This window comes from Bacillus sp. FSL K6-0073 (assembly GCF_038006085.1).
Taxonomy (GTDB): Bacteria; Bacillota; Bacilli; order Bacillales; family Bacillaceae_G; genus Bacillus_A; species Bacillus_A cereus.
This window is the reverse complement of the sequence record NZ_JBBOUN010000001.1, coordinates 3,162,108-3,218,889: the sequence shown is the minus strand read 5'-3', so window position 1 is coordinate 3,218,889 and position 56,782 is coordinate 3,162,108. Positions and strand designations below refer to the sequence as shown.

Here is a 56,782-nt window from a genome sequence, read left to right as displayed (position 1 = left end):
ATCTTCATGGAGAGAAATTCCTGAATCTATTAGGGACTTTTATGAAAATGTTCATAATGGATTTTATGATTACACAAGTGAATCGATGGGATTGATGCCATTAGAAGCTATAACTTACTTTGGGGATGATGACTTAGAGTGGGGGATTATAGATGAATTGGAAGAACCTATAAAGATTAATTTAAAAACATCTTTTGGATTCTTTAGTAATGGTATGGGGAGCTACATAGCTATAGATTATGAAAATTGTAAGAATAACAATGCTACTTTTTGGTCAGCTAAGAGTCAGCCTAAATATAATGTTCACTTTTGGGATTTTGTAGATGAATGGATTGTTATCGGTTTTGAATAAAAGGTTTTTAAAATTTTGAGACAAAGTCTATAAACCTTTTGACGTGATTGTGACATCTGAGGGGAAATTAAAAATTTATTATGGGTATACTAAATGGTATCAATCTACTTTTGGACCGAATGACCGAGTGGATTATTTTGAATATAAATATTTAGGGAAGAAACCGAGTAATGAAAATGAGCGAAGAAAATTCGAAGAGATGAAAGAATATGAAGAGCAAAATAAATCTTAAAATATTCTCTGTTAAATTAAGGAATGCATTATTAGCGAGTAAATATGTAAAATATCCAAATCAACTAACTTTAGTTGGGCTATTGAAAAAAGAATAGTGACGGATTAATGTTACTTATAAAACAGATGAACTTAGAGCACTTGATTGTCAATTAAAGGCAACAAGTGCTTTTTTGCGTTTTAGCGTAGAAATAATGTGGTACAATCGCTTAAGGAAAATAAGACTTAAAAAAATGCACTAGATGCTATGAAAAATACTCCTATTCCAGCAGCAATTAGGACGGAGGATACTGGAATAGGAATGAAGCTTTCTTATATAGAATCTTCAACTGTTGGAGAAGTAGTTGGAAAGTTTTCAAAGGCAAGTACGGTAGCTAAGGATGACGCTTATCAACTTGCTAAGGGTACGGGTGAAGTAAAGAACCTAGATAACGTTCCGCGAATTGATGAAATTGAAGTAAACTTTAATTATAAAACTAAATTCGATTCAGAAGAATTTGCAAGACAGTTAAAGGATCAAGAAAAAGGTATGAATGAATTAACCGTATATGAGTATCAGCAAAATCGGAAGCGATTTATTGATGAAGGTAGAGCAATAGAAGGAAATGCAGCACAACAAGCAGCTCGTGAAAAAGCCTTAAGTAAAAAAATAGAAGAATTATTTGAAAGTGGAATGTCTTGGGAAGAAGCTGAGGGAAAAGCAGCTAGTTGGTTGAAAACACAGGCAGCACTTCATAATCCTGATCAAATAGCAGGGGGAAATCCGTTGCATATTGGTGGTCTGGGGGATAAAAGGATAAATTCTTCACTAGGTAGTCAATGGCGGTATAGAATTGATATTGTTGATGAACAAATCAAGGAATTAGAAAAGAGTTTAACCCTAGAACAACGGAAAAATACGTATTTAAATGTTAAACTTACATATTAAAGGAGGATTGTCAATTGAGTATTTATAGTGATTTAAAAAAAAATAGTAAAGTAGAAGAGTCTACAATAAATAAGTATAAAGAATACCTTCCTAAAGAATTGATTGAAGCATGGAGAATTTATGGCTATGGGACTTTTATGGATGGCTATTTAAAAGTAATAAATCCGGATGATTTTAGTTCTTTAGTAAGTGACACATACTTAAGGAGTAAAGGAACGATTCCTATTTTTACTACATCCCTAGGTGATATTATAATTTTTGAGAAAGATGAAAATCAAGAGTCGTATATAGTTATGATTAACTATCGGAAAGGTAAAACAAAAGTGTTAGCCTCAAAATTCTCCTTGTTTATTAGATTTTTAGAGGAAGAAGCATTTAAACAAAGGGCATTAGGTTGGTTACCTTATCCAGAGGCAATAAAACAATATAATGAACCAGAGTATGAAGAATGTTTTGGTTATACACCTTTACTAGGGCTTGGTGGAGAAGAAAAAGTAGAGAATTTAAAAAAGGTGAAATTGAAGGAACATATTCTAATTATTACTGAGTTTATGGGCCCTGTCCAATAATAGAAGAAGCAAGTGTTTTACTCCTATGCGAATGGATATATAGGATTAGTTTTAATAACTTACACTTACTAATTCATTTGCAGATATGTCAATGTTTGTATTGCTAAAGTTAAATATACAATAATTCATAAAAAGATCAATGAAAATAAAGTATATGTGGTGTGGAGAGAAAAAAATAGAGTGTTTGAAAATACGTACTTCATGATGGTTGTACCGTCATGGAGTATTATGTGCAATGATAGAATAGAAAAAGAATTACGAGCTTAGGCGAGATGACATTTTACTGTGCGACGAATATAAAGACATGGAATGGACATGAAACTAACGGACTCGTACAAACTCGTAAGTTTTAACGTAGTAGTTGTCACGACATACAAAAGGTGTCATACTGTTACTACAAAACTTACAAACTTATGTTACTTAAAAACATATGAACTTAAAGCACTTGATTGTCAATTAAAGGCAACAAGTGCTTTTTTGCGTTTAAGCGTAGAAATTTAAAAGAGCATTATAATTTTATAAGTGTATTAAGTGTTAAATTTTTATTGTTGTTTTATAGATTGTAATGGCTATGTACAGCGTACGACGATAGTAGAGGAAAAAATAAAGGGTTGTATTATTTTTGGAAATCATCGTAAAGTACGTTTTAACGGATGGACGTTATGCACACGTTATCCGCAAAAAACGGGTAAACGTTACAGGGATTGTAATTGCTGTAACGGGAAGGGGCTCAATATGGGAGAGAAAGTAGTTGGTTATGTACGAGTTTCAACGGAAGGACAAGTGCGTGAAGGGTATAGCCTAACGTATCAAGTAGAAGAAATTGAACGGTACTGCATCGAAAATAAACTACAACTGCTTCACATATACGAAGATAAAGGAATCAGCGGAGCGAAAGTAGATGAAGATGGATTAACAGTTGAACGTGAAGGTCTACAAGAGCTATTGTCGGATATGGCATATCATCAAGTGAGCAAAGTTATTGTACTAAATACATCTCGGTTATGGCGCTCTGATATGGCAAAAGTGTTAATACAACGAGAGCTAAAGAAACACAAGGTAGATGTGAAAGCAATTGAACAACCAAATTATAGTATATACACGCATGACCCAAATGACTTTTTAGTAAATGGTATGTTAGAGCTATTAGATCAATATCAACGTCTTGAGATTGCATTAAAGCTAAGTCGAGGCAGAAAGAAGAAAGCAGAACAAGGTGGATATGCGGGGGGCGGTGTGATGTTTGGTTATAGAGTAAAGAAAGAACAAAAGGTGTTAGAAGTAGATACGGAGAAAGCAGTGGTTGTACGTAGACTATTTGAGTTAAGACACTTTTTTAAACATTGGTCGCTGACTCAATTGGCAGAACGACTGAATAGGGAAGGTTATCGTACAGAGAAAGGAAAACAATTTACGAAAGTACAAGTGAAACGCATGTTAGACCGAGAGAGTTTTTATCGAGGGATATATACATACGGGCAAATACAAACAAACGGTAAACATCCAGCAATTATATAATAGTCGTACTTAAAAAAATCACTCATTTTACTATATGTACTTATGAAATTATGAAAATGGATAGGCTTGCGTACCTATGCGCATCGGAAGATGAACGCTCGAACTAAGGTTGCCGACGTTTTTATATATGACTAAATCATTGAATAGAGGGATGAGTTATGCATAATAGACAGAACTATTTGTATGTAGGAGTAGATTTACATAAGGAGCATCATACGGCTGTTATTATTAATTGTTGGCAAGAAAAATTAGGAGAAATACAATTTGATAATAAACCATCTGCATTTTCGAAGTTTTTATTAGAAGTAGAGACATATGTGAGTGCTGGGATAACTGTTGTATTTGGTTTAGAGGATGTTGGTGGTTATGGAAGAGCGTTAGCGAAATATTTAGTAGATCATGAACAAGTAGTGAAAGAAGTAAATCCAGCTTTATCATTTTTAGAGCGAAAAAGCCATGTGACGACACAAAAAAGTGATAGTTGGGATGCGGAATGCGTAGCCCGTATACTAATAAATAAGTTAAATCAATTACCAGATGCAAAGCCAAACGATTTATTTTGGTCGATACAACAACTAGTTTCAAGAAGGAATGCATTAGTAAAAGCACAAAGTGCGTTAAAGAACCAATTACATATTCAATTAAACCACCATTATCCAAGTTATAAAAAGTTTTTCTCAGAGTTAGATGGAAAAACAGCATTAGCATTTTGGCAGCAGTATCCGTCACCCTTTTGTTTAGAGGGTGCGAATATAAAGCAATTAACAGCTTTTTTATTAGATGTTAGCAACAATACATGTTCAGTAAAGAAAGCAAGCGACATATTAAAACTTGTAAAAGAAGATGGACAAACAATGAAAGAGTATCAAGAAACACGAGACTTTTTAGTAAGAAGTATTGTACGGGATATTGAGTTTAAAAAGAAGGAAATGAAATACATCGAAAGAGAATTAAAACGGTTAGTAAATCTACTAGATTATCAATTAGAGACGATGCCGGGAATAGAACTTGTAACGGCATCAGCATTAATTGCAGAAATTGGGGATGTAAGGCGATTTCCAAATGCCAATAAATTAGCACGATTTGCGGGGATTGCGCCTGTTTACTTTGGTTCTGGTGGGAAAGGTAAGACACACAAAAGCAAACAAGGAAACAGGGCGCTACACGCTTTATTTTATAATTTAGCAGTACAGCAAGTGCAAGTAGCGAAAGGAAGTAAGTTACCTAGAAACCCAGTGTTTCATGCATACTATCAAAAGAAACTTAAAGAGGGAAAAACAAAAGGACAAGCATTGGTATGTATTATGAGAAGGCTTGTAAACATTGTATATGGCATGATGAAATATAAAACAGCTTATGAGTTGCCAGTAGTGGAAGAAAAAGAAGTAGTTTAATAAGGGTTTACATGGTTTGCTTTTTTATTGTGAGGGTTTAAGATTACAACATAGGGTACGGGTGAAACTCCTAAGATAACTGAAATAAAAGAGAAAGATCTTGGGAAGCACATTGTTAAAGGAAAAAATGGAAGGAAAGAACTTGCGCCAAACGTACGCTATATCACTGAGGATGGTTATAAATATACAACAGATGAACTTGGTAGAATAGTAGATGTTGAGGCGGAAGGATTAATACTTTAAAAAGGAAAACGAAACACAGGAATGCAAGTGGCTGCAGGAAGAGAAGATAGATTGCCTGATGATGGTGGGCACTTGATAGGGACGCAATTCCATGGATCCGGTGATATTGATAATTTAATCGCTCAAAATAAACAAATTAATCGTTCGGGTGGAGAATGGTATAATATGGAGAAAGAATGGGTTAATGCATTAGGTGGGAAGCCTCCTAAAAAAGTATCAGTAAAAATTGAACCAGTTTATCAAGGAACGTCATTAAGACCAAATTATTTTGAAATAGTTTATGAAATAGAAGGAAAAGGGATATTTGAGAAAACGATTAGAAATCGCGCAGGAGGTTGATTAAAGTGGAAAAAGAAATGAACAAGTTGTATAGAGAAATAGCTGAAACGGTTAATGAAATGATTCCAGAAGAATGGGAGAAATTTTATTTTTATGCTCAGATATCGGAAACTGGAGGGGGAACGTACTTTTTTTATAATACACCTGAAAATAGACAATGCTTTAATTATAGTGTGAAAATCCCATTTAACTATGCTATTGATAAAGAAGAATTTAAAAAAAATAAAAGAAAGCTGTTTGAGTTGAGTGATGAACTAAGAAATGTTTTTAAAGATAATCAGCAAGAACTTTGGTATTCCTTTACAATGACTCTTGAGAGTAGTGGGAAATTTAAGATGCATTATGATTATACAAATTGGTTCGATACAGAATATGGTTTTAGTGACCAAATGATTATTTGGAAAAATAAATACTTAGGAGAAGTACCAAATGATAGAGAATATAAAGCGTTAATCGATAAATATCATAGTGAATTTCCGAATAATCCTATTTAACTAAATGAAAGACAGAAAAAATAATAGGGCGTTTGAAAATAGATACTCCATGATGGTTGTACCATCATAGAGTGTTATGTGCAATGATAGAATAGAAAATAAAGTACGAGCTTAGGCGAGATGACATTTTACCGGGCGATAAATATAAACACATGGAATGTATATTAAACTAACGAACTCGTACAAACTCGTAAGTTTTAATATAGTATTTGTCATGATGTACAAAGGGTGTCATACTGTTACTACAAAACTTACAAATTTACGCTACTTAAAAACATATGAACTTAAAGCACTTGATTGTCAATTAAAGGCAACAAGTGCTTTTTTGTGTTTTAGCGTAGAAAATGGAAAAACAGCATTAGCATTTTGGAAGCAATATCCGTCACCCTCTTGTTTAGAGGGGGCAAATATAAAGCAATTAACGGCTTTTTTAGTAGAGGTTAGTCACAATACATGTTCGGTAAAGAAAGCAAGCGACATATTAAAACTTGTAAAAGAAGATGGACATACAATGAAGGAATATTAAGACACACGAGACTTTTTAGTGAGAAGTATTATACGGGAGATTGAGTTTAAAAAGAAAGAAATGAAATACATCGAAAGAGAATTAAAACAGCTAGTAAATCTACTAGATTATCAATTAGAGACGATGCCGGGAATAGAACTTGTGACGGCATCAGCATTAATTGCAGAAATTGAAGATGTAAGACGATTTCCAAATGCCAACAAATTAGCACGATTTGCGGGGATTGCGCCTGTTTACTTTGGTTCTGGTGGGAAAGGTAAGACACACAAAAGCAAACAAGGAAACAGGCGCTACACGCTTTATTTTATAATTTAGCAGTGGTGCAGCAAGTGCAAGTAGCAAAAGGCAGTAAGATGCCACGAAATCCAGTGTTTCATGCGTACTATCAAAAGAAGCTTAAAGAAGGAAAAACAAAAGGACAAGCATTGGTATGTATTATGAGAAGGCTTGTAAACATTGTATATGGCATGATGAAATATAAAACGGCATATGAATTGCCGATAGTAGAAGAAAAAGAAGTAGTTTAATAAGGTTTACATGGTTTGCTTTTTTATTGTGAGGGTTTAAGATTACAACATAGGGTTACGGGTGATATTCCTAAAGGTTATTATCAAGATGTAAATGGAAAATGGCACCGACCAGATGGGGGTTACGCAAGTAATAAAGAAGTGGGTTTACCTGAATTAAGTGGCAGCACTAAACGTTTGGAATATATGGGTAGTACACCTAGCAAAGCTTCCAGAACTGGTAAAGAAGTAATAGAGAGAATGAAAAATGAAGATCCACCAAAAATACGAACAGTACGTGGTAAAACTGAATTTTTAGACGGTAACAATAAGTGGCGTCCGTTAAGTGAGGCAGATATGGCACATAAAATAGATGCAGTTACTTGGTGGAATGAAGTTGGACGGAAGTATGGACCAAAGTCTAAAGAAGTAAGAGATTGGATGCGTGATCCAGATAATTATTATTTGGAACACTATAGTAAAAACCGTTCTGAGGGTGCTAGTTTAGGACAGACATATTTACCACCAGATAATTAGGGGGAGTTTATATTGGAATTACAGGATGAACTGTATGAAAGAATAGTAAGTATATGTTCTGAAGGTGATAACTTAGTTAATCGTTTTGAATATGAGAATGCAATAAAAATGTATTTAGAAGCTTTATATTTAGTGCCAGAACCTAAATATAATTGGGCAGCAAGTACATGGATTTATACAGCATTAGGTGACACATGTTATATAAATGGAGATTTTAGCGCTGCTAAAGAATTTTTATTTAATGCAATTAATTGTCCTGATGGAATAGAAAACCCTTTTATTATGTTACGTCTCGGTGAAAGTTTGTATGAATTAGGAGAAGTTAATAAATCTAAAGAGTATTTGCTTAGGGCATATATACTTGAAGGATATTCGATTTTTTATAGTGAAGATGATAAATATTTTGAAGTGATTAAAGATGAAATTTAGGAGGTAGATGTAATGGCTTATGTAACAGGTGAAAAGGGTGTTTATATACAAGGATTAATGGATAAGAGTAATGAAGCGTTTGATAAGGGAAATTTAGAAGAGTCTGTTTTTTTATTGGAGCAAGCATGGGGAGAGCTTCCAGATGATAAGGTAACTTATGACGAGAGCTTTTTAATAATATGGGGTATTTTAGATATCTCTATTTTATTAAATGATGTTGAACGGATGAAAAAATGGGTTGATAAAATATTTGTTGCAGATCCTGAAAGAGGAGATACAGGTGAACGAGAACTCTGGGCTGGCAAGGTGGCTTATGAGGTAGGGGATTTCTCTAAAGCTAGAGAGTATTTAGAAATAGCTAATAAGAAATCTAGAGGTAGATGCTTTAGTGTAGAAGATGGAAAGTATTTGAAATTTTTGAAAGACAAATAATAAACTTAGTGTTAATTATTACGTGCGTTAATCTGAACTAAAAATTTTATAATTATATTTAGTAATTAATGTGCTCAGTACATCATTAATTTGACCGTATTGAGCTTTTTTATTTCTATTAAAAACTTTTTATTTGAATTCAAGGATCAGATGATAAAAAGGTATTTACAATTGATTACAGTTCGAGAATGTAGTTTTATTGAAAATAGAAAATTTCTTTTAGTAGTTCAACGAAAGAAAGTAGTTAAACTAACGAACTCGTACAAACTCGTAAGTTTTTAGATAGTATTTGTTATGAAGTATAACAAGTGTCATATTGTTACTACAAAATTTATAAATTTATGCTGCTTAAAAACAAATGAACTTAAAGCGCTTGATTGTCTACGAAAGACAATCAAGCGCTTTTTTATTAGATAGGCATGTTATAAATGTTTAAAAATTATTTTTATGAATTAAACCTAACGGAAATTACCAGTATTATATAATTGAAAATACATTAGCAAAAGGTGCGGACTCTGTATCCCAAATCTTTAAAGGTGTAGAAATACTGCCAGATGGAAGTGTCGCTAGAACTGGAACGAACTATGGCGGGAAATTCCAAGAAGCCCATGATGCCTCAAAGGCGAGTATTCAGAGTAGGATCTCGAATTTGGAGAGTGGTGGGGTTAAAGGTAGTGAATAAAGTGAAACTGGGGGTTTTGTTCATCCCCACTGATTATCAGCCCTCACCAATGGGGGGCTTTTACGGGCAGCTTACTATGAACATCAGATTGCGTGTCATACAGGTGGTAGAGCAATTTTGGGTGGTGGAGATAACGGTAGAACAGGTAAACTGAAGAAAATTATTTTGGAGATGATAAAATGAGCCGAGTAACTTGGCTATTTACGGATGGAGCGATAGATGAGCAAGTAATTATTGCTGTGGAGAATTCATTTGGTGTCAGATTTCCAGATGATTACCGTGAATGCATTAAAAAAAATAACGGTGGTTATCCTGAGCCTAATATTTATGATATTAATGATGATGAGGGTGGAGCAGTCTTTGATTGTCTATTAAGTTTTACAAGCAAAGATGCAAATATAGAAGTTGTTTATGAATTAACTTCACTTCCGGAAGGTATTATTCCATTTGCAAGAGACCCATTTGGGGGACTGATTTGTTTTAATTACTGTGCTGAAGATTCTCCGTCAGTAGTTCTCTATGATCAGGAATCAGTGAATGAGGATAAAATTAAATTAATATGCGACTCTTTTTCTGAATTGATTGAGAGATTATACTCTGATTGAGAAAAACAAAATGAACAGGAAAGAAGGTTAATTGTATGAGGAATTTAGATTTTGAATATACTTTTACCCCTATTGGCATTGAAGATATCGAAGATTTCGAAAATAAGTATGGTATATTGTTACCTGCTGATTATAAACAATTTTTGCTGTCTAAAAATGGAGGGAAAACTGAGCAACGAAGATTTAAAACTAATGATACAACTAAGAAAGGCGTAATAACATCGTCTGTTTCAATGTTTTTTCCTCTATCAATAGAAAATGAAATAAATCTAGAAGAGAAATTAAGAATTTATAATTTGGTGCAAGTGGTACCAAGTAATTTGCTTCCAATTGGAATTGACCCAGCGGGGAGTTTGATTTGTTTATCAATTGATGGGAAAGATAGAGGTAGTGTATATCATTGTGATATGGATTACTTTGAAGAAGATAACGAGTTAAGAGAGGAATACATCCGACTAATTTCTAAAAGTTTCTCTGAATTTGTTAATGAACTTTCTGAAAAATAGAATTGCATTATTAGCGAGTAAACATGTAAAATATCCAAATTAACTAGCTTTATTTGGACTATTGAAAAAAAGAATAGTGATGGATTAATGTTACTTATAAATCATATGAAATTAAAGCACTTGATTGTTATTTTGGACAACAAGTGCTTTAAATGTATTTAAACTTAATGAATAATGCGCGGTATATATTAATAAAAGAAAATAGATTGTTAATATTGTATAATTGAAATTAGAAGAGCAAAAGGTGTGGATTAGTAGTGGTTCAAAGTATAATTTGAAAGATCATGTGTGGATTATACCAAAGAGTATTCTTTGAGAAATGATTTATTAACTCTTATTGAGGAGTGTGAATATGAAAGTTAATAATTCTGACTATGGAGGTTTTATTGTTTCTAAGAATGTTGTATCCGGAAAACCAATACGTTATACATTTAGAGAAAAATCAGAAGTTCCTCAATTAAATGGGTGGACTATTTACTCTTCAGAAGATAATGATGAATATGTAAATGATTCTAGTAATTTTCAAGTTTTAGGAGCAAACTCTGTATTGGAAATAGCCCCAGTTATGTTAGAAATTTTTGATGCGCCCTATGGAACAGACCTATGTTGGTTGTATAAAGAAGGTGTTCATGTAGGATTTTATGATTTGATAAGTGAAGATGAGAAAGATATTGGTCAAATTGTAAAAGGAAATTGATACTATTTTGTGAGTTCTTTGGGCACTGCCAAAAATACATTTCCAATAAGAAAAGTCAACAGCGACGTTAGGAGAATGTAGTGGTCTGTTGACTTTTTTAAGTGTCATTTCATGACAAGAGTTATTTAGCATCTTCGTTTAAGTTAATGGTTTCTTTGTTTTTACGAACTTCAAGGATAGCTTTTCTCGTGTCTCGTTCGATTCGTTGCTTGTAAAGAAGTTCTGTAAATGCTCAGAAGCATTCATTACCACTTCCAACATACACTCGAATCAATCAGTTTAAATAAAAAAGCTCGTCTTTTTCATCACTGTTTTCTCAACAAAAACCGATATTCGCCCGCAAATCCTCAATAATATTAATATCATTGGCATTACCATTGATATTATAGTTTGTCCGCTTGATATTCTAAGATTACAATGAGACTAGATAAAAGTTTATATATTAAGCCAGATGATATACAGTTTAAAAAGTGTAAAAGGACATAAAAAGAGGAAATTGAAAAAGGTAAAGTGCCAAGAGAATTGTTTACTCCACAACAGCTTGATTAGATTGAAAAGGGAGTAGCTAGAACAAAGGAGGTTATTTGGCACCATCATCAGGTTCCTGGAAAGATGCAATTAGTATTAACAGATATTCATGGCATTAACCATCTTGGTGGAAATAAATTATGGGGAGAGGGTATTAGATGAGAAAAGATTTAGAGTGGGAATATGCTGATGCAGAAGTATTAGAAACTAAGATTAAAGAAATTGGATTACAATTAGGCTTCCAGTTACCTCAAGATTATATTGATTGTGTAAAAATAAATGGAGGTGCGAGTGTATTACCAGAAGAATTTAAAGTAGGCAATGTAGAGCGTTGCTTTGGTAGTTTATTTAGTTTTGATGAGGAAAGTAGTGAGTACATTGTTAAAAAGTATGAAATATACAAACCTACGCTTCCGCAAAAAGTATTCCCTATTGCAATTGATCCAGCTGGAAATTTAATGTGTTTAGATTATAAAAATAATACAGAAAACCCAATTGTAGTTTTTTGGGAGCATGAGAATGCTGGCGAAAAAGAAATGTTAATGCGTCAAGAAGGTTTAACAGAAGCACAAGTAGAAGAACTGGCAAGAGAAAATGTATTTTTTGTTGCTAATACGTTTACAGAGTTCTTAAGTAAGTTACATGATTAATAGAAAGTTAAAATTAAAATGAACATACTACATAATATCAGTGCTATGTATACTGTTGATACAAAAGAACCTCCTTCGAAAGAAAAAGAAATTAAAGCGCTTCAGCATTTCTCAGTAATAGATGTACCTACAGAATATATAGAAATGATTCAGCTAGCTTCAAATGTTGAAATTAATGTTAATGACCAAATGTATATTAGGATATGGGGAGCTTCGGATTGCATAGAAATGAATGAAGCTTATAAAGTGCAGAATTACCTTCTTCATTCACTCGCAATTGGTGATGATGAAGGTGGGGGTGCATTAATTTATCTACAAGGTAAAGATGGTTTTGGTATATACTATAACAGTTTTGGAAATTTGGACATGGAGGATGCAGTTAAAATTGCACCATCTTTAACCGAGTTATTAGTAAATAATGTTGGTGTGAATATCTTATTAGACATTTGAGAACATGTAGAGAATTTGGTGTTATAGTTTCATTGTAATTTGTTTTCTAATAACTGTAGGGAATACAGCAAAGAAAAAATAACAATATCTATTATTAATATTCTTGGCTTAGTTTGTTAGTAAACAACCAGATACAAAAGAATACATATAAAGTATGAATAGGGATGTAGTAAAAATGACAATGATACAATTTAATTCTTATCATCAAAAAGTAGAGATAAAGAGAAATTTAGAACTTATTAACTTAGAATATAAAAAAATTAGAGAGTATGTAAATTTTGATGTATGTTCTTTTGAGCAATTAGATGAATTTCAAGTAGGATACAGCATTGACACCGATGGAAACTCACTTGTAACCGATGAGGAAGATACTTGGGATGCAAATTGGATTGTTATTGCATATGAAACTATGTGTGGAGATCCAATTATTATTGACTTAAGTGAGGAAGGATACCCTATATCTTCACTCATGCACGGAATGGATAGTTGGAGTGGTGGCGATTTTCTTGCAGATTCCATGGAATCATTTATTAATTTTATGAAAGATATAGGTGATTTTCTAACTGAGAAACAAGTGTTAGAAGGTAAAAGAATGATACAAACTAAAGAATTGGATATATTGTTAAATGAGTTTTTGGAAAGAAATAAATTTACTGATTTTGAAATGTGGAACTCTTTATTAAGTCCATTATTTGATATTGCAGAAGAATATGAGCAAACAATGGAGATAAAAGTAAAAAAGATGAAGGAAGAAGGAAAGAAAATAACGGAGATTGCCCACATGCTTAATATAAAACCTAAAGAAGTGTATGAGTATATTAAGAAAGTTTAATAGCAACTCTTCACTTTTAAGAGAATAATCAGGCACGATGATGGAGCAATACAGGCAGAAAATGCTTGGATTTTTTATAAAGCCCAATCAAAAATCTGCTGAAGAAGAATCCATTTTGATCAATCTTTTTTCAAGATGGATGTTTTTTATTTATCGTAAAACTTAGGATTGAGAGTTGTTTTTGATTAGAATTTATTTCGAAGCAAGGGCAATGGGGTTTCGAGGCAGCTCTGCATGAGTAAAGATACTTACAAAAAATCAATGAAATTCAAAAGAATATCCATAAGTGAATACAGTATGAAGAATGGGAACGAAGGACGACGGACGCGGAAGGTGGCTACAGGGATGAAGTATGGTGAAAATACTAAGTTAGTTGAGGAAGTTATCGGGTATATACAAAAAAGAAGATTATTTGATAGGGATGATATAAAGTTACATGAATTATTACATGACATTGAAATAATTCATGATTTTGATAAAGCACAGGAATTGGCTTGGTCTCAAGATTTGGATGTTACACAAATCGTTTGGGATGATATGAAATCGGATGAAAGTGCAAAATTATTAGAAGGAACTTATAACCCTAATATGGAATCAAAAAAAGATATGTTATATGAAGTTTTTTCTGATAACTATAATTATTATCAGGAGTTTATTTCTATTGATCATATAAATATTCTTGAGGAAGTAGAAAGAGACCTTGAGATGTGTGCACTAAATCGTTTAGTAAATGGAAAGGTGGATAATTTTTATGAAAAGGTATTTAAGGCGTATAAAATGGGAGGATGGCCCTGTGGATGGAAAGGTGAGTACCCCGAAGGGAAAATGATTGTCTACTTACCAAATGAAAAATGAAGGCTTACATACCGACATACTTTATGAATTTCATGAAATTTATTGCGAAACGATTATAGAGAGATGACAGGCGATACGTTTAAATATCTTAATAGTTTAGGAGGGATTATTAAATGATTAATCTATCTAATATTCCAGATTTGATAGAAAAGTCAGCAGCGAGTGATATTGAAATTCAAGCAGTAGAAAATCGCATGAATGTTACATTACCTAATGTATATAAGGAATTATTGAGATGTACAAATGGCTTTTCAATCGGTGGTGGTTTACTTATTTATGGTACGGAGTATATTGCAGAAAGGAACGAGGTTTGGGAAGTAGATGAGTATGCGAGGGGGTATGTCTCAATTGGTGATGACGGTGGTGGTAATGTATTTTTAATGGCTCAACATGCAGAGGAAAAAGAGGTGGTAGTAATTGATTCTGGGGATATGAATCCAAGCCATGCTACTGTAATTACCGCTGATTTTAAAAAATGGGTGAATAGTGGTTGTGTAAGTGAAATAGAACAGAAAACAATACATAAGTCATCTGATATTTGTAATATAGTGTTAGTGAAAACTCCTAGTGAAGGTTTGAAAGATTTAATAAGAATAAAGAACGTATTAGGGCTTGAGATTGCCGCGGTAGATTTGCTAAAGGGTTCAAAAAAACTTCCTTATATATTAGTAGAGAGATTTCCATACGGTAAGGCGAAAAAACTAATTGGAAAATTAGCAATTGATAGTACTATACTGAGTATAGAAATGACTGGAAAAAACAGTTAATATCAGAGGGTAACTTTCATACGAATAGAGAAATCGATATGAATCCAAGGGAGTAAATAGGGAGAGTTAAAAATGATTATAAATGATGCAGTTTTTGGTGAGATTGAGTATACATATGGATGGGTTAAGGACATTAACGTTGAATTTTGTGGAAAAGAAGTTGAAATAGCATTGATAGTAAAAGGTGAAGAAGACGGTAAGTTTGATGAAGGACAATATACTGCTTATAATTCATTATTGCAAAATTGGGAACAATTGCAGCAAGTTTTTTTACAAGTGATTTTAGACTATTACAAGCAAGAGCGTCAACAATTAGGGTATGATATTGGATTTAATGAAAATTATCCGTATATCGAAACAATTGACCAATTACTTAGGAGGATCACATTAGTTGGAATTGTAGTCCCATATGGAGATATTCATGAAGAGCGAGATATTGGGATAACTTTCGATTGTACGTGGGATAGAGAGAATGGATTAGGAATACGTTTACTAAATGAAAAAGTAACTGAAGTGGGGTATCAAGACGTTGCTATTTGAATTTTAATCTAAGGAGTGAAAAAGTAATATGAAAGAATTTGAGGAAAGGTTTAGTGAATTGCAAGCTGATATGATATGTATATGTTTGGAATATGTTGAAGATAGAGCGGATAAAGTGTACGTTTATGCTTCGCGTGAGGAAGGCATTATTTCGGGAAGTTTCTTTTATTGCATTAACAATAAATATGTAAAATGTCACAAAGTAAATGATGCATTGGAAGATGGAGACAGAAGATATGATGTGTCTATCAAAAGACAGTCTATAGTATTGCGCATTATATGTGAAGATATTGAGAAAATTGAAGAATTATGCAAAGGGTATGAGCGTGACATGCCAACTGAGATGAAATTAATATATGATGTTCATAGTGGCAAGTTTAAAGCTCAATATAAGTATGATTTAGTATATACGAATGATGAAGTTAAAACAGCTAGCCATATTGCTGATGAGTGGTTTGATGAAGTGAAAAATAATAACCTTTAAAAGGGGTACAGTAATAGTTATATCTTAGTTAAATAGATAATGAGTGGGAGTAGAAAATGGAGAAATCAGTATTAGAAAAAATAGAATTAATTAAGGGTATTTTAGGTAATGATCCATTTTGTTTGCTTATTGGTGAAATTGTAGAGGTAGAAAAAAAGATTGATGAAAAATTAGAAGAAGGCTCTTTGAAAGATTATAACTTTATTATAAAAAAATATGAAATGTTGAATGGTGGAGTAATTACTATATATGGTCATCTAAAACGCGAAAGTATTCAATTTTATACGGAGGACATGCCTGGTGGTGCTGATAATTGGATTTGTATAGGGAAAATTGAAAGATATCCATTGTTTATTAATAAGATGAATGGAGAAGTTTCTTGTTTGTATGGAGAATTAAGTAATCAAAATTTTATTATTGAGTCATATGGTGATTTTAATAATTTCTTACAACATTATTATGTAGGAAAAAGATATTGTGAATTAGGTAATAAGTTTGTTCAGTTTGGAGGAATTAGTGAGACTGTAGGAAGTAAAGAGGATGATTGGTATCAGTTATTAGAAAGTAATGGTTTATTATGATTGATTAATTGAACGTATTATGAACATAATGATGTGAAAATATGTGGAAAATTATAATAACAATGTTATAAAAGGGGGAGAAGTCAATGGATTTTAATGAGCGAATATCCACTTTATATAAAATAACTCTAAAGTATGTGTATAGGGTTATAAAAATAGCTTTGATATGCTTCGTTAAAATATCAATCTAGATAAATAAAATGGTTAAAACTAGCTAGGGGAGATTCGAAAAATATTTGAATGGCATGCCGAAAGCAAGGGGGAATTTGAAAGCAATGCCTTATGATTAGATGTACTATTGATGATTACTTTATGCAATTCTAGCCTCGAAAAGAATTAAATATTTATTAGAAGGTGATGTTATGTGGAGAGAGAAGATTAGTCATATCTCAAAAATAAGAGAGAACCAAAATCGAAAACTGAATTTACCTACTAATGAAAAGGAGTTATCGAGATTTCGTAAATCTGTAGTAGAAAAATTTGGTGAAGATGTATTGCCCCAGCAGTACTATAAATTTTTACAAACAGTTAATGGAATTGAATTTAATGGGTTAATAATATATGGGATTGACCAAAGTTTTTTAGATTTTAAGCCAATAAACCAGGTAGATAGTTTTTTTGACGCTAATGAAATATGGGAATCAATTAAAGACGAAGAGGAGCTGATTTTTTTCGGAGATTCAGATATAGCTTGGTATTGTTATAATGTTTCCAAAAAGAAATTTGTTGAACTAGACAAGCCTTCAGGCGAGCATATGGAAACTTTTTACGATTTTGATACTATGCTTAAATCTGCTCTCTCAGCAGCACTTAGCTAAATGTATAGTAGTCAATGTCTAACTGTTTAATCTAGATGAAAATAGTGCAGGGGGATTCTATGGAAAGTAAGGGAAAAGCGATAAAAATCTATGATTTCATTAAAAAAGGGGATATAGAACAAGCGAAAGAGATCATTATTACTGATAAAAGTTTGCTTGATTTTGTAACGCCTTATGGAACGTGGCTACATGCTGCAGCTAGAGCTGGTGAACTGGATATGATAAAATTTCTTGTTGAATCTGGTATGGATATTAACCTTAATGAAGGTGTACCAAAGTCAGCGCCTATTGCACATGCAGCTAGTGAAGGTGAAATTGGTATTGTAGAGTACTTATTTGATAATGGTGCAATATTAGATGTTAGTGACCCAAATAGAAATCCTCTATTCTCAGCGATTTATGGTGGGCATCTTAATATTGTAAAGTATCTTGTTCAGAATGGTATTGATAGTACTGTAAAGTATACAGGGGATACTATGAAAGAGATGGGAGCTTACGAATTTGCTATTGAAAGAGGAGAAGTGGAAATTGCTGAATATTTAAAAATGTAAACTTGAGATGGAAGGCATATATTGATGTAATAGAAAAGTTGAAAACTAATGATCATATTAATTTAATTATCCAATTCATTTAAAAGGAGAAATTTATATGGACTATCAATCTGAGGTTAAGAGATTATATAGTTGTAGATTTTTAAAAAATCAATCGGAATGTGAAGAGTTTGACAGTGTATTAGAAAACTTAGCAGATTGTGATGATGAGAAGCTTATTAAAGAGTTGTGTATAGTATTTGAGGATGAAACACAAGAGGAAGAAGTTATGTTTGGTCTAGTTCATTTTATTGAAGATTTTGAAATGGGAAAATATCTAACAGAGATGCCTAAAGCTTTACCAAAAATGGTTGAAAGTGCAAAAGAGTGGGCAATGCTACTAAACATAAGAATTTTAAATAATGATTTATATAGAAGTGAGTATGCTAAAGTACTTGTAGGAATGAATCATGATATACAACTAACGATAATTAATTTACTTAATGAAATTATTGCTGATAACCCTAAAAGATTTGAGGGCACTGCCAATGAGGTTATTAGTCAATTACAAGGAGTTCATAAAAATAAATAAGAATTGTAGAACTACTGTATTATAGATAAAACTAAGAAAACCCTAGCGAAGAGCTAGGGTGTTTGTGTTATATAGTTTCACCATACGCTTCCGAATTAGGAGCAGGAGTAATCAACGAATCTTTTGTAGCGTTTCCTATAATAGAATGAAAGTGTTTAACGTTTAAATATAGGAAGAAAAACAATTAAGCTTTTATTTTATTTAAAATGGATACTCTATTAGTAGTGAATAATAAATAATTTTGTTTTACTGTCTTAATTAAAATACGATCAGTTGTACCATATGCTGTTCCAATTCGGATTGCGCTTTTTTCTTCAACACCAGCATATGTATTATCTTCCGTTACCTCAGTGATTTCACATAATGGAATATGAATTTTAGAGAATTGCCATGAAATAATTAGTTCATCTTTTGTTTTTTCAACATGAATACCTAACATGTTACCAGAACCTTTCTATAATAAAATTTCACTCGTACTATTTTATTATACAAATTTACAGATTATATTTCTATTTTTTACAGAGAGTATACAATTAACAACGAGAAAATGTTCATTATTACTTTCATCCCTATTATAACGAATTCTACAATAGAAAACAGAACGTATATTTGGTATAATCGAAATATACTATATGAAACGACGTACATGAGTTTGAGATTTTTGAAAAAAGGTAAGTGATACATAATAATACATACGCTATAGGATTCAGTTCATGTTATACAAATCAATCGTTAGAAAGGAAAAGAAGTATGAATCAAATTTCATTCGAAGATTTATTTGAAGAAGAAAACAAACGAGGAAAGGTAGAGGTAGCTGAGATTCCCGTACCTTTATCGCCCTTACAAAAGGACATTTTAGAATTAATTAATTCTGAAGAAATAAGTGCACTTGAGTTATGCGAACAATTAATACGAGCTGGTAAAATATCAGATGAAAGATTCACAACGAATAAGCCTAAAGCATATGGGCAAGTATGCTTACTATTAGAAGGTTTTGTTAAAGAAGAAAAGCTTATTTTTGTCAAAAGTGATGAGAAAAGAGATAGAGTATATAAATTGAAAGACGAAGATTCTAACGAATAAAATGTATAAAGTATAGTAATGAAATAAGGAAGTCCTCATATTTGTGTTGAAAGATTATTTTCACATAAGCGTGGGGATTTTTTTGAGGGAGGATGTATGAAAGATTGGGAGTATGATGAATTATTTCATGCAATTCGGGAGGCGTACGAAGAGTTATTAGATGAAGAGAGAGGGTATCGATATGCTATAGCAAAACTAGCGGATGAATTTGATAATGTAGGAAAGATTGAAGATGTTATCGTTGATACTGCCATAGGAGAAATAGCAGTCAATCATCATATGGTTTTTGTTGGGCGTATTAAAGGTATAACAAAGAGGCTAAGTATGTTTAATCTTCAAGAGGCAGAAGGTGAATTGACAGTAGAGGAAATAAAAGATTTATCGATAAGAATAAATAATGTAATAGAAGGGTTAAAAAATGTAAAGAGTGATTATAAATCTTCGGTTGAATAATTCATGTTTCTGCAAATGTAAGAGACATAGCTAAACAAGAGAATAGAAATCGCTGCATACATAAAACGTAAGATAGATGAGAGATAATAAAGATTGGAAAAAAAATAAGACTAAAATAATGGGATTGATAGGCATATGGTTATCAAATATAAAAAAATTATCTTATAGATAGTTAAATGGCTATTACTATATTACAAATAATCAACTTTTGTTTTATTTTTTATAGGAAAACAAAAGAGTAATCGTAAAGACTACTCTTGGATTTTTTTCTTTTCTTCCTTTTCAATTTCGGAAACAGACTTTTCAGGATCTTTTATAAGTTTTCCTAATTCCGCAGAGCAGTCAAATTTATCTTCGAAATTTTCTGTAGTACTAATACGAGCTACAAAATCTAATTGTTGGTTATTATTTATATACCCTTTTAGTCTAGGAATGCCCATAGGACTAGTTTCACGTTCTGTAAATGTAATAGATTTCACATCTTTAATATTATAATGAATATACTTTTCTACACGTACTTCTTGTGCTTTCCAAAACTTTTCTTCTATTTCTTTATGTTTTAAGTATTCCATTGTAAAATACCCTCCTGCTATGAGCACCAAAGCAGATACAATTAAAATAATTACTTTCTTCATTAGAAATGCCCCTATTACATTCTTTTTAAAATTGGATAGGGAAGACAAGACAAGAATAGTGCAAAGACTATTCTTTTTTCTTTTCTTTCTCTTCCTTTTCAATTTCGGATACGGATTTTTCAGGCTGTTTTATAAGTTGTCCAAGTTCTCCAGAACGCCCCAATTTCCTTTCGAAATTATCATTACTATTAAGACCGGCATCAAACCATAATTCTTGATTATCATTTATATATCCTTTTATATGAGGAACGCCCATAGGACTAGTTTCGTGTTCTGTAAATGTAATAGATTTTACATCTTTAACATTATAATGAATATATTTTGCTACTCTTGTTTCTTGTACTTTCCAAAACTTTTCCTCTTCTTCTTTATGTTTTAAGTATTCCAAAGTAAAAAATCCTCCTGCTATGAGTAACAAAGCAGATACAATTAAAATAACTACTTTCTTCATTAGAAATGCCCCTTATAAAAAACTTACCATTACATTCTTTTTAAAATGGGATAGACAAGAATAGTGCAGAGACTATTCTTTTTTCTTTTCTTTTCTTTCTCTTCCTCTTCAATTTCGGATACAGATTTTTCAGGGTCTTTTATAAGTTTTCCTAGTTCTCCAGAACGTGAAAATTTATCTTCGAAGTTTTCTGTAGTACTGATACTAGCATCAAACCATAGATCTTTATCATCATTTATATATCCTTCTATAGACGGAATTCCCATTGGACTTATTTTATGTTCTATAAATGTAATCGATTTAACATCTTTAACATTATAATGAATATACTTTTCTACTCTTGTTTCTTGTGTTTTCCAAAAAAATTCTTCTTTTTCTTTATGTTTTAAGTATTCCATTGTAAAAAATCCTCCTGCTATAATACAAATAATGGATAAAATAATTACTAATTTTTTCTTCATAAAAAATCCCCTTGTATTTGAATATAGTTAAAATATACCATGAAATGAGTTGAAAGATATGAGTGAATTTAAAAAGAATTCAATTGCGACAGATGAAGATTACTTCGAACTATCAGATAAAGTGTATGATGATAAATTTTTGCACAAAGGTGTAGAAATAAAAGGTGTTAATGGTAAAAAAATGGGTTGTTATAGAATCAATAGATGCAGATTGTCAAAAAGTGAAAAATGGATTACAAGCTATTGCAGTGGTACCGAAAAATGATTATAAAGAGAATAAAACTCACTATGAAACTATAGTATTTGCATTTCGTGGAACAGAGCCTAAGCAATTAGCAGATTTCGAAACAGATATCGATCAAATTACGTTTGGAATTAAAACACATTCTAAAGTAATTACTCCAAGTAATAGTCAAACAGTAAAACCAGATTTTGCAACATCTTTTAATACCGGATTGGAATGGGTAGATAAAGTAAATGAAACATATCAGCCAACTTATGTGCATGCTACAGGGCATAGTAAAGGAGGCGCAGAAGCTGATTATGTTGCTTCGGAACGGAATTTTTATGCAACTACATGGGCTGCACCAAACCCTTATCGTTTGCTAAGTCCTGAAGCGAAAAAACGAGTAGATAGAGGGGAAATGGAAAACAAAGCTACGGATTATACACATGAGAATGACCCAATTGGTAACCATACTCAATTCGGTGCACCTCTAATTGGTAAGCAATTTACAGTGAGACAGAATGATACAAAAGAAGATTTTTTTACACGTTTAACTATGGACGGACACGGCAGAGATACATTTAAGGGATCCTTTCATTCAAATGGAAGCCCCCTATTAAAATTAGAACCTGAAGATATTATAAGACAAGCACAAAAAATTCAAATGCTCAGTAATCGATTATCAGATATAGCAAAAAATATAGAAGAGTTTCAAAGAAAAGAAGCTGAAGCGGTTCAAAAGTTGAAAAGTCAATTAAAATATGAAACAGGGCCAGGTGGGAAATATCATCTATTAGAAGCATACGAAATAGATGAAGCCATCTCACGAATTGCTAAAACGAAAGAAGGTGGAAATGACTATTTTCACGATGTACACATGGCAGAAGAATTAATTCATCTTTTAAGAAAAGAACAAAAAAGTTTAAGTAGATTTGGGGATGAAATTAGTGATGCAGCAAATTCACTTAGGGATAAAGATAATCAATTAGCGGGGAATTTTCAGTTTAGATAAGGAGATAATTATATGATGGATTTTATGGGGGAAATTAAAAAGATAGAAAAGCAAATCGAAAATGTGACAGGAGATTTAGCGAGTCAGGTTGTTGAGGAGTTACAAGCTGCTAAAAAACAGATTGAAAGAGAAATGCAGCGTATGATGTTAAAAACAGAAGTAGGGTTTAAATCAATAGACATTATAAAAGAAGATACATATGCTCTTCAAAAAAACATAGGGGCATTTCATGAATTACAAACAAGTCTAAGAGATATAGCAGCAGAATTAGAGAAAAGTTTTGAAAGTAAAACTGGCAGTAAAATCAATGAAGAATTAAAGAAATATGAAAAACAAATTAACAACAACATTTTTAATGAACATGTTCACTTAGCAAACAGTTGTGGGAAAAAATAAGAGAAGAAGAAAAACTAATGATAGTTTCTATTGCTTTAATTTACTGAAAGAGATGCACTGTGTAAATGCGAGGTTTGGAGTGAACAGAAAAGTGTGTCTGGTGATAAGTTATATGAATGAATAGATAATACAAATTGTATAGAAATATATGAGTTCGTTGAAGGTGAGAGTGAATTAAGGGGAAAGGTTAAAGAAGAAAATAGATGTATTCATAGGAGGGATGCAGTTATGAATCAAAAAAAGTTAGAAATGGCTTTTAAAAGATATAGCAAAAATTTTGTGGATGGAATCAAATTTGAAGATGTTAAAGATAAATATAATGTCAGTAGAAGAAAGATTGAGAAAATTGTTGAGCAAAATGAAACAGAGAAAGATCACATACTATTAATAAATCTAAGCAAAATTTCTTCATATCACTTGTCACTATGGAAAAACGATGTATTGATCAACGGTGGAAACAATGCAGAAGGATTAAAAAACATGCAGAAGGTCTTATTTTACCAATGCATGGGACAGGATCTCTATACAATAAGGTATCCAAGAATGATCTTGGGATATTCGTTTAGCGAAGTCGTCCTCACATTAGTTCATTTTGCAATGTATGGATGGGAGAAAGAAGAAAATATATTATATGATTTTATGGCTCATCACTTCGGTGGACATTTAATAGATGCCAATGAAGAGGATAGACATATTTGGTTTTTGCTAGAGCTGTACTTGCAGTATAAAAATAAAACCATCATGGGAACGAATGAAAAATTGCATCTAGCCGTGATAAATAAGTTTAAGGAAGCTGAACTGCGATGTGACTTAATCCCTGAAGACCTAAACATTTATGATGAAGTGCTGGAACGTTGGTCGACTGGTGATTTAGAAGAAATAGAACATCTAATTTCGATAATGTCTCAGTATCATTCTGCATTAGCTTCTGAAATCGGACAGCTAGGTGAATTTGGTGATTTTGGATTCGGATTTTATCCTTATGAAATCTTGTTCTTGATCCATGTAAGAAAAAAACTAGGATTGCCAGTACCTACTCAATTCGATAATTTTCTGATGAATACTCCAGAAGCGAAAATGGTATTTGGAGAACGTGAGCCATACCCTGAGTGGGACTCTGTGCTTCAGATGATTGATCAATTTTATCGTAAAAACTACCCGGAATATATTCCTAACAAGCATGGAGAATTATTTCAATAAAAGGGAGGAAGCTAATATGCCTAATCAAGAAATAGCGCAGATTATATTTCCTGATAGCAAGGATTTGGAAACGTTTTTGAAGGAGCAAGGAAGTTATGACTTACATGAAGACCTATTAAAATATGGATTGACGACGAAACAGTTTTTATACGTTGACTATAAAGGTGAGCAATACCAAGAAATTGTAAATTTTATTCTTGATTATGAATTTGCCCACCAAATTGAATTAGCGACACAAGAAGAACTCGAGAAATTAGAAGCATTTAATTATGAATTTTTACCGGAAAAGATCCAGGAGGTCAACAAAATACTGTCACCAAAGGGGTATGGACTATTTTCATATCCTAATTCGGGCGATTTTTTCACATTATTCATTGCGAAAATAGAGGATATAATAAAGTTTCTGCAAGAAGAAGTGCTGTTTGATGATAGAATCCTTTTCCAAGAAAGATGCATTAAGTACTATAAATAGACTTAAGATAATGCAGTTTTGAAAGAGACATCACACTATCCCTATGATATAGTGCATTATCAAGAAGAGTAAATGTAAGAATCTACAGTGATATACTAGACTGTAGTTTTTTTATTTGTGCGTAATTAATACATACTGTGCAAAATGAAAAATAATTAAGGGGATCTGTTAGTTCATTAGGCGATTGAGGAGTGAATTTAAAAATCAGAAAAAATATGTATTTAAAAGTTAAAATTATATATTGATGGATATATACGTTATAAAAAAATATTAGAAAATCCCCCTCATTGTATATAGAAATTACATAATAAAAATAGAAGTGTATTACGATAAAAACTTACTTTTACATAAACAGAGCTTAACCATTAGCTAATATTGTAAAGGAGGATTGAAAATGTTAAATGGTGTGTTAACGAAGGAGTATATAATACAGAATAGCCTTGAGTTTGAAGAGTGTTTAGAATATGGGGGACCTTATGGGCTAGGAATAGTAGAGTGTGCAGATGATGGTAAAGAAAAATTGTTTACTGGCTTAGCTTATGATGTTTATGAGAATGGAAATATAGAATGTTATTTCTATGTAGAAAATGGTGTTAAACAAGGAGAGTATGTGGAATTGTATATGAATGGAAATATAAAAAGAATCAGCAATATGAATAGAAGCACGGTTGAAGGCTACCATGTTGAATTTTTTCAAAACGGAATGAAGAAGCATGAGTCTGAATGTATTGCGGGACGTGAAATGACTTTTAAAAGTATGATGAACAAGGGAATATTGTAGAACAAAAAAATGAAACCGAATTATTTTACAATCGCAATGTATCCGACTGTAGCATTTAACGAGGAAGAGATATTGAATCGTCTTCTAGATGTATTTGAATCAAACGAAAAATCCGCTCCTACTCATTGGGGAAACTGTGAAACGGTGCAGGTAGAATATAATCGCCAGGAAATCATAGAAAAAGTAATTTCGGAGCGTAGAGTATCTGAAGTTCACCTCTATCGTGATAAACAGTGCACTATTAACTCTACATCAGTAGAGTTAATAAATTATTTAAATAAAAAACTGTTAATAAACAACGAGAATTAATGACGGGTTATATTCACTTAAGAATATAACCCTATTTATTAGAACCAGTAGTATATAAGGAGATTATTCTACGAGTTATATACAAATATTAGACGAGGAATATTTGACGCTGTAAAAGAAAAAATATTGATTCTTATATCATTATTGATGTTGTCCTCAATTTTCCTCATGCAGCACTTGAAAATCAGTAACAAGTGAAACGATTTTTCCTGCTTCATCGATTCCCCAATAGGAAGGGTAAAATCCATCTCCATAACCTGAACGGAATATAATAATATTACTTCCTGTTTCCTCACACACCACGCAATTTCCCCAATCTTCATTATGTTCTGTTAGTATGTCATCTATAAGATCATCATACAAACTAGTAAATTCTTCTCCTAGTTCTTGTTGTAACCTATCTTCTATTTCTTCTAACTTATCAATTGCCTCAACATCTGCAAAGCACCCTAAGCCTGTATCAACTGGGTAACCAAAAATATATCCGTCTTCCAGTTCACTGACATTTTGTCCTGGTTTTGTTGCCATCTTCCATCTTACCGCTTTTGACTCCGACAATTTCAATTCGGCACCAGCAATGACTCCATCTTCCTTATGCCACCAAGCAACAATTGGATATGTACCTGGCTGAATTGTTTGTTCGAAGTGATTTTTATTAAAAATAAGAGGATCACAAGCAACAATTTTACCTGAAGTAACTTTCAACTGTTCTAGTGCTTCGGAACGCAGGGCCTCACTATCCGGTTTAGATAATTCACGTAATAACTTTGACATAATGTTTCTCTCCCTTTCCTTTTAAAATATTTGTTGGTGCTGCCTCCCATATATTTTTACATGAGTTACATTTGTGTTCTGTGGTATTTCTAGCGCCTTTGTATGTTCCTATAACTTCGATATTATCGCCATGAACTTCTAAAACCTCTGCGGCATATCATACCCGCGTTTTCTAATAGTTCCGCAACATATTCTTCATGCGTTTTACGTTTTCGGATATATTGCTCCCCCGTACAAGTGTAGATAGAACAAACCTTTATTCATTGAAAAGTATAACAAATGAATTTGATTTTAAAATTAGACCCAGTTTTGAGGATGTAAATAATAATCCACCCGTTGATTATATTATTTTAAGGGTAAAATTGCATTAATTAAAAATTCAATAAAAGAAGATCGAACTAGATAGTCTTTCTAGATTAATCTTCTTATTTTATATTCTCAAGGGATATTCCACTTCACTGCGACTCATTGCAATATGTCTACTTCTGTGACACATTACACAATTGTACAGAGATAATGAAGTAATATGAAAAATAATATAAAGATTGTAATTTAATCCTATATATTTTTTATAAATTCTAAAAGTAAATCCCTTATTTTTGGTATGATTGACAGAGACTATTTAATTTCTTGTGAATATTTTTGAAAAGGGAGTGATGCTGTATGAAATTAATAAATGTAAATGGGAATATATATCATATTGAATCTGTTCCTTTTGAAGATAAGAGTGAGCAGGATGAAGAGGGATACTACGAATATTTTTACAAAGGAGTCAATTTATCGTTTCACTCGGACAAAGAAATAATTAAAGCCCGAATTTATGATGAGGAAGAAATAATATATTTCTTAAAAAATCCATCTCTTGCATTTGGTAAAGATTTTGAAGCTATAAAAGTATATATAATTAAAGAATATGATGTAAATAAATTTAAAATTCCAGGTGAAAAAAAGCCTATATAGAATTATAGCTATAATTCTATATAGGCTTTACCATGATCAATTATAATAAAACAGGAAAACTCACAAAGTACTTATGCCTGTGGGTGATGAAAGGAATGTATTCGAAATTGAGTAAATCAAGTGAAATAAGTAGATTTGAAAATAGATTCTCAGAAAATGTAATTGAAATAGCAGCTGTCACAGGGGCATTAGGAATCGGTGCATCAAAAGGCAGTGACAACATTTTGTGGACTGCGTCAATTGATTTAATTGCGTGGGAAGACTTACATAACAATGAAACGATTACGAAAGAAGACATACGACTGGCATGGTTGGTTGATGATGCAATTAGTTATTTCGGATAAACGTGATGTGATTTGTTAGGAGGTGAAGTTAAATGAGAAAAGACTTAACATGGCTAGTACCGGATGAGCCAGTTTCAGCAGAATATATAAACAATGTGGGAAAAGAGATAGGGTATATATTTCCAAGTGACTATGTAGAATGTGCTACAAATAATAATGGTTCGGCTGTGTTACCTTATAAATTTGAAATAGGCACGATAACAAAGGTATTTGGAACTTTACTTTCTTATGATGTGGATAGTAGTGAGTATATCGTTAAAGTATATAATCAGTATATTTCTACTTTACCAAATACATTGGTGCCATTCGCATTTGATCCAGCAGGAAATTTAATCTGCTTTGATTATAAAAATCATGAAGAAGATCCAATTGTCGTCTTTTGGGAACATGAGGGGGCATGGGAAAAGGAAACATTGATGGAAAGTGAAGGGATTACGGCTGAGGAAGCAGAGGAAGTAGCGAGAGAAAATATATTTTTTGTGGCTAATGATTTTACGGATTTTTTAAATAAGTTACATAATTAATAATATTATCCATATAAAATGGTTCGTATAAATGTAAGCAGCAATAAAAGGAGGGAGAATGATGGAATTAGAGGATCTAAAAAAAGATATTTGGTATGGAAAAGTTTCTAATCATACAATAGAAACTCTTAAGTCTAACTTAAGGGGTAGTGCAACAGAGACAGAATCCTTTATTTTAATTAACGAATTGTTAAAGTTAGGTGATTTCTCCGTAAAGGGGTTACTAATTGAACTTATGAATAGTACTCGAAATGAGCTTGTTTTACATTTATGTACTAGACTATTTTGTTCAGTAGCTACTCACGATGATTTATTAGAAACGAATAATTTGAAATTCCTTTCAAGTGCTTCAGAGGATGGAGTTCATAATTTTGTAGTAAGTGCTGGTGAAACTCTTTCATATCATGTAGTACCATATCTTTTAGCATTACTAGAAGAGTGGGAAGATACCTTTGTTGAAAAAGCTATAAGAAATGAACTTTCATGGATGCTTGGAATGGAGGACGAGTATTATGAAGTATCGTTAGAAGAATTTAATGAAGCTTATTCTAAATTTATCGAAAATAACGATACGCAAGAATACTATTATCGTAATAGACTATCTTTTCCTGGAGATTTGGCAAAGGAGTTAGTTTCGGAAGTTATGAGTTCTTTAAGAGATAGAATTACTTATAATGTTGTTACTATACCTTCCGTTTTATCAATTTGGAGTGGAATCAAATGTCCTATTCAATACGATACGATAATAACAAATGAAAAAAATAGAGAGTTGATGTCATATATCGATGTTTTAACAAAGAAAGAATGGAAGATTGGTAAAAAGTATTTTTATGGACATGTAGTCGTATAAGAAAACGATATATGTGATGAATCATTCTATGACACTCTGTTAAGGAGTGATTTTTATTATAACGGAAAGCTTTAATAGATGTTTTATGGGAGAAAATAAAAAAACAACTAGTAGCTCAACTAAATGTAAAAAGTTATAAATACATCAAGAAGGTGAAAAAATGATACTACCAGAGGATTTTCGAGAGAAATGGGATGTTAATAAAGATGGCCCACTCATTACATTTCCTGAAAAAGAATTAATAAACAAAAACTTTTCAGCTGAAGTGAAACGATTTTTGGCTATAGGAGGCTTACCGGAAACACCGCCACCATATTTAGAATTTACTTCATCTCAGTCTTTCGTAAGGTCTATTATAAATGTATTTCATATGCCAGAAGAGTTTCGAAAATATTTGTATTTAGGAACAACAAGTTCTGGAGATCCAATTTGTATAATTGAAAAACAAGAAAATATAGTATTTCTAAATAATAGTGATGCGTATAAAGAAGTGTTTATGAATTCTTCTATACATCAATTTGCAGCATGTTTATTAGTATATTCAAAAATGATCGATAGGGCAGTAGAGATAAATGGTGAGGATGCCTTTATCGATAATAATATACCAGAGTGTACAATAAGTTGGTTGAAAGAAAAATTAGAAAAAATTGATGATAAGTGTATGGGAAAAGGTTCTTTTTGGTGTATGGAAATTGAGAGCTTATATGAATAATTGGAAATGAAAAGGGGATATTCCGGTATTTTTATAGTTGTAAAAAGTTATTCTAAAAGGGGTATGTTGGGTGAATCATAGACGCAAGAAAAAGAAGCCGAAACAAATAAGAAAAGAAGCTGTCCAGATAAAACCGATAGTAGAAGAAAAACCACTAAAGAAGAGTAGCAACAAGTTGGTTGATATTCTCCTAGGAATTCTTCTTTTCCCAATTCTTATATGGGCGGTCTTGGAAGGTTGTACAACACAAGTAAGCAAAGGGAAGGCTTTCCTTATTATCGTTTTCTTTCTCTTAATTGCAATAGGGTTATCTATGATAGGAAACAAATAAAGGAGGAGCTCAGATGTTTAAGAAGAAGGAGAAAAAAACATTCACGCTAAACTCGTTAACAAACAAGGAGAAGTCATTCGAGAGTTAAATGGTACAGAAGAAGACTTAAAAGAAATAAGAAAAACGGGTATTGAAATTCGTTTAGTTGAAGAGAACTCATATGAGATGGTAGCAACCGATGAACAACTAGAAAAATTAGCAAGAGCTGAAGCAGAAATTGAAGCGGAAATTAAGGCATGGGAAGATGCTTTAAATGAGAGTTTGGATGAACGCGAAGAAAGAGAAGCGAGACAGAAGGAATTGAAAGAAAAGAATAAATGGAGTACAAAGAAGAAAGTAATCGTATTTGGACTCATATTCTTTGTATTTATTGGATTACCTATTATCGAAGGGTATCAAAATAGTAAATTAGTTGAAGAAGGTACATCATTACATGCAGAAATTGTAGGTAGGCATGTAGAGGAGGAATTCATATTTACACACCCAACATTAGTAGTTGAGGTAGACGGTAAAAAGCATAATGTATGGGTAAGTGAAGAGACATATAACGGAGCAGAGTGGTTAGGTAGACTAAAAGTCATCAAAACAAAAGATGGTAAAGTGGAGAAAGACCCTAGATATGAGGATGAAGACTTAATCACGAGTTATTAAGGGACTAGATAAGATTCCTATAGGGATAAAAGGAAATGGTTCACTAGTTGTTTTAAATAATGTAAGTGGAAAGAACGAATTCGAGGATTTCGAACAGTTTAAATGAGTTGATTTCTAGTTTGAGATTACAAAAATAGTAAAGTGAAGAATGTTTATATGAATTATAGACCGGCTAGAGGGGCGTGGAAAAGTGGAATATAGTGGAATGGCTTCAGTTTGGTTTGGAATTTCTAAATCACTCCAAAATCTTGAGGAGTATGTCGATATAGATTACACGATAGATGGTGATTCAGTTCATTCAAAGTTTGGGACGAGCTTTGAATTCGGTTATTATGATGAAGATAATATTGAAATTTGTTTTTATGAGAATAACAAAAGGGAGGTTGAACATATTTTAAGTGATTTTTCTTATAGTGAACGAATTATTCCTAAAATAAAAAAGCTAGTAAATGGAGATAGTTTAGCGAACGATATTAACTTTGCTATTGTTCTTTATGATTTTAAATATAATGAAGCGAAAAGAGAAAATATGTTTGATGGTTTAGAGGTTACATTTATTGATTCTATGCCATATAGGTAGTTTGCAGGGAGATGCAAATTCATTTCATAAACACATGGAATAACCTTATAAAAGGGGGATACAAATGCATGCTTTGCCAAATTGCTTAGAAGAAGTTTTGGAAGAAGACATATATAAGCGGGCGGATAAAGATCAGGTGAATGAAGTAATAAATAGGTTAGGTGTAGTAGTGTCTAATACATTTAGAGAGTTTTATTATCGGTTTGCAGGACCTTTTTGGGATGAGCACATTCCTTATGAATTACTTGATATTATAGATGAAGAGAATAATATAGAATATTACACAATGATTGCTCGAAAGGAACATGGATTTCCTAATAAGTATTTAGTTTTAACGGAAATGACAGCAAATGCTGCATTGGTCCTTGATAGTGTAACTGATAAAGTTTACTCAGTAAATTTTGAAGGTGGAGATGCATTACTTTTAAATGGAGAATTAAAGGAGAGTTGGCCAACGTTTTATATGTTTTTGAAAGAATATTTCAAATGTTAAGTGTTGATGGGAGTTAACAATAAACAGGGACACCTTAGTAATAAGTGCGAGAGGAGTGACGGATAAATGAGAGTGAACGATTCAGTTTTTGGAGAGATTGAATATAATTATGCTTGGGGTAAGCGTATGCCTATAACTTTTATAGGCAATGTCACTGAGATTGATTTGATGATAGATGGTGAAGAAGATGAGATGTTTGATGAAGGGCAGTATGTAGCGTATCAATCATTAATAAAAAATTGGGAAGAGGTACAAATAAGTTTACTACAGTCTATATTAGACTATTACAAACAAAGGCGATGTGAATTGGGATATGATATTGGAGTGCAAGAAAATTATCCATTAGTTGAAACAACTGATCAAATACTAGAGATGATCGGTTTAGAGGGTATTGTTGTTCCGTATGCAGATATTACGGAAGGATGAGAGGTTGGAATTACATTTAATTGTACGTGGGATATAGAAAATGGTGTAGGAGTTCGATTATTAAATGAAAAGGTAATGGAAGTAGGTTATCAGGATATTATTTTTTAATATAAGTTAAAAGTAAATGAGGGGATATATAACCTGAATGAAAAAGGGATCAATCTTTATCAGATTGACACCCTAATACGAATCTTTTTTAACACCTTACATATTTACGCTTAAAACCAAGTCTTCCTCTATCAAGTTCTTTCTGAATACTCTCTGAAGCATGTAGCAAACTGCTTTTTTTATTATCACGTTTCACTTCAACTATACCAACTTCTTTTGCAGTTTTGACTGCTTTTTCATGTAGTGGTACATATGAAATTGCCACGGTGTTTAGGAAATTATTCATAGCGGATTTTGTTCGTTCTGGAGAATGATGAATTGTATCTTTCACCATTTCAAGCATATCGGAAATTTTACTTTCGGAAAACTCATTGTCTTTGCGATTTCCTAAAAGCCAACAGTAGCAACTCCATCCGGCAGACATTTTAAGCTCGTCCCCACTTGCAATCCATTTATCAGCAACATCTTGTGCAATATTTGACTCCGATAAAGTTACTGCCACTACATAATCAGATAGCATATAAAAATATGCCCCGTCTATCCAGCGATCAAAATCAGACTCACTCATAGCTTTTGGATCGGCAATAATACCTGCAAAGTACATAGCATCGTAGTTGCCTGTGGCATAAAGTTCTTCAGCTAATTCTTGATTTAATTTTATTTTTTTAGCGATTGGTTTCATAGCACCTGTAGCTACTCCGAATACTGGCTCATGCGCACCGTTAGATATGTATATTTTTTTCGTTCGTTCCTTACCTAGAGCTTCAAGTTCTTGCATAACTGTTTTAAGATCCATAGTTGTGCAACTTCCTTTCTTCATGTGAAAGCCTTTTTAAGCTTTTCGTATTTCATATGTTAATACTAATTGTATTCAAGAGGTATGTCTACTTTCTAAAGGTATCAAAACCAGTTAGTAATTTTGAAGCTTTTGATTTTGTGACTGCTACAAGCTATCTATAGTTAGAAGCAAAGTATAGTAGAATAAAAAATACATTTGTATAGTTTTTCCAGTGAATATTTGGTATGATGGTGAGTGGGAAAAATATACAAGTTGTTAGTGGTTCATAAAAGGGGGATTGAATTGAAAAGAACACCTGAATTCGTATTAGGTTTAATTGGTGGCATTTTGGGAATTATTATTTCCATAATATTAATAGTTGTAGCGTTTAATATTATGGAAGGTGTTGATTACGAACTTTTAGCTTATTACTCTATTATTTTAACGGTTCAAATAGGATTGTTCATTTTATCGTGTTTAGTAAACAAGGTTAATAATAAAGTTTATGGGGTTTGTATGATTGTGATTCCTATAGTTATGTTGTTTATGTCATTATTCTTTTTACTTATTCCGACAATTTTACAAATTATATCTGGTTCATTTGCATTTAGGACATTAAAGTTAGAATCGAATGTAAGCTAAATATAATTATTAACGTCTGAATATTCGGTTTTTTAAACATTTTCGTTTGCAGTTCAAATTAACATAAAGTACAAAGTTGTACGCTTTAGGAGGAGAAATAGATGATTATTTGGTCTGGTTGGGGTTTTTTAGTCGCAATTATTGTAATTATTAATACTCTTTTGGGTAAGGCTATCTTTGGATCTATAACGGGGGATGCTACATATTTTCAAGACCATAGTTGGCCAATGGCGGTAATGTTTATTATATCAGGGGTTATGTCTTGGTATTTAGGTAAATATATTAATAAGCCAGATGGGAAAGTTTATATAGATACCGAAACTGGTGAAAAAGTTATGTTTAACAAAAAGCACTCATTATTTTTTATAAAAATGGAATATTGGGGACCGATTCTAGGAGTTATTGCGATTGTAACTTTAATTACAAGATAAAAAAAGAGGATGGGTATAGCAAGAGTAATCTATTCAAGTAGAAGGAGAAATCAGTCATGAATGCAAAGAAACTACTAGGGGTAGCAGTTCCGGTCATGTTGTTATTTGGTTGTGGAGTTTCTGAGAAAACGAACACTTCTAAACAGGAGAAAACGGAAGAGTCTAAAGTAAAAGAATCGAAGTCTAATAGTAAGAAAGAAAAAGTTTCAAAGGAAGACTATCCTAATAAAGTGTATAAATTAGGAGTAGAGTTTGATAAGTTGTTTGCGGAGCATAACAATATTACAAGAGAGGTTTTTGACGGTAAGAAAAAGAAATCAGATATAGTAGATAGTGTGAAAGAATTAAATAAAGTGTTAGATAAATTTGAGTCGATAGATCCCCCTGCAGAGTATGTAAACCAACAAAAAGATTTTGAAAAAGCAATTAGTTATTTTAGAGAGTCTTTTTCTTTAATAAATGAAGTATTTACCAGAAAAGAAAAAAGAGAAAAAGGTGATAAGACTGATAAAGAGTTAATAGAGAAATCTGAAAAGCTAGTGAAAGAAGGAGATATTTACTGGCTTAAGGCATTCAAAGATCTTGAAGGAGATATTAAAATCGGTGACGGTACAGTATCAATGAAAGATTTGAAAGAGTTAGATAAGAAAGCTGGAATTAATACAGATAACGTTATGAAGAATGTGAAAGATGGTACGGAATTAATCGGTAATTGGGGATTCCAAGGAACAGACGGTTTCAATATGTCACTCATTTTAAAAGGTGATAAGACATTTGAAACGTATGGTAAAGGTGAGTATCCAAATAAAAAGAATTATATTGAAGGAACTTGGGAATATGATAAGGAAGCTTTTACAATCTATTTACATCTCAATAAACGTTTAGTAGACGGTGTAGAAGATACAATTCAAAAAAAGAAAATAGCATATAAAGTTCAAGATTATGATGGGGAAAACTTGCGATTATTTAATGAGACGTCATTTAATACAATTAAGTATGTGAAGCAAAGTTAAAGTTATGTAGGACTAGGTTTAAATGGCCTAGTCCTTCATTAAAGTGCGAGTATGTAAATAATATGTTATCTTTCGTTCTGTTTACTTAGTATCATGTTATTCTTTAATAGAGTAATAAATGGAGTTTTGCATTAAATATATGAGGTTGGTTACAAATGATAAAAAAATTTACTAGATTAGTATTAATAGTGGTTATCCCAATCAGTCTTATTACAGGTTGTGGGGCTGCTGAAAAAACTGAAGCACAAAAGCCGAAAGCGGTACAAACGGAGAAAAAGGACTATATGGATTACTCATATGGTAGCAAAGGTATATTAGTAAGTGGCAAAGCGAAAGAACGGCAACAATACGAGATTGGATATATGGATGATAATAAGTTAATTGGGATTGACGAAAATATTGAAGACTGCATTATTTTAGATAATAAAGATGAAGCAGGTCTCATTTGGAAGCAAATAGAGCGAGGATCTATTATTGAAGTGCAATACGGTAAGGATCGCAATGATATCGTAGGCGTGCAATTCGTAGGAGATCGTGAGTCATATGAAATTAGTGATAAGTTTGATCGGAATACGATAAATGAGATTGTTGAAAACGTTAAAGGGAATTTGTAATAGATGTATTTCGATAGTATAGGATCTCTTATTATGAAATTGTATACCAGTTATTTGTCTAAGTTTAAATTGATTATTTTGACGGTATTTGTAATTAGTTGTAAAATAATGTTTGTTGACGAATTTTATAAAAAGTATGTTAGATGAAATTCATCTGTAGGGATGACATATAAATATTTTCTTAATGAGTATAAAATGAAATAATTAAAATATGTAAATAAAAAGAAAATATAATAGAAGTACATAGTAGATTCATATTTTTAAAAATTAATGTGACAATAAAGGGAGGTTGAGATACATACACGGTGGGAGTGTGTATGTATTTATTATAATAATGAATAAGACAATCAAACAACAAGTAATCGCACTATCAACAAGTCTAGTGATTTTAGGGAGTGTACCTTTATCAGCATCAGCAGAAGAGATAAACAAATCTCAAACTGATCAACTTAATATTGCCCAGGGAGAACATGGAACGAGCGGATTAAATTATTCTAATTTCAAGTTGGAAGTTCCTGATCATGTACAAATTAACGAAGCAGAAGTATCTGAAAATGAAAAAATGCTTTTAGAAGAATATAAGCATAAACATGATGAAACAGAAGAATTAAACAAAATGCAAGATGCTAAGAAGGGACAAGTAGCAGAAAAGGAAGCTATTTCAAACATTGAAAAGGCATTTGAATCTGTAGATGGTCGAAATGATGGGTCTGATCGTCAAATGAAACCTGTTGCAAAGCCAAGAGGTATTCAATATAGTGCACAGAGTACGAAGAAATATGGAACACTTGCAGGAGTTCCATTTGTGGAATGGATTGTTCCAGCAGGAAATCCTGATATTCGTCCTGCAAATCCGATGAAAGCACGTTACATTACAATTCATGAGACCGCAAATACAGCCGCTGGTGCTAATGCTGAAAATCATGCGAAATATTTATACAAGCAAGCAACTGAAGGCACTTTCCGAACAGCTTCATGGCATTTTACTGTAGATGATAAACAAATTTATCAACACTTACCAACAAACGAAAATGGTTGGCATGCAGGAGATGGAGATGGTTCAGGAAACAGGGAGTCTATCGGTATCGAGATTGCGGTTAACCAAGACGGTGATTACAATAAAGCGTTAGAAAATGCAAAACGACTTGCAGGTTATTTAATGAACAAAGAAGGAATTGGTGCAGATCATATTTACAAGCATCAACAATGGAGCGGGAAAAAATGTCCTGACATTTTAATTTCACGTGGTAATTGGGCTGGTTTCGTACAAGGAATTCAGTGGTATGCAAATATAAATGCGCAGATTGATACGCCTTTACAAGATAAAAATGACTCATTTAATCCAAATGAAAATAATCCAGCTGAACCTAGCATGGAACTAGTGGTAAATGGTAGTGGCATCAATGTACGTAGTGATGCGGGTATTGAACATCGTGTTGTACGTAAAGCTTCAAACGGAGATCGTTACAAAGTATTAGCGGTTAAAAATGGTTGGTATAAAGTAGGTAATGGAGAATGGATTTTCTATGACCCAAGTTGGATTAAAATTAACTACAATGTACCAAAGGAAGAAGTACAAAAACCAAAAGATGATATTACAGGTGGCTGGTTTGAAGGGCATATTCGTAAATTAAACAGTCTAGGTATTATGCAAGGCGAAGGTAATGGTGTATTTGCGCCATATCGAAATGTAACGAGAGCGGAGTTTGCGAAATTAATCTCGAATGCTCTTAAACTACCAGAGGGAAATAAGTCATTTGTAGATATTAATGAGGCACATCCATCACTTCATGACGGTATTAAACGTTGTGCAAGTGCAGGAATTATTAATGGTCGTGGTGAAGGGATTTTTGATCCTAACTCACCAATTACTCGTGAAGAAGTATCTATTATGATTGACAAAGCATTACGATATAAAGGAATTACAGGTGAGTTAGTAGCATTACCATTTACAGATAAGCATTTAATAACATACAAAGAATCGGTTCAACGATTATACAGTCTAAAGGTAGTTAATGGTATTGGAAATAATGAGTTTGATCCTCGAGGCACAGCAACTCGTGGTCAGGCAGCTGCCTTTATTGTGAAGATGTTAGATTCAATGCAAAAATAAAAGGAAACTTTAATCAGTGAGGGCCACTCGCATTGCAATCGAGCAGTTTATTCACCGAATTTTGAAATGAGAGTTGTACTGTCCGCAAATAGCAGAATAAATGGTATGTAGAAGCTGACATTGGTAGAAGTAAAAAATAAGAAGAATTTGAAAGGAGCTATCCAAAATAATAATTTGGAATAGCTCCTATTTAGTAGGAAGAACAAATTGTATTTCATAGATTGTAATGTAGAATGCCCTTCCAAGCCCCTACCAAGTAATAAATCACTAAGAAAAAACAAAAACAAAAACAAGAACAAAACAAGCGCGAAAAAATGAAACCGGCGTTGTAGTAGTAAAAAAATTGTAATTCGAATGCCAAAACCATTCCCGTATGCCTATCTTTATAATGAAGGATTAAAATTTTCCTATTTACTAGCAAAGAGTGGAGGGAAACATATGGCGGTATACCGTAATGTGCAGGTGAACTTTTGGCAAGATGAATTCATATTAGATTTAACGCCAGAGGAACGTTATTTTTACATATATTTGTTAACTGGTACGAAAACAAAGCAATGTGGTATTTACATATTACCGAAGCGTGTGGCAGAGCTTGAAACAGGTTATAGTATGGAGACTGTTGAGAAGTTGCTAAACAGGTTTGTTGAGTATGGAAAGATTTTATATGATACGGAAACGAAAGAGGTATTCATAATAAATTGGTTACACTATAACCCTATTTCAAATACGAATGTGGAGAAGTGCGTATTACGTGAGTTAAAGACTATAAAAAGTAATGAGTTCATACATATATTTTTACGTAAATGCCTTGAAGAAGAATACAAGATTCCATTATTATTGCAGCATTTTGGTATGCCAAAAGAAGAGGATAATAGTAGTTCACAAGTAGTTATTGAAGAGAAAGAAGAAGCGGAAGAGATAGAGGTGGAAACTATAGAAAAGGACGTTCCAAATAGTGAAGTTTATAAGTTTTATGAACAAAATATTAGTAGTTTATCCCCATATATTGTGAAGGAATTGAAGAATTGGATACAAAGACTTTCTGGAGAGAAAGTGTTAGAGGTACTTAAAATTGCGTTTGAAAATAATAAGAAAACGTTAGCTTATGTGAGGGGGATTTTGAGGAATTGGTGTAGTGAAAAATTAAAGGATTTTAGTGGGGAGAAGTGCGTAATGGGAAGTTTAGAGAGAAGGAAATGTATTTTGAGTAGTGTATTTTAATTTACATTAACTTAACATAGAATGTATGTTCGTTTTTTGTGAGATTTATGCTATACTACCATTAAATAAGGGTATTTTTATAATAGATAAAAAGATGCGGGGGGTACAAAGTTTGACTACTAGTACATCTGAGTTGTTTCAATATATTAATATGACAGAAGAACAGAAACAATTATCACAACGATATTTACAGACAAAAGAAGAAGAGATTTTAAAAGATATTCAACTAACGACAATTCGTGATCAAAAAAGAAGCGATTTTGCGGAGCGATTTATAAACGATTTTAGGAAAGTGCATAAACAAGATCCGGATTTTTTTCGATTATTTTACCATATACTCGAGGAGCAATTATTAAATGTTCTTGTAGTCCGTTTTGCGCATGTCAGTTTTTCTAAAATGAAGATTTATTTAGAAAAAAGTGCACTTCCTTTGGACAAACTTGTAGCAATCGCATGCAAATATTTATCCAGTATTTCAAGTTATGTGAATGAAGCAGATGTTTTTCTTAGAGAGTTAACAAGAGAGAATCCGAACTATATAGAGGGACAATTACATACTTTACCAACTAATCAGCAAGTAACATTACTTCTTGTAATGTTTGATGTAGATTATGAAAAGTTTCGTACATATAGTTCTTTATTGAATGAGAGGTTAGAAGAACATACAGAATTTATATTGAAACTGCTAGGGGAAGAGGAAAAGGTTGAAGCAGTTAAACGGTATTTAAAAGGTAAAGATGATAGTGAAGTATTTATAGGTGGGAATTTACCGGAACATATTTGGCGGCTATTATTTTGTGTTCATAAATATTCGAATGTTGCGAGGCGATATATTGAAATATTGGCGAAGAAAAATGTTTGGGGTTTTATAAACTATGCAACACGTTATATGTGTCACACTCTCGGTCAGTCTCAAAACTACAAAAAAACTGGTAGTGTAAATAGAGAAACATATGAAGAAATTCAAAGTTTTTGTACACAGTTTTGGATTTCTAAGGAACGATTTTTTGCGCATCGTCTAAGGCAACATGATTTGAATAGTGAGGATTTTTGTAAGACGTATGAATATGAATTGCTATGCTTTATGTTGGAGGAAGATCCTGAATTTATTCAATGTACTTTGCAATATGTAAGTAAAATGAATTATCTCATCATCGCACGCACGTTAGCTGAAAAAGGATATGAGCTAAATATAGGGAAAATGCGAGAAGAATTTTTTGTTGCTGCTTTGCAAATAAAATTGTCTACAGTGCGGGATACATATCGTGATTATTTACTAGGGAAATTGTCACTTGAGGATATGGAGCAAATACTTAAAAATCCGAAATATAGAAGTATGTATTGGGGTATGCCGGTGTTAGAGGTTGCGCTTCTTTGGGATATAGATGATGTAGCGAAGAGGGAAGCTGTACTTACACTACAGTTTGGAGATGAAGATAGTGTTAATTTATACGAACTTCTTTACGAATGTTCTATCAGGGGAGTAGAACCGAAACAAGTATTAGAAGATCTGCTTTCGTATGGATTAAGTAAGGAAAAGCTTATCGCTTATGCAGTTGAAGAAGCTGCATGCTACAGTGAAGAGCGAAATAAGGCGAAGGAAGCGCTTGTTTGTGTAATTGTAAAAGAACAAGCGTACATCATTGAACGATTTGATGAGTATTCTGCTGTGGCCAAAGCATATATTTTAGAAGAGTTAGCAAAGGATAACATGATTAAAATGCGTCCAATTTTAATTAAAAGCTTAGGAGATTCATCTAAAAAAATGCGTGAGTCTGTAGTTAAACTGCTTTCAAAAGATGTAGAAGCTGCAGCAGATGTAGCAGTTGAACTTCATAATAAAAAGAAAATTGTTCGTGAAAATGTGATGAAAATACTTATAGAGTATAAGCTTGAAAAATATACGAAACTTGTACAGGAAGCTTTGCAAGAAAGTAAAAATGAATCTTTCGCAGGAAAATTCTCGTTTTTATTTCAAACGGAGGAAAAAAAGATAGAAGAACTATGTGCACGTATTTTAACTGAACAAACAAGAAATTCACTTCTGCAATTGATTGGGGATGAGCCACAAATCCGTTTACGTGACTCTGATGAAATTGCTGATGCTGCAATTCCGTTAGCCTATTTACAACAGTATATTTCAGATGCTGTTATTGAGAAGAAAGAAACAGCAGAAGTAATTGGTAGAGCTTTAAATGAAGAGGACTTAAAAGAATATGTGCAAACAATATATCAAATATGGATTTCTCAAGACGCAGATGTGAAGAAACGTGGAATTCTTTCGTTATACGGAATGTATAGTGACGACAAAATGGTCGACATACTTATAAAGCAAATTGATGAATGGGTGCTTCAAATGAGAGGAAAGATAGCAGCGGATGCCGTTCGTGCTTTAGGTTTGTCTTCATCTAAGCTTGCACTTATGTCTATTCATGCAATAGCATTTAAATATAAACATAAGCAAGTACGTAATGCAGCAAAAGAAGCGCTAAGTCTTGCTGCGAAAACACGTGGTATAACAGAGGAAGAGCTGGAAGATCAATTGGTGCCGGACCTTGGCTTTACTATACATGGTGAAAAAATAATTGATTTCGGGAATCGAAGTTTTACTGCTATCTTAACTACAGAGTTAAAAATTGAATTAGAGACAGAAGAAGGAAAACGTATGAAGTCACTTCCAAAGCCGAATGCAAAAGATGATGTAGAAAAGGCTGAAGAGGCTAAAAAAGAATTAGCCTCTTTAAAGAAGGAACTCCGAAATACTCTTTCCATGCAAAAACAACGATTGGAAACGGCACTTTCATTAAAGCGTTATTGGTCACATAATGCATGGAAGTCTGTATTTATGGATAATCCAATTATGAAGCAATTTTCTATTTCACTCATTTGGGGTGAGTATAAGAAAGGGAAGTTGCTAAAGGCATTCCGTTATGCAGAAGGTGGCGTGTTCTGTACAATTGACGGGAAGAGTTATGAACTTTCATCTGGCACTGTTATTGGTTTCGTTCATCCATTAGAATTGCCTGAGGCGGAGAAGGAATTATGGAAAGAGCAATTAGAAAGTGCGGGAATTGTTCAGCCGTTCCTACAAATTGAGCGTCCAGTGTTTGTAGTAGAAGAGAATGATGGGAGTGCTATTGAGAGATTTGGCGGTATTTTACTAAATGGTCGTTCGTTATTCGGTAAGATGACGAAGCTTGGATGGATCCGTGGGTCTGTTCAAGATGGCGGTGTATATTATACATTTTACAAAGAAGATACTCGTACCGGATTAGGCGTGCAATTGTCATTTAGCGGAGCGCCGATTGGTTATGAAGATGAAGAAGATGTATGTGTATTTGACATTCAATTTTATAAAGCAGGTACAGTGAATCGTGGTTCATATGAATACGATGAGATTGATGATGAAAGACGCATTGTACCAAAAGAAGTAGATAAACGCTTCTTTAGTGAAATGTTATATGATGTGCAAGTAGCGACAGATTCAAATCTTGGGCATAATGAAAGTTGGCGTAGCGAACGATAAGAAAACCCCCTTCATTGGTAGGAAAATGAAGGGGGTTTTTCAATGTTTCAAAAGGTTCTTTCATAATAAAAGCGAATTAGCGGGAAGAGGATTTTTATCCTTTTAGAAGGGATTGGTATCATGATCAAATAGATGATTGGGTAAATGGAGAGTATCATACGACTACACTGAATACAGCGGGAATAGAAGGGAAAATGTTAACGTTACAGCCACGGTAATGATAGAAAAGACTTTTACTATATGTAAGAGTCTCTTTTTTTGTAAACGCGACAAAATTTGACAAAAAAATTTGCAGGAACTTGTTATAATTTCTGTTGGAATATTTTGTTTAACGAGAAATGGGTGTATAGCGTAAAAGATTTCGATGTCATACAAATACATTTTTTGTTTTACATTCAAGGATTTCATAAGAGAAGAATTACAAAAATGAATGACATGGAGAAGTCATAGGGGGAGAGGAGATTTAGCATGAGTATTAAAGTAATAAGAGCAACAGGGGTAATGGGAGGAGCAGCAAGAGTTGCTGTAAAGGTAGATAACGAAGTAGTAATGAAACTTGAGAATAACGAAGAATATACGCTTCCTTTTGAATTAGATGAAGCGAATATTAAAGTAAAACAATTCTTTTTTGGAAGTAAAGAAAAGAAAGTAAAGGATGGCGATGTAGTAGAAATTAAGATAAATAGTATTGCTATGCTATTACTGATGGTGTCAATGATGGCTGTTTTATTTGGTTCGTCAATTGGTATAAATATTGTTGTTTTTGGTATGATAGGAGCTTTAGTTACATTAGTATACGGATTGAATAACTGGTTTCGTTTAGAGGTTAAATAATTATTGTATATATATTTATTTCAGTTGATTTACTATACATGGGATGAAAATATTTTTAAGTGGGAAATGGGGAGAATCAGTATGAAGAAAATGGTTGTAATATCTAGTTTGGCGCTAATAGTAGGTTTAACAACTGGTTGTAGCAGTGAAAAAACAAGTGGACCTAAAACAGTATCTGTAAAAAAAGAAAAAGAGTTAGTAGCGAAAGATATTTTTAAAAAAGCAGCTGACGGATTAAAACAAGAGGAATATCTTACATTGACATCTCTTATGTCAATGAAGGGGAGCGGCCAATCAGAAGAAATTAAAATGAAAATACAAATGGAGCCGAAACTGAAGAATTCTAGAGCTGAAATGAAAATAAGTGGTACAGATATTGTAACGTATGAAGTAGATGGAAAGGTCGCTGCTCAAGTGAAAAACCCTGATACAGGAGAGTTAGTTACGATACCTAATGATCAATTTAATGTAAATGATGTAATGGTCAGTAAAAATTTACTTAATGAGTTAGATTTACCGGAAGCTTTGGCTAAGAAAATGAAAGCAAAGAAAGATGGAGACACATATAAACTTACACTTGAATTAAAGGGAAAAGAAGTGGTAGATACGTTACAAAAAATTAATGGAGATATGAAAAAATTAACGGAAGGATTTAATATGGATGCGTTTAACATTGAATATATAATAACAAAAGATTATAAATTTGAAGAGATGCGAACAACTATAAAAGTGAGTGAAAGTAACTCTGATAAAAAAGCTGGTACAGATAAGGAAAAATTGGATGCAGTTGTGAGTATAAAGATTGATTCATATGAAAAGTTTGATCCAATTAAGTTACCAGAAGGGATTCAATAATTTCAATTGTAAAAGGATAAAAAGGAGCGGAAATCTGCTCCTTTTTTATTTTTCCTACTATTTTTAGAAGATTTATATGAATATAGTTGAACGGAACTTCATTTTTTTCTGGAATAAATGTGAAACGTTGTATAAAATAATCAAGAAAGTCAAAAATTATAGGGGGAAAGTTGTGAAGAAAAATAAGAGTTTAATAAGTTTTTTAGGAGTGTTTATTATGTTGTTTTCTTTTTGTTTTCAAGGAAATGTACAGGCAGATGTAAATACTGTTCAATCTGGAAAAATCAAATCAGGAAACGTAACAGTATGGGAAGTTGGAAATGTAGCGAAAGTATTAGCGGATGTGGAGCGCTTAAATTTAAATACAGTAAATGTACCGATTCAAGTAGATATCCCAAATGTGACTTCTACTAACATGGTAATTAATCAAGCGCAAAAGCAACAAGCTATTATTTTAATTCAAGAATTATTAAAGCGTAATATTCAAGTTATAGTGGAACCGTTCCCATATATTCAGCAGGGGAATGTTGGAGAGACAGAATGGAACCCAAGTAACATTAATGATTTCTTCTGGAATTGGAAGACGGTTATTCTGCAAGATATTTTTAATTCCATTACAAGTAAATACAATGTGTATGGACTAAAGATTGCTTCTAATTTCGTGAATATGGAGTATGCAGAAGGATACTGGAGCGATACAATTGATTTTGTTCGTAATCAGTATAAAGGAAATATTTTGTATCAAATGAACTGGTGGTTAACAGCAAGCTGGGACTCTTCTTATGAAGAGAAGTTTATAGAGAAAATAAACCGTCCGTATTTAAAGAAGGTAGATATTGTTAGCATAGACAGTTGGTTTGAAGTTTCTGGAAAAAGAAATCCGTCATATGAAGAAGTGAAGCAAAGTTTATTTGCGACGACAGTATATAATCGTGGGCAAAATGTTGTTCAGCAATTGGAACAATTACATAATGCAACAGGAAAGCCAGTTTATTTCGGTGGATTTAACGTTCCAGCACGTGAACTTGGATTACAAAATCCATGGAATCCAGATGTTTCAAATGTGTTTTCGAAAGATGTACAATTAAATGGATGGCGTGCTTACCGCGATGTATTAGAACCGAAATCATATTTTAAAGGTTTTTCAATTTGGTTTATTGGCTCTAATGATAGTACACATGCGTATCAAATACATAGTAAAGAAGCAGAGGCAGTTATTAGCGGGTGGTACCGAAAATAAATTTTATAAAATAGGTAAGTTTTGAAGTTTACTACATATATTTCTAGTGAAAGGCCTTTCACCATCTTATCACCTAGGGGGCAATCATAATGAAATTTTTGTCTTACCTTACAGTAATTTTGGTGATTCTCGGCGGTTTGAATTGGTTGTTTGTAGCGTTAGATTACAATGTAGTTGAGAAATGGTTTGGTTCTATGCCGGCGCTTGTGGACACTATTTATTGGCTCATTGGTCTTTCTGCTATTTATCAAATTTTTGATCGGTTCTTCACGGACAATTAGCAATTATACTTTATTACTAGAGTGTTAAGTACGATTATGTACTTAACACTTTTTTGTATGTTTATAAAAATAGTTTGCACATGCAAGCGATTCCATTGCGTCTTGCGCCGTAATAATAGAAAACAAATTGACCACGTATTATATTTTGGGTTATAATTCAGAAAGTTTAAAAATTAATAAAAATGAGAAATAGGGAGGTTATGAGGGTAATGGAGAGAGTCTATAATTTTTCAGCAGGACCATCAATACTCCCTTTGCCAGTTTTAGAGAAAGTGCAAAAGGAGCTTGTAAATTATAACGGGACAGGCATGTCTATTATGGAAATGAGTCATCGATCTTCTTATTTTCAAAGTATTATAGAGGAAGCGAGTAACTTACTTCGTGAATTAATGAGCATCCCTGATGAGTATGATGTTTTATTTTTACAAGGCGGTGCGTCATTACAATTTTCTATGATACCACTGAACTTAATGAATACGTATAAAAAAGCTGGATACGTACTAACTGGCTCATGGTCTAAAAAGGCACTGCAAGAAGCCGAAAAAGTTGGGGAAGTACAAGTGATTGCTTCTTCCGAGCAAGAGAAGTTTACTACGATTCCTAAACTGGACGGTTTACTAAGCGATGAAAAACTAGATTATGTACATATTACAACGAATAATACAATTGAGGGGACAAAATATGTGGATATTCCACATATAGAAAGAGTGCCGCTCGTTGCGGATATGTCTTCAAATATTTTGTCAGAACAATATGATGTTTCGAAGTTTGGTCTTATATACGCGGGAGCACAAAAAAATTTAGGACCAGCGGGCTTAACGATTGCTATTATAAAAAGAGATTTAATTGGGGGAGCAGATCGCTCTTGTCCGACAATGTTAAATTATGAAACTTACAGTAAAAATAACTCCTTATATAATACACCGCCATCCTTTAGTATTTACGTAACAAAACTTGTACTAGAGTGGTTGAAAGAGCAAGGCGGAGTATCTGCGATTGAAGAACAAAATAGAATGAAATCTTCACTTATTTATCATTTTTTAGATGAATCTAAATTGTTTACTTCACCAGTTGATCCTGCGTATCGATCACTTATGAACATTCCATTTACAACACCGTCAGAAGAACTTAACAATGAGTTTTTACAAAAAGCGAAGGAACGCGGCCTTGTTACGTTAAAAGGACATCGCTCAGTTGGCGGTATGCGTGCCAGTATTTACAATGCGATGCCAGCACACGGCGTAAAACGATTAGTAGATTATATGAAGGAATTTGAGCTTGAGAATAGATAGGGAGATGGGGATATGTTTCGTGTTCAAACGTTAAATCAAATTGCAGAAAAAGGCTTGCAAGTTTTTACTGAAGAACGTTATGAAGTAGGAGATAGAATCAATCATCCAGATGGAATTTTGCTTCGTAGCTATTCTTTACATCAAGAAGAGTTTTCAAAAGACTTAAAGGCGATTGCAAGAGCTGGCGCTGGTGTAAATAATATTCCTGTCGAGAGATGTACAGAAAAAGGAATTGTAGTATTTAACACGCCGGGGGCAAATGCAAACGCTGTAAAGGAACTCATTATTGCCAGTCTTATTATGTCTTCACGCAACATTATTAATGGTGTAAGTTGGACGAAAAACTTAGAGGGTGAAGAAGTACCACAGCTTGTTGAATCAGGAAAAAAACAATTTGTTGGATCAGAAATTGCAGGGAAACGTCTAGGTGTTATCGGACTTGGCGCAATCGGTGCTTTAGTTGCGAACGATGCGTTAGCGTTAGGCATGGATGTTATCGGATATGATCCTTATATTTCAGTTGAAACAGCTTGGCGTCTTTCTACACATGTGCAAAGAGCATTTAGCCTTGATGAAATTTTTGCAACGTGTGATTATATTACACTGCATATTCCTCTTACGAATCAAACGAAGGGGATCATTGGGGAACACGCTGTAGAGAAGATGAAAAGAGGGATGCGTCTATTTAATTTCTCTAGAGGAGAACTTGTAGATGAAAAGGTTCTTCAAACAGCATTAGAAGAAGATATTATTACACATTACGTAACGGATTTCCCGAATGAAAATGTAATAAAGATGAAAAATGTAACAGCGACGCCTCACCTTGGCGCATCAACGTCTGAATCGGAAGAAAATTGTGCAGTAATGGCGGCGCGTCAATTACGTGAATATTTAGAGACAGGAAATATTCGTAATTCAGTAAACTATCCAAACGTAGAATTGCCGTATATCGGAAAGAAACGAATTACAATTATGCATCAAAACGTCCCGAATATGGTAGGGCAAATTACAGGATGCTTAGCGGAACATCATATTAATATTGCCGATATGATTAATCGTAGTAAACATTCTTGGGCATACACAATGATTGATATCGATAACGGAATTGATGATATAATAAAAGAGAATATTGTGGAAAATATAAGCAAAATTACAGGTGTTGTAGCCGTTCGAATGATTGTGTAAAGGAGAGAGGAATGTGGCAAAAATCCGACCGTTTCGGGCCATTCGTCCAGTAGAGGAAAAAGCAGCACAAGTTGCAGCTTTACCGTATGACGTATTAAATAGTGAAGAGGCAAGGGAAGTTGTAAAAGGGAATCCATATTCTTTCTTGCATGTTGATAAAGCAGAAATTGATTTAGACCCTGCACTGTCACCGTATGATGATCGCGTGTATGAAAAAGCGGGCGACAATTTAAAGCAATTTATACGAGAAGAAGTGTTCATACAAGATGAAGAGCCAGCGCTATATATTTATGAACTGACGATGCAAGGAAGAACGCAGTCAGGCCTTGTCGTTTGTACATCTATTGATGAGTATGAAGATGATACAATTAAAAAACATGAAAGAACACGTCATGAAAAAGAGTTAGATCGTATTCGCCACGTAGATGTGTGTGACGCAAATACAGGTCCGATCTTTTTAACGTACCGTACAAAAGATGAAGTAAAGCATTTAATTAGAAGCTGGAAAGAAGAGCATGCGCCAATTTATACATTTACAGCAGAAGACGGTGTTAAGCATGTTGCGTGGAAGATTGCAGATGAAGATGTAATTACGACTTTAGTAAACGCATTTGAAGATATTCCTAATCTTTATATTGCAGATGGGCATCACCGTTCTGCATCAGCTGCAAAAGTAGGACTTATGCGAAGAGAACAATATCCAAATTACACAGGAGAAGAGGAATTTAACTTCTTCTTATCCGTTCTATTCCCTCATGATGAATTATCGATTTGGGACTATAACCGAGTTGTGAAAGATTTAAACGGTTTATCAGAAGAACAGTTTTTAAAACAAATCAAGCAATACTTCTATGTAGAAGAGGCACCTGTTTCTCCGTATAAACCAAATGAACCAAAAACATTTGGAATGTATGTAAATGAGAAGTGGTATAAGCTTACTGTGAAAGAAGAAACATTTGATGCGAATGATCTTGTTAGAGGTTTAGATGTATCTATCCTGCAAGATCATTTATTAAGCCAAGTACTTGAAATACATGATCCGCGTTCTGATTCACGCATTGATTTTGTTGGCGGAATACGGGGGCTAGAAGAACTAGAACGCCTTGTGAACAGCGGCGAATACAAAGCAGCATTCGCATTATATCCGACATCTATGGAAGATTTATTAGCAATCGCAGATGCCGGAGAAGTCATGCCGCCGAAATCAACGTGGTTTGAACCGAAACTGCGTAGTGGGTTGTTTGTTCATTCTTTAAAGTAAATATTGACTTCTATAGTTTTGAAAAACCGAAATGATTTGAGTTTCGGTTTTTCTTATTTTGGCTCAGTTAACGTTTAATGTTGATTTTCATGTTAAGATTGAAATATGTAACAGCAGGTCGCTACAAAAAAATGGAGGAAATACGATGAAAATGCATCTTCAAAAAAGTTTTTATGTTGAATTGAAAAATGCAATTCGTTGTCATTATAACGAACTTTTAACTAGGTGCGGTGTTGACACAATATATGGGTACTCCATATTAACAGACGATTGTGTCAATAGCATTGGACCAGTGGCTAATGAAGAAAGACTAATCAAAGTTAATAAATCGGACCCTTTATACAATTATTATAGATACGGAGCTGTTGAGTGGAGCGAATGGGACGATTTTGGAATGTTTGATGAAGTGAAAAAAATTATTAAGAAATATCATAATATTGTCGAAGATGACTTTAATATACGAGTAAATACACTGTTGAAAGAAACGTTAAATGTGTTAATGGAACTTGAATCAGAAGGATTGTTTGGAGATAGAGATGATAATCGATTTATTGTCATTTGTGTAACTGATTCTTCGAACGAAATCATGATTGAATCAGCTCGATTGCTTAATACATTAAAGACATACGAAGAATATGCTTCAGAATTTGCATAAGAATAAATATAAGTAAAACTGCTCTCTATAAGAGGCGATTTTCATTTGATCGAAAGTCACCAATTAATAGTAACGATTCGTTGTGACGTAACAATTGAACAATTAGAACCTGATGAAAAAAACGTACAAAGATAATTGCGATGTTTACATGTGTGAATCAAGTTGGAAAAGAAGTTATGAAGGGAAGTTTTTCGGGGATTATTCTTTAATAGGAGAAGTAATGAATAAGTGGGTTCTCCATGCCTCTCAGGCTTAGCGTTTTAATTCCCCCATAACGTATATTCTGTTCTTTTCTTAACTATTAGAAAATAGTTGAATAAGCTCGTCAACAAAAAGGACATTCCGAGTATTACAAGAAATGTCCTTTCTGCTAAAATGTAAGGTATTTTGCTAAAATTCAAACTCTAAAATCAGTTTACTAGTTTGACCTGTAAACTGATAATTATAGGACCCTCTCAGATTTTCTAAGTTACCGGTAGCTTTAATAATTGTTCCTGGGGAATCTAAATTTCCTTTATCAAATATTCCTTGCTCTATAGCTGTGAATGTCCCTTGTTGCCCCTTATAAATTCCTTCAAAGTGTAAAAATCCAGAAATTTTAGCCGTAGCCAAGTGACCATCATTTATATTTGAGTCTACATAATATAATAAGTATTCAACAAAAGCTTTTCCTTTTAATTCTCCATCAATATCATATTCAACATGGGCAATATTAATAGGGAAATCTTTTCTAGTATCATCAATTAGTTTTTCATCCCATTTACTTACTGTAAATGTTACTTCCATACACGTAAATCCCCCTTTATCATTAGATAAGTAATCTTCATATCATTTGAAAAGTACCAATTCACAGTCATATCTTATAGGAGTGTTTTTTATTTGAGTCCTGTCATATCGTTATCTGCTCCTCCCCACGAAGGACTTACTGTTGCCACGGTATCTCCTGGCTGTAATCTCTTTGGTTTTTTTAACATGTTAACTCCGCTCCTACATAATGTAATGGACTACGATTATACAAACTGTATCATTGAAAAACATGATGTATGACATTAGTTTCTTCATCATCAATCCGTTTACCTGCTGGGATTCAAGAATTCAGTCTTAGTGTTGAATATAGGAATAACCGATTTATATTTGAAAATTACAGTATGCAACATTGCATGAGGAAAACGGTTGTTATTTTCACTACCTGTAACTATAATGATTACAGGTTGGTCGATACCAATCAAAAAAATAAAATCATCATGAATGGAGATGTTTCATAATGGGTATGAAAAAATTAATTTTAGCAGGTGCTTTAGGAATCGCAGCATTATCAGGAACAAATTTACCAGGACTAGAAGTAACAAAAGCGAGTGCAGCTTCTATTGAATCGAATTTCTCGACGTTAGAAGGACGAGTAGTAGAAGTAGATAACGGTGTAATTGTTGTAAAATCTAAGCAATATGAGGAACCGGTTAGTGTGTATATTGATTCACTTTCAAATGTGAAAGTAGGAGATGAAGTAAAAGCTACTGGATTTATGATGCGTAATTTTACAGAATATATGGTTGCAACTGCAGTTGAAAATACAACAAACAAGTTAGGTATGCACATGAAAGAAGATGGCTCACCTAATTATGTAATTGGAGAAGTATCAAAAGTAGGAACGATGGAAGATGAGGGAGACGGTGCTACTAAATATGTTGTAGTTGAGTATCCATCGCTAAATGGAAAGAAAGCTATTATTGATGTTTTCTTAACAAAGGGACAAGTATTTAATGCGGGTGAGAAAGTGAAAATTGATATGAAGTATGTAGGCTGGGGTGGTATTTCTATTAACTGGAACACAGTTGATCATATTGAAAAAGTTCATGAAGCAAAGACGAACGCTGAAAATAATGATGATGTATGGATTTGGTCTTAATAAGGCGAGTATAGGTCGTTATTTGCAATTTTCTCCAAACAATACATGTAAAAACTAAATGTATCATGCAGTACCCATCTCATTGCGTATGACAATTAGATGGGTACTTTTTTATTTGAAATTTGCGCAAGTCAATGTTCAGCATTTCTTTTTAAGAGTAAATTACGGTTGAAATCAAAACTTTATTTGCAGTACATAATAAATAATGTTGATTTTTTATCTTATATTAAAATAAAAACAAACCACTGTTCGATTTGAATATTCCACGATATAATGGTGAGAGTTTATGACAGAATAAATATTTACATAAGAAGTGAGGTACTGTATGAAAAAAAGAACGACAGACATTATTTTTATTATTATTGGTGCATTTCTTTTTGCATTAGGTGTCAATTTGTTTGTTATCCCGAACGAGTTTGGTGAGGGTGGGGTAACAGGTATCACGATTATTACGTACTATTTATTTGAATGGTCACCAGGCTTAGTTAACTTAATTTTAAATGCGATTTTGTTAATAGCTGGTTATAAATTTTTAAATAAGATTACAACAATTTATACGATTATCGCTGTAGTGACTAACTCGCTATTTCTTCATTTAACAGAAGGCTGGACAATTGCTTCGGATGAAATGCTTGTAAATGCCATTTTCGGAGGAATATTTATCGGGTGTGGTATTGGTCTTATCATTCGCGTTGGTGGAACGACAGCAGGTACTACGATCTTAGCAAGAATGACGCATAAGTATTTAGGCTGGAGTATTAGCTACGGTCTACTGTTCTTCGATTTAATCGTTGCGTTTTCATCTTATTTCATCATTGGTGCAGAAAAACTGATGATAACAATTATTATGCTATATGTAGCAACGAAAGTGATGGAATTTGTAATTGAAGGGTTAAATCCGAAGAAGGCTATTACGATTATTTCTGATAATCCAGATGAAATTGCCGGGAAGGTGACAACCTTAATGGGGAGAGGGGTTACCGTGTATTCAGGTCATGGCTATTACACGAAAACGCCGAAGGATATTCTTTATGTTGTTATTAATAAGCAAGAAGTAGTGAAGCTAAAACGGATTGTTCAAACTACGGATCCGGCGGCGTTCATCGCTATACACGATGTTCGTGATGTGTTCGGAGAAGGATTTGTTGATATTTCGAAGGCTTAGAAATTGTTTTTGATTAAAATAATTTTAATACTAAAACGTGAGAATCTATTTTGAATAGTCTTTTTTCAAAATAGATTCTTTTTCTTGCAAAAAATTCAATTGTTTCTTAAGGTAAGGATGTAGAAGGATGAACAAGAGAGGGTTTAATGAAGATGATACATATTTTATTAGCTGATGATGATAAGCATATTAGAGAGTTGTTGCATTACCATTTACAAAAAGAGGGGTTTAAAGTTTTTGAAGCAGAAGATGGAAAGGTAGCGCAAGACGTTTTAGAGAAGGAAAATATTCATCTTGCGATCGTAGACATTATGATGCCGTTCGTTGATGGCTATACGTTATGTGAAGAAATCCGGAAGTATCATGATATACCGGTTATTTTATTAACGGCGAAAGATCAGTTAGTTGATAAAGAAAAAGGATTCATTTCTGGTACGGACGATTATATCGTAAAACCATTTGAACCAGCTGAAGTGATTTTCCGTATGAAAGCTTTATTACGACGTTATCAAATGCTGAGTGCAGATATTATTACGTTGCACGGAACGACAATTGATCGAAAAGCTGTAGAAGTAAAGTGTAACGGTCAAACAATTTTGCTTCCTTTAAAGGAATTTGAGTTATTATCACAACTTGCTAGTTATCCTGGAAGAACATTTTCAAGAGAAGAGCTAATTGAATTAGTATGGGGAATGGATTTTGAAGGAGATGAACGAACAGTTGATGTTCATGTGAAAAGGCTGCGAGATCGTTTCTCAAAACGAACGGATGATTTTCAAATTACGACAGTGCGCGGCCTCGGGTATAAGTTGGAGTTGAAATAAGATGAAATCACTATATTCTAGATTTGTATTTATGACGGTCGGCATTATGCTACTTAGTAGTATTATCGGCTTTTTATTAACGAACGTATATTATCAAGTGAAGTTAAAACCGTATAACAGTGAAAAGATTTTAAAGTATGCTGAAGAAGTTAAATCGTTATATGAAAAGCAAAGTGAAGAAAATCAAGAGGCGTATTTGCATTCTATCGCAAAGTTAGGGTATGAAATTTATATTGTCGATGATCAAAAGAATGGAAAGCGTATCGGTAATGCGTTTCGTAAGACGTCTATTAGCGATGCTACTGTTCATAAAGTATTGCAAGGAGAAACGTTTAATGGTGTTTCTACATATCCAACGCGTCTCTTTATTACAGGGTTTTTCGATAATGAATTAATTAATAGCGTCGGTGTCCCAGTACAACACGGTGATAAACAGTACGCTTTATTCATTCGCCCTGACGTTCAACAACAATTCGGCGAGATGAGAATTTTTCTAGCGGTATTACTAGGGTTTATCGTACTATTAAGTATTATTTTTATAGCGATTGCAGCAGGTTATATCGTTCGCCCAATCCGTAAATTTACGAAGGCTACGCAAAAAATTGCGAGTGGGGAATATGAAATTGAATTAGATGTAAAACGAAAAGATGAAATAGGAACGTTATCTACAAGCTTCCAAAAGATGACGAAAAGTATAAAAGAACTAGATGAAATGAGACAAGAATTCGTTTCGAACGTTTCACATGAATTTCAGTCGCCGCTTTCTTCCATACAAGGTTTTTCAAAGACGTTGCAAACAGAAAAGATGAGTGAGGAAGAAAGAAATCATTACTTACAAATTATTGAGGGTGAAAGTAAGCGAATGTCTAGTTTATGTAAACAGTTACTTACGCTCGCTTCATTAGATAAAGAGGAAAAGGTTCTACAAATAAGAGAATTCAATCTGCAGAAGCAAATTAAAGACGTCATTTTTATGCTTGAGTGGAAATGGCGGGAAAAAGATATCGCCGTTGAATTTAATGTGCCAGATATCACTATAAAAGGTGATGAAAACTTACTTCACCAAGTATGGAGTAACATTTTCACGAATAGCATTAAGTTTTCAAACGATGGTGGAACGATTGAGTTTTTCGTCGAAGAGTTAGAGTCTAGTGTCATTATTTCTATATCAGACAACGGAATCGGTATGGAAAAAGAAGAAATGGATCGTATTTTTGACCGTTTTTACAAAGTAGATACAGCAAGGACGAGAAACGTAGAAGGTAGCGGTTTAGGGTTGTCGATTGTGCAGAAGATTGTTGAACTGCATCATGGAAACGTTTCGGTGTATAGTACGAAGGGGGAAGGAACGACCGTTCGGGTGGAGCTTCCGAAATAGATGGAAAGAAAGAGGCTGTTTCGGAACGGCCTCTTTTTTTGTCGTTTTATGTCGATAAGTCGATATAATCGGAAAATCGCTGATATAATTTGAGTTGCGCCGATATATTTTGAAAATCGCCGATATAATTCTATTTGCGCTGATATATTTGAAAAATCGCTGATATAAATTTCACGTACTGTATTCCTGTTACAAAGCAGTACCTTTTACCCGTTCTTCCTTAAACTGAAGCTCAAAAGTATCCGCCGTAATTTCATCTGCTTTCGGCAAAGCCCGTAATTTCGGATGAAGCAGCCATACGAGAGAAATGAATAAAATTCCAATGCTAGCGAGCGCGAAAATAAGTTGGCTACTATATACATTAGCAGTGTATCCGCCAATTAAAGAACCGAACGGCATAGCAATTGTGCCCATACTTCGTGTAACTGAATTGATGCGCCCAAGATACTGGTTTGGAATTACAATTTGACCAATTGTCGCAAATAATATGTTGGTCGCCCCAATTGGTATCCAAGCTAAGCCAAATAAGAGAATAGATAACCATTGAAACGGTACAATCGTAGAGAGAAACCAAAAGAAAGCGCTAGTCGCAAAGCTAATAATGGAGACACGGCCAACACTATGTTTACCAACCCATGAACTGAATAGTGCTCCAATTAAACTACCGGCGGATATAGCGGCTAAAAAGAAACCGTATAATTTCACCCCGCCTAAGGAATCA

At 33.2% G+C, this 56,782-nt stretch carries 64 protein-coding genes and 11 pseudogenes (2 of these 75 only partly in view); 67 read left to right on the top strand and 8 right to left on the bottom strand.

Translation table 11 applies throughout. From position 1 onward, the window contains the following. The 29 genes and pseudogenes from MHB52_RS16745 to MHB52_RS16605 all read left to right on the top strand — a co-directional run. On the top strand, nt 1-352 hold the 3' portion of the coding sequence (locus tag MHB52_RS16745; protein ID WP_000095661.1) for an SMI1/KNR4 family protein. The gene continues 350 nt to the left of window position 1, outside the view; the window shows 352 of its 702 coding nt (coding positions 351-702); the start codon falls outside the window, past its left edge; it ends in the stop codon at nt 350-352. A gap of 37 nt (nt 353-389) precedes the next feature. Beyond that, nucleotides 390-584, top strand: a pseudogene (locus tag MHB52_RS16740) (immunity protein YezG family protein); the annotation flags it as partial. Nucleotides 585-1,034: 450 nt separating this feature from the next. Continuing rightward, the gene (locus MHB52_RS16735; RefSeq protein ID WP_050399644.1) at nt 1,035-1,511 is read left to right on the top strand and encodes a polymorphic toxin type 15 domain-containing protein; all 477 of its coding nucleotides are present in this window, start codon (nt 1,035-1,037) and stop codon (nt 1,509-1,511) included. 14 nt (nt 1,512-1,525) lie between these two features. Beyond that, entirely contained in the window at nt 1,526-2,080 is a 555-nt protein-coding gene (locus MHB52_RS16730; protein WP_061663355.1) for a T6SS immunity protein Tdi1 domain-containing protein, read from the top strand. Between the two features lie 735 nt (nt 2,081-2,815). After that, entirely contained in the window at nt 2,816-3,598 is a 783-nt protein-coding gene (locus MHB52_RS16725) for a recombinase family protein (RefSeq protein ID WP_046392896.1), read from the top strand. 158 nt (nt 3,599-3,756) lie between these two features. Then, on the top strand, nt 3,757-4,992 hold the full coding sequence (locus MHB52_RS16720) for an IS110 family transposase (RefSeq protein ID WP_000551888.1): 1,236 nt from the start codon (nt 3,757-3,759) through the stop codon (nt 4,990-4,992). Nucleotides 4,993-5,067: 75 nt separating this feature from the next. Continuing rightward, a pseudogene (locus MHB52_RS16715) lies at nt 5,068-5,574 on the top strand (DNA/RNA non-specific endonuclease). 5 nt (nt 5,575-5,579) lie between these two features. Then, a complete protein-coding gene (locus tag MHB52_RS16710; protein WP_061663665.1) occupies nt 5,580-6,068 on the top strand; it encodes an antitoxin YezG family protein in 489 nt (162 codons plus the stop codon). Nucleotides 6,069-6,399: 331 nt separating this feature from the next. Further along, nucleotides 6,400-7,121: pseudogene (locus MHB52_RS16705) on the top strand (transposase); the annotation flags it as partial. Nucleotides 7,122-7,136: 15 nt separating this feature from the next. Next, a complete protein-coding gene (locus MHB52_RS16700) occupies nt 7,137-7,637 on the top strand; it encodes a GH-E family nuclease (RefSeq protein ID WP_061663358.1) in 501 nt (166 codons plus the stop codon). A gap of 12 nt (nt 7,638-7,649) precedes the next feature. Next, entirely contained in the window at nt 7,650-8,066 is a 417-nt protein-coding gene (locus MHB52_RS16695; RefSeq protein ID WP_000422661.1) for a tetratricopeptide repeat protein, read from the top strand. A 12-nt stretch (nt 8,067-8,078) separates the two neighbouring features. Beyond that, nucleotides 8,079-8,498: a hypothetical protein gene (locus MHB52_RS16690; protein WP_061663360.1), complete on the top strand. Its 420-nt coding sequence runs from the start codon at nt 8,079-8,081 to the stop codon at nt 8,496-8,498. Between the two features lie 451 nt (nt 8,499-8,949). Further along, nucleotides 8,950-9,174, top strand: a pseudogene (locus tag MHB52_RS16685) (hypothetical protein); the annotation flags it as partial. Nucleotides 9,175-9,252: 78 nt separating this feature from the next. After that, nucleotides 9,253-9,363: pseudogene (locus tag MHB52_RS16680) on the top strand (HNH endonuclease); the annotation flags it as partial. Beyond that, the gene (locus tag MHB52_RS16675; RefSeq protein WP_061663067.1) at nt 9,360-9,785 is read left to right on the top strand and encodes an SMI1/KNR4 family protein; all 426 of its coding nucleotides are present in this window, start codon (nt 9,360-9,362) and stop codon (nt 9,783-9,785) included. The pseudogene MHB52_RS16680 and the gene MHB52_RS16675, both read left to right, overlap by 4 nt. Before the next feature lie 35 nt (nt 9,786-9,820). Beyond that, complete coding sequence (locus MHB52_RS16670) at nt 9,821-10,291, top strand: SMI1/KNR4 family protein (RefSeq protein WP_061663068.1); 471 nt, start codon at nt 9,821-9,823, stop codon at nt 10,289-10,291. Nucleotides 10,292-10,643: 352 nt separating this feature from the next. Further along, complete coding sequence (locus tag MHB52_RS16665; RefSeq protein WP_061663069.1) at nt 10,644-10,988, top strand: DUF2185 domain-containing protein; 345 nt, start codon at nt 10,644-10,646, stop codon at nt 10,986-10,988. A 549-nt stretch (nt 10,989-11,537) separates the two neighbouring features. Continuing rightward, a complete protein-coding gene (locus MHB52_RS36815) occupies nt 11,538-11,678 on the top strand; it encodes an HNH endonuclease (RefSeq protein WP_223262117.1) in 141 nt (46 codons plus the stop codon). After that, the gene (locus MHB52_RS16655; protein WP_061663070.1) at nt 11,675-12,166 is read left to right on the top strand and encodes an SMI1/KNR4 family protein; all 492 of its coding nucleotides are present in this window, start codon (nt 11,675-11,677) and stop codon (nt 12,164-12,166) included. The genes MHB52_RS36815 and MHB52_RS16655 overlap by 4 nt, the downstream gene beginning before the upstream one ends. An 18-nt stretch (nt 12,167-12,184) precedes the next feature. Further along, on the top strand, nt 12,185-12,616 hold the full coding sequence (locus MHB52_RS16650; protein WP_001023210.1) for an SMI1/KNR4 family protein: 432 nt from the start codon (nt 12,185-12,187) through the stop codon (nt 12,614-12,616). 175 nt (nt 12,617-12,791) lie between these two features. Next, nucleotides 12,792-13,448 (top strand): SMI1/KNR4 family protein, encoded by a 657-nt coding sequence (locus tag MHB52_RS16645; RefSeq protein WP_000177840.1) that lies wholly within the window; start codon nt 12,792-12,794, stop codon nt 13,446-13,448. A 234-nt stretch (nt 13,449-13,682) separates the two neighbouring features. After that, nucleotides 13,683-14,303 (top strand): cytoplasmic protein, encoded by a 621-nt coding sequence (locus tag MHB52_RS16640; protein ID WP_372584797.1) that lies wholly within the window; start codon nt 13,683-13,685, stop codon nt 14,301-14,303. Between the two features lie 113 nt (nt 14,304-14,416). Continuing rightward, nucleotides 14,417-15,070, top strand: a complete 654-nt coding sequence (locus MHB52_RS16635) for an SMI1/KNR4 family protein (RefSeq protein WP_061663072.1) — start codon at nt 14,417-14,419, stop codon at nt 15,068-15,070. Between the two features lie 72 nt (nt 15,071-15,142). Then, nucleotides 15,143-15,610 (top strand): DUF2004 domain-containing protein, encoded by a 468-nt coding sequence (locus tag MHB52_RS16630; RefSeq protein WP_061663073.1) that lies wholly within the window; start codon nt 15,143-15,145, stop codon nt 15,608-15,610. 28 nt (nt 15,611-15,638) lie between these two features. Next, the gene (locus tag MHB52_RS16625) at nt 15,639-16,094 is read left to right on the top strand and encodes an immunity protein YezG family protein (RefSeq protein ID WP_061663074.1); all 456 of its coding nucleotides are present in this window, start codon (nt 15,639-15,641) and stop codon (nt 16,092-16,094) included. A gap of 56 nt (nt 16,095-16,150) precedes the next feature. Next, the gene (locus tag MHB52_RS16620) at nt 16,151-16,675 is read left to right on the top strand and encodes a hypothetical protein (RefSeq protein ID WP_061663075.1); all 525 of its coding nucleotides are present in this window, start codon (nt 16,151-16,153) and stop codon (nt 16,673-16,675) included. 362 nt (nt 16,676-17,037) lie between these two features. Continuing rightward, nucleotides 17,038-17,493: a YrhA family protein gene (locus MHB52_RS16615; protein WP_061663076.1), complete on the top strand. Its 456-nt coding sequence runs from the start codon at nt 17,038-17,040 to the stop codon at nt 17,491-17,493. A gap of 59 nt (nt 17,494-17,552) precedes the next feature. Beyond that, nucleotides 17,553-18,044 (top strand): ankyrin repeat domain-containing protein, encoded by a 492-nt coding sequence (locus MHB52_RS16610; RefSeq protein ID WP_000444063.1) that lies wholly within the window; start codon nt 17,553-17,555, stop codon nt 18,042-18,044. Nucleotides 18,045-18,141: 97 nt separating this feature from the next. Further along, nucleotides 18,142-18,615, top strand: a complete 474-nt coding sequence (locus MHB52_RS16605) for an Imm30 family immunity protein (RefSeq protein ID WP_016118277.1) — start codon at nt 18,142-18,144, stop codon at nt 18,613-18,615. A 184-nt stretch (nt 18,616-18,799) separates the two neighbouring features. Here the strand turns inward: MHB52_RS16605 and MHB52_RS16600 are convergent, their stop codons facing one another. Next, nucleotides 18,800-19,054, bottom strand: coding sequence for a SunI/YnzG family protein (locus MHB52_RS16600; RefSeq protein WP_000900619.1), 255 nt, complete (start codon nt 19,052-19,054; stop codon nt 18,800-18,802). Between the two features lie 311 nt (nt 19,055-19,365). On the opposite strand from MHB52_RS16600, the gene MHB52_RS16595 reads away from it, so the two are divergent. Next, a complete protein-coding gene (locus MHB52_RS16595) occupies nt 19,366-19,698 on the top strand; it encodes a DUF3895 domain-containing protein (protein ID WP_001071932.1) in 333 nt (110 codons plus the stop codon). 96 nt (nt 19,699-19,794) lie between these two features. Next, nucleotides 19,795-20,151 (top strand): Imm3 family immunity protein, encoded by a 357-nt coding sequence (locus MHB52_RS16590; RefSeq protein WP_000656073.1) that lies wholly within the window; start codon nt 19,795-19,797, stop codon nt 20,149-20,151. Nucleotides 20,152-20,402: 251 nt separating this feature from the next. Here MHB52_RS16590 and MHB52_RS16585 read toward each other — a convergent pair whose 3' ends face one another. From MHB52_RS16585 to MHB52_RS16575, 3 genes are all read right to left on the bottom strand, one after another. Continuing rightward, nucleotides 20,403-20,786, bottom strand: coding sequence for a DUF1433 domain-containing protein (locus MHB52_RS16585; protein ID WP_061663077.1), 384 nt, complete (start codon nt 20,784-20,786; stop codon nt 20,403-20,405). Between the two features lie 67 nt (nt 20,787-20,853). Continuing rightward, complete coding sequence (locus tag MHB52_RS16580; protein WP_000758185.1) at nt 20,854-21,237, bottom strand: DUF1433 domain-containing protein; 384 nt, start codon at nt 21,235-21,237, stop codon at nt 20,854-20,856. A 29-nt stretch (nt 21,238-21,266) separates the two neighbouring features. Then, the gene (locus MHB52_RS16575; protein WP_340767735.1) at nt 21,267-21,698 is read right to left on the bottom strand and encodes a DUF1433 domain-containing protein; all 432 of its coding nucleotides are present in this window, start codon (nt 21,696-21,698) and stop codon (nt 21,267-21,269) included. Nucleotides 21,699-21,756: 58 nt separating this feature from the next. Here MHB52_RS16575 and MHB52_RS16570 point away from each other — a divergent pair. The 6 genes and pseudogenes from MHB52_RS16570 to MHB52_RS16545 all read left to right on the top strand — a co-directional run. Next, a pseudogene (locus MHB52_RS16570) lies at nt 21,757-22,936 on the top strand (cytoplasmic protein). A 12-nt stretch (nt 22,937-22,948) separates the two neighbouring features. Next, the gene (locus MHB52_RS16565; RefSeq protein ID WP_061662902.1) at nt 22,949-23,332 is read left to right on the top strand and encodes a hypothetical protein; all 384 of its coding nucleotides are present in this window, start codon (nt 22,949-22,951) and stop codon (nt 23,330-23,332) included. Between the two features lie 228 nt (nt 23,333-23,560). After that, nucleotides 23,561-24,532, top strand: a complete 972-nt coding sequence (locus tag MHB52_RS16560) for a hypothetical protein (protein ID WP_061662903.1) — start codon at nt 23,561-23,563, stop codon at nt 24,530-24,532. 16 nt (nt 24,533-24,548) lie between these two features. After that, complete coding sequence (locus MHB52_RS16555; protein ID WP_061662904.1) at nt 24,549-25,004, top strand: hypothetical protein; 456 nt, start codon at nt 24,549-24,551, stop codon at nt 25,002-25,004. 394 nt (nt 25,005-25,398) lie between these two features. After that, nucleotides 25,399-25,844 (top strand): annotated as a pseudogene (locus MHB52_RS16550) (toxin-antitoxin system YwqK family antitoxin). Then, nucleotides 25,795-26,016: pseudogene (locus tag MHB52_RS16545) on the top strand (hypothetical protein); the annotation flags it as partial. The pseudogenes MHB52_RS16550 and MHB52_RS16545, both read left to right, overlap by 50 nt. 234 nt (nt 26,017-26,250) lie before the next feature. On the opposite strand, the gene MHB52_RS16540 reads toward MHB52_RS16545, so the two are convergent. Further along, complete coding sequence (locus tag MHB52_RS16540; RefSeq protein WP_061662905.1) at nt 26,251-26,868, bottom strand: DUF4241 domain-containing protein; 618 nt, start codon at nt 26,866-26,868, stop codon at nt 26,251-26,253. A 663-nt stretch (nt 26,869-27,531) separates the two neighbouring features. Between MHB52_RS16540 and MHB52_RS16535 the strand changes: the two genes are divergently transcribed. The 11 genes and pseudogenes from MHB52_RS16535 to MHB52_RS16485 all read left to right on the top strand — a co-directional run bounded on the left by MHB52_RS16535 (nt 27,532) and on the right by MHB52_RS16485 (nt 32,847). Then, the gene (locus MHB52_RS16535) at nt 27,532-27,828 is read left to right on the top strand and encodes a hypothetical protein (RefSeq protein ID WP_061663527.1); all 297 of its coding nucleotides are present in this window, start codon (nt 27,532-27,534) and stop codon (nt 27,826-27,828) included. An 86-nt stretch (nt 27,829-27,914) separates the two neighbouring features. Continuing rightward, nucleotides 27,915-28,154, top strand: a pseudogene (locus MHB52_RS16530) (DUF7021 domain-containing protein); the annotation flags it as partial. A 50-nt stretch (nt 28,155-28,204) separates the two neighbouring features. Continuing rightward, nucleotides 28,205-28,696: an SMI1/KNR4 family protein gene (locus MHB52_RS16525; RefSeq protein ID WP_061663525.1), complete on the top strand. Its 492-nt coding sequence runs from the start codon at nt 28,205-28,207 to the stop codon at nt 28,694-28,696. Nucleotides 28,697-28,757: 61 nt separating this feature from the next. Beyond that, on the top strand, nt 28,758-29,546 hold the full coding sequence (gene imm47 / locus MHB52_RS16520) for an Imm47 family immunity protein (protein WP_061663524.1): 789 nt from the start codon (nt 28,758-28,760) through the stop codon (nt 29,544-29,546). A 160-nt stretch (nt 29,547-29,706) separates the two neighbouring features. Beyond that, nucleotides 29,707-30,258, top strand: coding sequence for an SUKH-4 family immunity protein (locus tag MHB52_RS16515; protein WP_061663523.1), 552 nt, complete (start codon nt 29,707-29,709; stop codon nt 30,256-30,258). A 70-nt stretch (nt 30,259-30,328) separates the two neighbouring features. Continuing rightward, nucleotides 30,329-30,589, top strand: coding sequence for a hypothetical protein (locus tag MHB52_RS16510; protein ID WP_001016547.1), 261 nt, complete (start codon nt 30,329-30,331; stop codon nt 30,587-30,589). 165 nt (nt 30,590-30,754) lie between these two features. Then, entirely contained in the window at nt 30,755-31,240 is a 486-nt protein-coding gene (locus MHB52_RS16505; protein ID WP_340767734.1) for a hypothetical protein, read from the top strand. Nucleotides 31,241-31,244: 4 nt separating this feature from the next. Beyond that, a pseudogene (locus tag MHB52_RS16500) lies at nt 31,245-31,377 on the top strand (SecY-interacting protein Syd); the annotation flags it as partial. Nucleotides 31,378-31,430: 53 nt separating this feature from the next. Continuing rightward, entirely contained in the window at nt 31,431-31,820 is a 390-nt protein-coding gene (locus MHB52_RS16495) for an immunity 22 family protein (protein ID WP_061664362.1), read from the top strand. A 64-nt stretch (nt 31,821-31,884) separates the two neighbouring features. Next, entirely contained in the window at nt 31,885-32,313 is a 429-nt protein-coding gene (locus tag MHB52_RS16490) for an SMI1/KNR4 family protein (RefSeq protein WP_061664363.1), read from the top strand. A 66-nt stretch (nt 32,314-32,379) separates the two neighbouring features. Then, nucleotides 32,380-32,847: pseudogene (locus MHB52_RS16485) on the top strand (DUF6985 domain-containing protein). 88 nt (nt 32,848-32,935) lie between these two features. Here MHB52_RS16485 and MHB52_RS16480 read toward each other — a convergent pair. Beyond that, complete coding sequence (locus MHB52_RS16480) at nt 32,936-33,643, bottom strand: DNA alkylation repair protein (protein WP_061664364.1); 708 nt, start codon at nt 33,641-33,643, stop codon at nt 32,936-32,938. Between the two features lie 285 nt (nt 33,644-33,928). On the opposite strand from MHB52_RS16480, the gene MHB52_RS16475 reads away from it, so the two are divergent. The 15 genes from MHB52_RS16475 (at nt 33,929) to MHB52_RS16405 (ending at nt 50,788) form a co-directional block, all read left to right on the top strand. Then, nucleotides 33,929-34,267, top strand: a complete 339-nt coding sequence (locus tag MHB52_RS16475) for a DUF4064 domain-containing protein (protein WP_000831724.1) — start codon at nt 33,929-33,931, stop codon at nt 34,265-34,267. A 101-nt stretch (nt 34,268-34,368) separates the two neighbouring features. Then, nucleotides 34,369-34,698, top strand: coding sequence for a hypothetical protein (locus tag MHB52_RS16470; protein ID WP_000587855.1), 330 nt, complete (start codon nt 34,369-34,371; stop codon nt 34,696-34,698). Between the two features lie 56 nt (nt 34,699-34,754). Beyond that, a complete protein-coding gene (locus tag MHB52_RS16465; protein WP_016118256.1) occupies nt 34,755-35,711 on the top strand; it encodes a DUF3994 domain-containing protein in 957 nt (318 codons plus the stop codon). A gap of 155 nt (nt 35,712-35,866) precedes the next feature. Then, nucleotides 35,867-36,325, top strand: a complete 459-nt coding sequence (locus tag MHB52_RS16460; RefSeq protein WP_000591634.1) for a hypothetical protein — start codon at nt 35,867-35,869, stop codon at nt 36,323-36,325. A gap of 334 nt (nt 36,326-36,659) precedes the next feature. Further along, nucleotides 36,660-38,438: an S-layer homology domain-containing protein gene (locus MHB52_RS16455; protein WP_002000187.1), complete on the top strand. Its 1,779-nt coding sequence runs from the start codon at nt 36,660-36,662 to the stop codon at nt 38,436-38,438. Nucleotides 38,439-38,876: 438 nt separating this feature from the next. Further along, the gene (locus tag MHB52_RS16450; protein WP_000312090.1) at nt 38,877-39,659 is read left to right on the top strand and encodes a DnaD domain-containing protein; all 783 of its coding nucleotides are present in this window, start codon (nt 38,877-38,879) and stop codon (nt 39,657-39,659) included. 112 nt (nt 39,660-39,771) lie between these two features. Further along, the gene (locus tag MHB52_RS16445) at nt 39,772-43,185 is read left to right on the top strand and encodes a DUF4132 domain-containing protein (RefSeq protein ID WP_000213792.1); all 3,414 of its coding nucleotides are present in this window, start codon (nt 39,772-39,774) and stop codon (nt 43,183-43,185) included. A gap of 468 nt (nt 43,186-43,653) precedes the next feature. After that, the gene (locus tag MHB52_RS16440) at nt 43,654-44,019 is read left to right on the top strand and encodes a hypothetical protein (protein ID WP_000025025.1); all 366 of its coding nucleotides are present in this window, start codon (nt 43,654-43,656) and stop codon (nt 44,017-44,019) included. Between the two features lie 81 nt (nt 44,020-44,100). Continuing rightward, on the top strand, nt 44,101-44,874 hold the full coding sequence (locus tag MHB52_RS16435; RefSeq protein WP_061664365.1) for a DUF6612 family protein: 774 nt from the start codon (nt 44,101-44,103) through the stop codon (nt 44,872-44,874). A 172-nt stretch (nt 44,875-45,046) separates the two neighbouring features. Continuing rightward, nucleotides 45,047-46,114, top strand: coding sequence for a glycoside hydrolase family 113 (locus tag MHB52_RS16430; protein WP_025966673.1), 1,068 nt, complete (start codon nt 45,047-45,049; stop codon nt 46,112-46,114). A gap of 89 nt (nt 46,115-46,203) precedes the next feature. Next, nucleotides 46,204-46,395: a DUF378 domain-containing protein gene (locus tag MHB52_RS16425; protein ID WP_000670803.1), complete on the top strand. Its 192-nt coding sequence runs from the start codon at nt 46,204-46,206 to the stop codon at nt 46,393-46,395. 209 nt (nt 46,396-46,604) lie between these two features. Beyond that, nucleotides 46,605-47,687, top strand: a complete 1,083-nt coding sequence (serC, locus tag MHB52_RS16420) for a 3-phosphoserine/phosphohydroxythreonine transaminase (protein ID WP_000442937.1) — start codon at nt 46,605-46,607, stop codon at nt 47,685-47,687. A gap of 12 nt (nt 47,688-47,699) precedes the next feature. Then, complete coding sequence (locus tag MHB52_RS16415; RefSeq protein WP_000490230.1) at nt 47,700-48,872, top strand: 3-phosphoglycerate dehydrogenase family protein; 1,173 nt, start codon at nt 47,700-47,702, stop codon at nt 48,870-48,872. A 13-nt stretch (nt 48,873-48,885) separates the two neighbouring features. Beyond that, nucleotides 48,886-50,133 carry a DUF1015 domain-containing protein gene (locus MHB52_RS16410; RefSeq protein WP_001063054.1) on the top strand — a complete coding sequence of 416 codons (1,248 nt, stop codon included), beginning with the start codon at nt 48,886-48,888 and terminating at the stop codon, nt 50,131-50,133. A gap of 145 nt (nt 50,134-50,278) precedes the next feature. Next, the gene (locus MHB52_RS16405; RefSeq protein ID WP_000781769.1) at nt 50,279-50,788 is read left to right on the top strand and encodes a DUF4303 domain-containing protein; all 510 of its coding nucleotides are present in this window, start codon (nt 50,279-50,281) and stop codon (nt 50,786-50,788) included. A 390-nt stretch (nt 50,789-51,178) separates the two neighbouring features. On the opposite strand, the gene MHB52_RS16400 is transcribed toward MHB52_RS16405, so the two are convergent. After that, nucleotides 51,179-51,574 (bottom strand): DUF3224 domain-containing protein, encoded by a 396-nt coding sequence (locus tag MHB52_RS16400; RefSeq protein ID WP_000454083.1) that lies wholly within the window; start codon nt 51,572-51,574, stop codon nt 51,179-51,181. A gap of 478 nt (nt 51,575-52,052) precedes the next feature. On the opposite strand from MHB52_RS16400, the gene MHB52_RS16395 reads away from it, so the two are divergent. The 4 genes from MHB52_RS16395 to MHB52_RS16380 all read left to right on the top strand — a co-directional run bounded on the left by MHB52_RS16395 (nt 52,053) and on the right by MHB52_RS16380 (nt 56,061). Further along, nucleotides 52,053-52,694, top strand: coding sequence for an ATP F0F1 synthase subunit alpha (locus MHB52_RS16395; protein WP_061664366.1), 642 nt, complete (start codon nt 52,053-52,055; stop codon nt 52,692-52,694). 325 nt (nt 52,695-53,019) lie between these two features. Next, the gene (locus MHB52_RS16390; protein ID WP_000747484.1) at nt 53,020-53,859 is read left to right on the top strand and encodes a YitT family protein; all 840 of its coding nucleotides are present in this window, start codon (nt 53,020-53,022) and stop codon (nt 53,857-53,859) included. 146 nt (nt 53,860-54,005) lie between these two features. Continuing rightward, nucleotides 54,006-54,683 carry a response regulator transcription factor gene (locus MHB52_RS16385; protein WP_080451687.1) on the top strand — a complete coding sequence of 226 codons (678 nt, stop codon included), beginning with the start codon at nt 54,006-54,008 and terminating at the stop codon, nt 54,681-54,683. Between the two features lies 1 nt (nt 54,684). Further along, complete coding sequence (locus MHB52_RS16380; RefSeq protein ID WP_016118249.1) at nt 54,685-56,061, top strand: sensor histidine kinase; 1,377 nt, start codon at nt 54,685-54,687, stop codon at nt 56,059-56,061. 189 nt (nt 56,062-56,250) lie between these two features. Here the strand turns inward: MHB52_RS16380 and MHB52_RS16375 are convergent, their stop codons facing one another. After that, nucleotides 56,251-56,782, bottom strand: partial view of an MFS transporter gene (locus tag MHB52_RS16375; RefSeq protein ID WP_000353379.1) — the 3' portion only. The gene runs 728 nt beyond the window's last position; 532 of the gene's 1,260 nt are visible here — the last part of the coding sequence; its start codon lies off the right edge, out of view; the stop codon is at nt 56,251-56,253.

What these genes read in the sequence shown, in the direction of transcription:
- MHB52_RS16645 (WP_000177840.1), top strand. Translation starts at nt 12,792, where the DNA reads ATGACAATGATACAATTTAATTCTTATCATCAAAAAGTAGAGATAAAG.
- MHB52_RS16380 (WP_016118249.1), top strand. Translation starts at nt 54,685, where the DNA reads ATGAAATCACTATATTCTAGATTTGTATTTATGACGGTCGGCATTATG.
- MHB52_RS16630 (WP_061663073.1), top strand. Translation starts at nt 15,143, where the DNA reads ATGATTATAAATGATGCAGTTTTTGGTGAGATTGAGTATACATATGGA.
- MHB52_RS16400 (WP_000454083.1), bottom strand. Translation starts at nt 51,574, where the DNA reads ATGGAAGTAACATTTACAGTAAGTAAATGGGATGAAAAACTAATTGAT.
- MHB52_RS16450 (WP_000312090.1), top strand. Translation starts at nt 38,877, where the DNA reads ATGGCGGTATACCGTAATGTGCAGGTGAACTTTTGGCAAGATGAATTC.
- MHB52_RS16535 (WP_061663527.1), top strand. Translation starts at nt 27,532, where the DNA reads ATGAAATTAATAAATGTAAATGGGAATATATATCATATTGAATCTGTT.
- MHB52_RS16425 (WP_000670803.1), top strand. Translation starts at nt 46,204, where the DNA reads ATGAAATTTTTGTCTTACCTTACAGTAATTTTGGTGATTCTCGGCGGT.
- MHB52_RS16650 (WP_001023210.1), top strand. Translation starts at nt 12,185, where the DNA reads ATGAACATACTACATAATATCAGTGCTATGTATACTGTTGATACAAAA.
- MHB52_RS16580 (WP_000758185.1), bottom strand. Translation starts at nt 21,237, where the DNA reads ATGAAGAAAGTAGTTATTTTAATTGTATCTGCTTTGTTACTCATAGCA.
- MHB52_RS16460 (WP_000591634.1), top strand. Translation starts at nt 35,867, where the DNA reads ATGATAAAAAAATTTACTAGATTAGTATTAATAGTGGTTATCCCAATC.
- MHB52_RS16555 (WP_061662904.1), top strand. Translation starts at nt 24,549, where the DNA reads ATGCCTAATCAAGAAATAGCGCAGATTATATTTCCTGATAGCAAGGAT.
- MHB52_RS16585 (WP_061663077.1), bottom strand. Translation starts at nt 20,786, where the DNA reads ATGAAGAAAGTAATTATTTTAATTGTATCTGCTTTGGTGCTCATAGCA.
- MHB52_RS16525 (WP_061663525.1), top strand. Translation starts at nt 28,205, where the DNA reads ATGAGAAAAGACTTAACATGGCTAGTACCGGATGAGCCAGTTTCAGCA.
- MHB52_RS16605 (WP_016118277.1), top strand. Translation starts at nt 18,142, where the DNA reads ATGGACTATCAATCTGAGGTTAAGAGATTATATAGTTGTAGATTTTTA.
- imm47 (WP_061663524.1), top strand. Translation starts at nt 28,758, where the DNA reads ATGGAATTAGAGGATCTAAAAAAAGATATTTGGTATGGAAAAGTTTCT.
- MHB52_RS16595 (WP_001071932.1), top strand. Translation starts at nt 19,366, where the DNA reads ATGAATCAAATTTCATTCGAAGATTTATTTGAAGAAGAAAACAAACGA.
- MHB52_RS16540 (WP_061662905.1), bottom strand. Translation starts at nt 26,868, where the DNA reads ATGTCAAAGTTATTACGTGAATTATCTAAACCGGATAGTGAGGCCCTG.
- MHB52_RS16655 (WP_061663070.1), top strand. Translation starts at nt 11,675, where the DNA reads ATGAGAAAAGATTTAGAGTGGGAATATGCTGATGCAGAAGTATTAGAA.
- MHB52_RS16565 (WP_061662902.1), top strand. Translation starts at nt 22,949, where the DNA reads ATGATGGATTTTATGGGGGAAATTAAAAAGATAGAAAAGCAAATCGAA.
- MHB52_RS16575 (WP_340767735.1), bottom strand. Translation starts at nt 21,698, where the DNA reads ATGAAGAAAAAATTAGTAATTATTTTATCCATTATTTGTATTATAGCA.
- MHB52_RS16615 (WP_061663076.1), top strand. Translation starts at nt 17,038, where the DNA reads ATGTGGAGAGAGAAGATTAGTCATATCTCAAAAATAAGAGAGAACCAA.
- MHB52_RS16665 (WP_061663069.1), top strand. Translation starts at nt 10,644, where the DNA reads ATGAAAGTTAATAATTCTGACTATGGAGGTTTTATTGTTTCTAAGAAT.
- serC (WP_000442937.1), top strand. Translation starts at nt 46,605, where the DNA reads ATGGAGAGAGTCTATAATTTTTCAGCAGGACCATCAATACTCCCTTTG.
- MHB52_RS16720 (WP_000551888.1), top strand. Translation starts at nt 3,757, where the DNA reads ATGCATAATAGACAGAACTATTTGTATGTAGGAGTAGATTTACATAAG.
- MHB52_RS16610 (WP_000444063.1), top strand. Translation starts at nt 17,553, where the DNA reads ATGGAAAGTAAGGGAAAAGCGATAAAAATCTATGATTTCATTAAAAAA.
- MHB52_RS16560 (WP_061662903.1), top strand. Translation starts at nt 23,561, where the DNA reads ATGAATCAAAAAAAGTTAGAAATGGCTTTTAAAAGATATAGCAAAAAT.
- MHB52_RS16390 (WP_000747484.1), top strand. Translation starts at nt 53,020, where the DNA reads ATGAAAAAAAGAACGACAGACATTATTTTTATTATTATTGGTGCATTT.
- MHB52_RS16385 (WP_080451687.1), top strand. Translation starts at nt 54,006, where the DNA reads ATGAAGATGATACATATTTTATTAGCTGATGATGATAAGCATATTAGA.
- MHB52_RS16435 (WP_061664365.1), top strand. Translation starts at nt 44,101, where the DNA reads ATGAAGAAAATGGTTGTAATATCTAGTTTGGCGCTAATAGTAGGTTTA.
- MHB52_RS16395 (WP_061664366.1), top strand. Translation starts at nt 52,053, where the DNA reads ATGGGTATGAAAAAATTAATTTTAGCAGGTGCTTTAGGAATCGCAGCA.
- MHB52_RS16415 (WP_000490230.1), top strand. Translation starts at nt 47,700, where the DNA reads ATGTTTCGTGTTCAAACGTTAAATCAAATTGCAGAAAAAGGCTTGCAA.
- MHB52_RS16515 (WP_061663523.1), top strand. Translation starts at nt 29,707, where the DNA reads ATGATACTACCAGAGGATTTTCGAGAGAAATGGGATGTTAATAAAGAT.
- MHB52_RS16440 (WP_000025025.1), top strand. Translation starts at nt 43,654, where the DNA reads ATGAGTATTAAAGTAATAAGAGCAACAGGGGTAATGGGAGGAGCAGCA.
- MHB52_RS16635 (WP_061663072.1), top strand. Translation starts at nt 14,417, where the DNA reads ATGATTAATCTATCTAATATTCCAGATTTGATAGAAAAGTCAGCAGCG.
- MHB52_RS16490 (WP_061664363.1), top strand. Translation starts at nt 31,885, where the DNA reads ATGCATGCTTTGCCAAATTGCTTAGAAGAAGTTTTGGAAGAAGACATA.
- MHB52_RS16640 (WP_372584797.1), top strand. Translation starts at nt 13,683, where the DNA reads ATGAGTAAAGATACTTACAAAAAATCAATGAAATTCAAAAGAATATCC.
- MHB52_RS16690 (WP_061663360.1), top strand. Translation starts at nt 8,079, where the DNA reads ATGGCTTATGTAACAGGTGAAAAGGGTGTTTATATACAAGGATTAATG.
- MHB52_RS16625 (WP_061663074.1), top strand. Translation starts at nt 15,639, where the DNA reads ATGAAAGAATTTGAGGAAAGGTTTAGTGAATTGCAAGCTGATATGATA.
- MHB52_RS16670 (WP_061663068.1), top strand. Translation starts at nt 9,821, where the DNA reads ATGAGGAATTTAGATTTTGAATATACTTTTACCCCTATTGGCATTGAA.
- MHB52_RS16620 (WP_061663075.1), top strand. Translation starts at nt 16,151, where the DNA reads ATGGAGAAATCAGTATTAGAAAAAATAGAATTAATTAAGGGTATTTTA.
- MHB52_RS16675 (WP_061663067.1), top strand. Translation starts at nt 9,360, where the DNA reads ATGAGCCGAGTAACTTGGCTATTTACGGATGGAGCGATAGATGAGCAA.
- MHB52_RS16465 (WP_016118256.1), top strand. Translation starts at nt 34,755, where the DNA reads ATGAATGCAAAGAAACTACTAGGGGTAGCAGTTCCGGTCATGTTGTTA.
- MHB52_RS16590 (WP_000656073.1), top strand. Translation starts at nt 19,795, where the DNA reads ATGAAAGATTGGGAGTATGATGAATTATTTCATGCAATTCGGGAGGCG.
- MHB52_RS16480 (WP_061664364.1), bottom strand. Translation starts at nt 33,643, where the DNA reads ATGGATCTTAAAACAGTTATGCAAGAACTTGAAGCTCTAGGTAAGGAA.
- MHB52_RS16405 (WP_000781769.1), top strand. Translation starts at nt 50,279, where the DNA reads ATGAAAATGCATCTTCAAAAAAGTTTTTATGTTGAATTGAAAAATGCA.
- MHB52_RS16470 (WP_000587855.1), top strand. Translation starts at nt 34,369, where the DNA reads ATGATTATTTGGTCTGGTTGGGGTTTTTTAGTCGCAATTATTGTAATT.
- MHB52_RS16505 (WP_340767734.1), top strand. Translation starts at nt 30,755, where the DNA reads ATGGTAGCAACCGATGAACAACTAGAAAAATTAGCAAGAGCTGAAGCA.
- MHB52_RS16455 (WP_002000187.1), top strand. Translation starts at nt 36,660, where the DNA reads ATGAATAAGACAATCAAACAACAAGTAATCGCACTATCAACAAGTCTA.
- MHB52_RS16600 (WP_000900619.1), bottom strand. Translation starts at nt 19,054, where the DNA reads ATGTTAGGTATTCATGTTGAAAAAACAAAAGATGAACTAATTATTTCA.
- MHB52_RS16725 (WP_046392896.1), top strand. Translation starts at nt 2,816, where the DNA reads ATGGGAGAGAAAGTAGTTGGTTATGTACGAGTTTCAACGGAAGGACAA.